The following is a 57,671-nucleotide window of genomic DNA, read 5'->3' on the forward strand; positions in this document are numbered from 1 at the left end:
TCTTTTGATTTTAAATTTGAACGCAAAAGGTTGGTTAAAAATACACCTTCTCTAATTCCAACACCACTAGTATAGATCATCTTAGCCTCAAGTTTTTTAACAACCAAAGAAAAGATCATAGCTCCTTGCTTAATGGTATCGAAGCGATCCTTTTTAATAGATATAGTTTTTAAATCAAATTCCTTATCAGTAGCAATCTTATTAATTAAATTTGAATAATCACTATATTTATAAGTAAAATTATGAACTAATCTAATTGGATGATTTTGCAACTGCATAATAGCGCCAGATATCGCCCTTAAGCTACCACCTATTGCAATTATATCTTTGCTAATAAAGTGCGATGGAATATTTGCGATAATATCTTGAGTAAATTTCAATGCTCCTTCCATATCGCCTTTATCAAAAAATAGCTCCTTAAGCCTTACAGTGCCAATATTTAGCGAGATGATATCGACTATTTTACCATTTTTGATTTTTGCTAATTCAGTAGAGCCTCCGCCAATATCAATAGTAGTAGCCTCATCAAGAGGACTTAGTAAATTTAGCGCTGCAATACCGCCATAAAAGGCCTCCATATCACCGCTTATAACACGTAAATTTAATCCTAATTCTTTTTTTACGCGATTTATAAATAGATTTGAATTTGGCGCATCTCTTAATGCTGAAGTGCCAGTACATAAAACTTTACCAACCTTATAAATACTCAAAAAGTACTTAAATTCACTAAATGCATATAAAACATTATCCATAGCTTCATCTTGCAAGAATCCGCCTTTATCATATGCACCCTCACCCAATCTTACTTTTACTTTATATTCACGAAGTATGAAAAATCCAAACCTACTAGTTCGTTCAAATATCGCCATTCTAGCCGAATTTGATCCTAGATCAATGACTGCAACTCTTTTTGACATCAAATCTCTTTTATATAAATTTATCTTTTTTTGTATTTGTTATTTCTAATTGGCAATATAAATGTGGCTATTGTACCACTTCTATCTGTACGATTACGCAACTCTATATTGCCACCAAGAGCTTGTGCTGCACCTTTGGCTAAAAACAATCCAAGTCCAGCACCACTGCTATTGCCATAGCGTTTAAATGGAGCAAATAGATCTTTGCTCTCATCAATTCCTATTCCTTCATCAATCACGCGAACTATAAATTCACCATTTATAAGCGTAGAATTAATCTCTATTGTAGCTTTTTTTGGAGAAAATTTGATAGCATTTTGTACAAAGTTTTGCAATACATGTAAAAACAGAGTTGGCTGAATCATAATCTTTAGGCTATGCGGTCTTAGATTAATCTTAATATTTCTATCATCACCCTTTGCAAGTATTAAAAAATTATTACCAATTTCATTAATATATGCGATAATATCAGTCATTACAGGTTGTTCAAATTGTGCACCCTCTTGTCTGCCAATCTCCAAAATCGAACTAATCATTTTATTCATTTGATTAATTGCTTCGTTATTATTTTTTAGCGCTTCAATATACTTTTGAGAATCTCGCTCTTTAATTAAGGTAACTTCATTTTTAGTCTTCATCACTGCAAGTGGAGTTTTTAGCTCATGAGCAGCCCCTATAAAAAGCTCTTTTTGATACTGAACAAATGTCAAAATTCTACCAATTAGTCTATTTACCCCATCACCTAAAGGCTTAAATTCTACTGGCAATTCATCTGTCTCAACTTCTTGTAAAAATCTTTCATTTAGCTCCCCAAGCTTAAGACAAAATGATCGAAGTGGAGCAAGTAGCATTCTAGATAAAAATAGAGCATAAAATAAAATCAAAAATATTGCCGTAGCATTAATAATCAAAATATCAACCAAAATTTGATCTACAATTGAACTATACTCACTAGTATTTTTTGTCAAAACTAAAAGATCGTTTTTATATGGATAATATAGTGTAAGATATGTGGCGTTATCATCTTTTGTAGAGACAAATTCCGCCCTAGTTAAATTATCATCATTTGGCACAATTTTAATCAGATCAAAACTCTTACTATCTTTATATTCTAGACTTATAATCTCAGGTTTTGCAGAGATATTTTTAGCCTCAATAGTCAAACTTTGAACTATATTTTCAAATATTGTAATCTTGATATAATGATAGAGCATCACCGAAAATATAACAATTAGCATCGTAGAAGCAGATGCTAATTGCAGGGCAAATTTAGCCCTTAAGCTTTTTTGGGAAAGCAAAATCTATATCCACGACGTCTTACTGTCTCTATTGTTGAAATATTAAGTGGCTTATCCATTTTTTGTCGAATTTGATTGATAGCAACCTCTATTACATTTGGAGTTACTAGCTCTGGTTCTTCCCATATCGCATCTAAAAGCTGCTCTTTGCTTACTATTTGATCGCTATGGCGAGCTAAATGAGTTAATACCTCAAATGGTTTTCCTTTTAACTCAATCTCTATACCTTGATATGTAATCTTCTCTTCATCTGGGTCAATTGTTAAATCATCAATTTTAATTACATTAGTTCCACCAAAACGAAGTCTAGCCTCAAGTCTAGCTACTAAAATATCAAAATCAAAAGGCTTTTTGATATAATCATCAGCACCGGCTTTAAATGCTTTGATCTCACTCTCTTTATCATCTTTTGCTGAAATAATCACTACAGATGTGCGTGGAGATTTTTGTTTAATGACATTAATTAGATCAATTCCATCGCCATCTGGTAACATAAGATCACTAAGTACAAGATCATAATTACGAATACCAATGAAATATTCTGCATCATTAAAGTTTTCTGAATTATCTGTTTGATAACCAAACTCCTGCAGACCTTCAGCTATAGTTTTACCTAGCGTTGTCTCATCCTCTACTATCAAAATTCTCATTAGCTTTTCCTTAAAAATAAAAAAATTAATGCGAGATTATAGCAGAATTTAAGCCAAAATTCAAGAAAATTTAAACAATTTTTAATAATTCTTTATGATTTTTGCGCCAACTTTGGCATTTGGGATAATATTAATCTTTGAAATCTTCATATAAAACTGCTCTAAAGTAGGATATAGCTCTTTAAATTTAACACTAAAATACTCAAGCGCATCTTCTACTTTATAAAATTTTTGCTTATTAAACTCTTCTTGGGTAATTTTACAAACATCAGCATAATCTATAAACTCATAAGCTTTAAATTCCATACTGATTCTAATCTTTTGGGTTTTAACTCTTTCAAAATCTAAAAGGCCAATTATTGTATCAAATTCAAGTTCATCAACAAAAACGCTAATCAAATAACCTTGCCCTCAGACCCACTAAGCAACCGTTTAATATTTGGCATATGCTTATATACAACAATAAAAGCAATAATAAGAACTGGCGCATGAGTATTAATACCAGGCATATCATAGTGCAATATAAATGATGAAATAACCATAGCAAGAAGCGCTATAAGCGAAGCTAAACTAGAAATCTTAAGCACTTTACCGGCAATAAACCATACAATAACAGCAATAATCAACTCAAATGGTAAAAAACACGCCAAAACACCAGCTCCAGTAGCAATTCCCTTACCACCTTCAAACATCAAATATGGTGAAAAACAATGCCCTACAACAGCTAAAACTCCCATTGTCCAAAGCGTAGAAATATCAAGATCGAATATAAATCTACCAACCAAAATAGGAACTACACCTTTTAAAGCATCAAACACAACGGTTAAAATTGCAAGCTTTTTAGCTAAGGCTGGATTGCTCTCTTTAATCACTCTTAAAACATTAGTAGCGCCTATACTTTTGCTACCACTTTTTTTGATATTTACTCCACCAAAAAGCAATCCAAAAAGCAATCCAAAAGGTATTGCTGCTACTAAATAAGCTATTAAATAGGCTACTAAATTCTCATTCATACAATTACTTCCCACCAAAATATAGCAAAGCTGAACCCCAAGTAAATCCACCACCAAAAGCATCAAGCAATACCAATGAACCATTTTTAAGTCTGCCGCTTTCATAAGCATCGTTCATTGCCATAGGGATAGATGCCGAGCTAGTATTGCCGTATTTTTGTACAGTTACAACACATTGAGAATCACTAAAATTTAACCTTTGTTTTACGGCCTCTATAATTCTTAAATTTGCTTGATGCGGGATAAAAAGATCTATATTATCTGATGAAATTTGGTTTTTTTCTAAAATATTAATTACATCTTTAGTTAATGTATTTACAGCAATTTTAAAAACATCATTACCTGACATCTTCATAAAATTTAATTTATTATCAATATTTTGACTAGTTGCAGGATTTACAATTGCACATCCTGGAGTTATTAACAACTCTGCTTTACTACCATCACTTGAGGTATGAATATCAACTATAGGATTATCACTAGAAGCACTAACTACAGCTGCACCAGCACCATCTCCAAATAATACACAAATGCTACGATCACTCCAATCAGTAATAGTGCTAATCTTTTCAGCACCAATAATTAAAACATTTTTCTTAGCACCACTTTCTATCATAGATTTAGCAAGCTCTAAAAGATATATAAATCCAGTACAAGCAGCACTAATATCAAATGCAGTTACATCTTTTAGTCCAAGCTTATTAGCAATTACACATGCAGTAGATGGCATACAAAAATAATCAGGCGTAATAGTAGCACATATTACAGCATCGATCTGACTTTTATCCAAATTTGAACGCTCTAAAGCTTGTAATGCAGCCTTATATCCAAGATCGCTTGTAAATTCATCTTTGGCTATATGACGCTCTTTGATACCAGTACGCTTAGTGATCCACTCATCACTAGTATCAACCATCTTTTCTAAATCAAAATTTGTAAGAATATCTTTAGGAGCATATGCACCAATAGAAATTAGCGATGCCTTAATCATTTATCATACTTTGTAAGCTCATTTGAAATCACCTCATTTATGTTTGACTCTGAGAATTTAAGAGCTTGAAAAATTGCATTTTTAATAGCTTTTGGGCTAGATTTACCATGACTAATGATAACGCACTCTTTAACTCCAAGCAAAGGCGCTCCACCATATTCATCATAATCAATTTGATTTTTAAGCCCTTTAAAAACCCCTTTCATAAAAAAGGCACCTAAAATTGCAAGTGGTGATTTTTTAACACTTTGCTTAATAATTTTGGTAATTGCACCGGCTACACCTTCGCTGGTTTTTAATAAAATATTACCAACGAATCCATCGCAAATGATAACATCAACACTTCCATCAAAAATTTGATTGCCTTCTACATTTCCGATGAAACTATCGAGTTTTTTAAGCATATCAAATGCATCTTTTGTAATCTCATTACCTTTACAATCTTCTTCGCCATTGCTTAGCAAACCCAATCTAGGATTATCAATTTTCATAATCTCTTTAGCATAAGCATAGCCCATAATAGCAAATTCAAATAAATTCTCTGCCTTGCAATCAACATTTGCACCAACATCTAAAACAAGTGTTTTTTTATTATTTTGTGTTGTAGGCATTAAAGTAGCAATTGCAGGTCTGCTAATACCTTTAAGTCTTCCTAGACGCAAAGTTGCTAAACTCATACTAGCACCACTATGACCAGCAGATACTACAGCTTTACACTCTGCAGTACGAACTAGTTCAACAGCTTTATATATAGTACTCTCTTTGCGTTTTAACACATCAGTAGCACTCTCATCCATAGCAAACACTTCATCTGCTTGAACAAAAGTAATAAATCTAGAATACTCCTGTGGAATAAGGGATTTTAGCTTATTATTATCACCTATTAAATAGGCTTGAAACTCTCTTTGCTTTAAAGCATCAATAACTCCAGCTACAATTGGTTCAGCACCAAAATCCCCGCCCATAGCGTCAATTGCTATTTTAATCATTGTATATATTAATACTCGCCAGTTGTTCTATTTACACGGTGAGGCATTTTCCAACTACCATCTTTATCTTTAACCGGCATTGGTAATGTAACTTTATAGTGAGTTCTGCGTTTTGCAGCTCTTGTATGACTCACTCTACGCTTAGGTACTGCCATTTTACTCTCCTTCTAAAATTTTACACTTTTTACAATAAAAATAATCACTTTTAAAGGCTTCTAACTCACTGATTAAAATCTCATCAGTATCTATCTGGCCATCATAGAACTCTATAGTATTACTTAGCTCATTATCGCTATCTTTATAAACACCATCGCTTAAATTTAGATTTAACTCTTCATTTAAACTCAAAACTATATCAGCTCCACAGCTATCGCAAATATGCTCTAACTCGCCAGTTAAATTCCCATTACATTTGGCTAAATTTAGGGTAGATTTTTTAATACTACCACTAAATTTAACACCATTAATGCTACTTTCAAAATTAACAGGTGTGGCACCTAGCCTATCAAAGCGAATTTTCAATATCTAACCTTAGCAGATCTCTCTACTAGCAAAGAAAAATGCAATTTCTATCTTAGCATTTTCTAGACTATCGCTACCGTGAACTGCATTTGCATCAATACTCTCAGCAAAATCAGCTCTAATAGTGCCAGGTGCAGCCTCTTTAGGATTTGTAGCACCCATTAATTCTCTATTTTTAAGTACAGCGTTTTTACCTTCTAGAACCATTACTACTACTGGTCCGCTAGTCATAAACTCAACTAAATCATTATAAAATGGTCTTTGAGCATGTACTTCATAAAATTTCTTAGCATCTTCTACGCTTAATTGTACTTTTTTAGCTGCTGCGATTCTAAGTCCGTTGCTTTCGAATCTATCTATAATTTTGCCAATTACGCCCTTTTTAGTTGCGTCAGGTTTGATTATTGATAGCGTTTGTTCCATATCGATCTCCTATAATAAGGTTTTTTATAAAAGCGTGATTATACCAAAACTAAGCTTAAAAAAATAGTAATATTTATTTAATTATAATTAAATTAAGCTACTACAGGGTTTGTACCATCTCTTAAATTTGCACCAATATCGTCTCTGCTTGGCTGACCTTCTACTATATCACTCCACACAATACAGCCATCAGTTGGACAGGCGTTAGCACAGGCTGGTTCATCATTATGGCCTACGCATTCAACACATTTATCAGCATAAACATAATAAGTATCTTCACCAGTTGGGTTATCGCCATCATCTACAATTGCACCTACTGGACACTCATCAATACAAGAACCACAACTAATGCATATATCAGTAATTTTTACTGCCATTTTATACTCCTTAAATTAAATTTAGCCCGTAGGTTATCAAATTTAAACTTATATATAACTTAATATAAAATGATAATGATTTTTATTTTAGCTCACTAAGTATATCTAAAACAGATTTTTGTAACGCTTTATCTTTTACATCAATCTTAAAATATATCTTGGCAATTTTTAAATCACTGTTAATAATATTTACACTATCACCAAAAGATGTAATTCTCATTCTTTTACTTTCTACGCCGTTATTTGCCAACATTGTAAATACACTATAAGCTCGCTCAATTCCCAATCTATAATCAGTCTCATAATCACCAAAATCATCAGCATAACCTCTAATATCTACTGATACTGATTCTGGAATTTTATTTATTATCATAGCTACAATATTGATAAAGTTTATCACATCTGGATTATAAATTTTTGAGCTTTGATAGTCAAATTTAATACTTGCTGGCAGATCAATTGCTACTTGATTTTCAGCCTGATCTAGAGTAACCTTATATCTTTCATTATTTAAATTTACATTTGTAGGTGTTTGATTTTGGATCTGCACTGCGATACTAGGACTATCAAACTCTTTATCGCTATTTGATGGCTTACTAGTATCTTTAAGAGATCTAGTATCAGGAAAGTCAAATATCTTTATAAATTCTGTCTTAAGTGCTTCAACTTTAGCCTTATTTATCGCTGAGATTGCATATAGAGCAATAAACAATGCCAAAAGCAAAGAAAGAAAATCCGCATATGGGACAGCCCATTTCTCACCTGCTGGACACTCTTGAGCCTTTTTTTTCTTTGCCATATTACACCTTAATTAAATTGTGAATTTCGTGGTTCGTTTTTATCTAAGAAGTTAAATAATTTTGCTTCTAAACTTCTTGGATTTGCACCTTCGGCGATACCTACTAATGCCTCTAGTATCATTACTTTTTCTTTTATTATATCTTTTGAGTTACCTAGCATCTTATTACCCCATGGTGCAAAGATCGCATATGCACCCATAATCCCAGTAACTGTCGCTGTAAATGCTGATGCGATACCAGCGGCCATAGCAGCAGGATTATCAAGTAGCTGTAATGCAAGCATAAGCCCCATAACTGCTCCAACTAGTCCAAATGTAGGACAGCTCTCACCAGTTCTAATCCAATAATGAGCGCACTCGTGATAATACTCCTCAGTCGTCTCTATAGAGAGTTCTAAATGCTGCTTAACCTCATCAATTGGCTGACCATCAACTAACATACTAAGTCCAGTTTTTAAAAACTCATCTTCTATAGCTACGGCTTTTTGTTCTAATGATAGAATTCCATTTTTTCTAGCTAGTGTGCTATACTCCACTAACTCAGCAATTCTAGCACCCATATCAACGCCAGATCCCTTAAATACAAGCTTTAACTCTTGAAACGCAGCTTTGATATATTTTTTATTTGTTGCTGTCATAGATGAGAACATCGCTGTAGGAACAACGATAAGAACAGAGCTAAGGTGCAAAACATGTAAAGGGTTACCACCCTCTAAAATATCACCAACAGAGATACTAGTAATAGAAAACACCATTCCTAATATAGTAGAAAGATCCATAAAAACCCCACTTTAAAAATTATCAAATTATCGCATAAATTAACAAAAATTTAACTGAATTTAATAAAATTACTTAAGCTCGCCCCAGTTTTTTGCTACTTTATAATTTACAACCAAAGGCACATTTAGATTTACAACACTACTCATAATCTGTGCAACTTTGGCTCCAAACTCATCTACATATTTATCATTAACCTCAAAAATTAACTCATCGTGAATCTGCAATAACATCTTTTCATCATTTAAAATCTTATCTATTTTTAACATTGCAAGCTTGATAATATCAGCAGCACTACCTTGAAATTTGGTATTTACTGCTTCTCTTTCATACATAGCAAGCTGCATAGCAGAAGCAGAAGAGAAGTCAAAATATCTTCTTCTACCAAGTAAAGTCTGAACAAATCCATCACTTTTGGCTTGATCTTTTATACTTTGTATATAATCTTTTACACTACTAAATGCATCAAAATATTTAGCTATATACTCTTTTGCTGATTTTTTATCAATTCCTAAATCACTACTTAATTTATTGACACCCATTCCATAAATTAAACCAAAATTTATAGATTTTGCAATGCTACGATTATGATCGTTTAACTCACCAAATATATTAATTGCAGACTCAGAATGGATATCTTTTCCATTTTTAAAAGCTTCGACAAGTGCTTTATCACAGCTAAAATGTGCTAAAAGCCTAAGTTCAATTTGAGAATAATCTAAACTTAAAAAACTATAACCACTCTTTGCTTCAAAAATAGATCTAAAAAGCTTAGCATAATTTCCACGAGCTGGGATATTTTGCAAATTTGGATTTTTGCTTGAAAGACGGCCAGTAGCTGTACCAGTATGGATAAAACTAGTATAAACTCTGCTATTTTTATCTTTTAAAGCCAAATTTAAGATCGGCTCGCAATATGTGCTTTGGAGTTTATAAAGCTCTCTATATTCTAAAATTTTATTGATACTTGGATGGAGATCAATAAGCTCATTTAGCACACTCTCATCGGTGCTATAGCCGGTTTTAGTCTTTTTTTTGCTTGGAAGTTTTAACTCTTCAAATAGCACTTCTCCAAGCTGTTTAGTGGAATTTATATTAAATTTCATTCCACAAAGCGCATAAATTTCACTTTTTATAGCTTCAAGCGTAGTTTCATTTTGTTTTATTAGATTCTCTAATTTTTCTTTATTTATAGCTATTCCATTATCTTCGATATTAAGCAAAGTCAAGATAAAGCCAAACTCCACATCACGAGCGATTTTTAGCATATCATCGCTAAGTTTTTTAATAAAAGTTTTATAAAATCTAAGCGTTATCCAAGCATCTTCTGCAGCATATTTAGTAGCACTTTCTAAAGATACATTAGCAAATGTATCACCTTTTTTTACTATATTTTCAAATTTAATAGTATCATAATCATATAGTTTTTTAGCCAAAGCATCCATTCCGACACTAGCACTAGGATTATCTAGCCACGCCATTATCATCGTATCGGCATAATTTTTTGGTGGATTTATATCAAAATTATTTAATACTATTTTAAAATCATACTTTAAATTCTGTCCAATTACAAATGCTGAATAAATACGCCTAATAGCCCAAGCTGCAGCCTTATGGCTTATCATATTTGGCACACCTAAATAGCTATGATTTATTGGTACATAAAAGCTCTTTTGTTCATTAAAACAAAAACTAAATCCAACAATCTTAGCCTCTTTAGCATCCACGCTAGTTGTCTCAGTATCAAAAGCAATAAGCGTATCACTGCTAATATCTTCTAAAACTCTTTCTAATTCGCTCTCATCAGTAATAAGCACAGGTTCAAAACTTAAATCTTTTGGCATATCTTCACTGCTAAGAGTAGCTAAAAGACGATTTAATGAGTACTCTTTGAGTATATCTTGGACTTTAAGGAGTGGATTGCTGCTTGGAAATTTGGCATTTTGCAAATCTGGGGTTTTAATTCCATCATATAAACTAGCAAGTTTTTTGGAGATAAAAGCACTCTCTTTGCCCTCAAATAATAAATTTTTAGTGCGTTCGTTGCGTACTTGATTTAAATTCTCATACAAATTCTCAATAGTTCCAAACTCATCTAAGAGCTTTTTAGCTCCTTTATCTCCAATACCTTTAACTCCTGGTATATTATCAGCACTATCACCAGTTAATGCTAAAAAATCTCTAACCTGCTCAGGATATATGCCATATTTTTCATAACAGCCATCTTTATCATATAGCTCCTTTTTAGCTGGACTATAAATACTTACTCTATCATTGATTAACTGATATAGATCCTTATCATGAGTAACTACCTTAATTAATAAATCATCTTGTGGATTATTTTTTATAAAACTTGCAATAATATCATCAGCTTCATATCCTTCAACTCTTAAACTACACAATCCCATCTTCTCAATCATCTCAATACATATTGGGAGTTGCTCTTTTAACTCTTTTGGTGCTTCAGAACGATTAGCTTTATAATTTGGATCTATATCATTTCTAAAAGTTTTACCTCCGCTATCAAGGGCAAAAACTATATAATCACTATGAAAATCTTGCTTTAAATTTGCTATAAAATTAGCAAATCCATGAATCATTCCGCTTGGTTTGCCATCTTTATTTTTCAAACCACTCATAGCATAATATAGACGAAAAAAGAATCCAAAAGTATCAATTATTGTTAAAGTTTTCACGCTTTCTCCTAAATTTATCACAAATCTTACAAAGGCCGAATTTTTTAGCCATATTCCTAAGTCCCATAAAGATAAAAGCCCCTATATAAATTCCGCCAAAATCCTCTATAAATCCAATTAAAATTCCCCAAAAACCTATCCCTTCAGGCCTTGTAAATGCCAAATACAAACTAAACATAAAAGCACAAGCTAAAAATATATACTTTTTACGCTCTTGTAAATCATAAAAAAATCCAAGAATAAATCCAGGTAACGCACATATAATTGCACGCGCTAAACATATCATTAAAATTACTATAACTTCCATAATCTATATCAAAATCTTACTAACAACGCCGATAATGGCACTATTTGAACGAAGTATATATGGAGAATTTAGAGCGAATTTAATCTCTATTTTATCTCTTTCATTTTGACTAAATCCACCCTCTGGCCCGATAAAAAGCATCTCTTTGCCCTCATATCCAGATAAACTCGCCCCGCCAAAATCAATAAGCGCCACATCACTTTTATAAGCTAAAAGCTCATCAATGCTATTAAACACTGCAATCTCCATGATAGAATTTCTACCACACTGCTGAGAACTACCAATTAAAATTCTCTCGAATCTATCTAAATTTAGCTTGATATTTCTCTGGGAAAACTCACAATATACTAAATTTAAACGCCCTACACCAAGCTCGTTTAAACTTGGCAAGCTCTTTTCTATTACGCTAGGATCAACTACTGCCCATGCTAGCTCAAATTTATGCTCTACAAAAGGGATTAATGATTTAAACACTAATTCCAAGCTAGCTCGCCTTCTATCCATACTAATAATCTCATAAATATAGCTATATCCATCTTTTAAATTTCTTATATCTACTCTTTTGCCTTGAGTCAATCTAAGAGCTTTTAAATGGCTAAAGCTATCGCCATCAATATCTATATTCTCGCTTCCAGCACCAGCATGATATATAAATTTCATAATACAATTCCAATAAATGTCCCAAATCCAACAATAGCTATTTCACAAAATATTTTTATAGCCATAAATTTCTTAAATTTACCAAATTCCTTATTTAATCTAACAGCTTTTAATCTTTTAAAACCGATCGCTCCAAAAGGAATTAATGCTACCCAGCAAACTATCATTATCCAAATTGAAAAACTCATCTCAAAGTGTAAAATAGCTAAATTTAATATCCCTGTAAAAAATATAAATGCCATAAAAATATAATATGTTGGTAAAAAATACATAAGACGCTTAATATAGCCAAACTTAGCCGTATCCCCGATAAATACAAGCCCTAAATGCAACACTAGTAAAACCAAAAGTATCTTTACAAATCCAAGGTGCAAGCTTACGCTCATCATATATGTCTCTATCATTCTGCCACCGGTATTGGAGGAAATTCGCTATCTATGCTTGCATTGCCATCACTTTTAGATATTGGGACACCTGGGGGTGGAATCTCTATGCCATCATTTTTATCAATCTTTGGCTCACTCTTATCACAACCATAAAAACTAAAAATTAGTAAAAATACTAGTGCTAATCTTCTCATCAACACTCCTTTGGATTTATAAATTTAAAGCCATTTTTGAGCTTTTCGTAAAAATCAAAATCACTCCACTCAGCTTTAATCTCATCGCTAAAAATTATCTCATCTAAATTTATAAGCCCCATTTTAGGGCTATATGCATCTTCTTTAAAGCATTGCGCATATCCTGTAGCTGTTTCATGAACAATAATGCTATATAACTCTACTCCTTTTTCACCATTTTGCATAACGCACTGCCCAAGAAGCTTATCAATTAATACAAAAAATATACGGCTAAAATGTTCAGCACTTGGATTATATGGAAGCTCTATCCAGCGTTTAGAGTGCTTTTTCATATCATTTTTATACTCATTGCTATCTTTTGCATAAAGCGTAGTAGTATGATCAAAACTATCAATAATCATCCTAATATGTTGCTTCATAAGGCCAAAATCATATACCATACCAGCAGCATCAAGATAATCAGATTTTAATAATACTTCACATCTATAACTATGACCATGAATACTCTCTTTGCAGCGTTTAGAGCTACAAAATCTAACTATATGAGCATTTTCAAAATCATAAATTTTTCTAATTATCATCTATTAAACTCCATCTAAATCATTCCAAATTCGAATATGCAATCTATCGCTATAATTAAATCCATTTTCTATACATAAATTTACTACATTTTTAGCGTTGTATTCTAGCTCATTTTGGTCTCTTGCTAAAGGCATACACCAAACCTCGCCATTTTGAATAGCTAAAATATCTTTTATCTCAGCTAATTCTGCTCCTGTAGTTACAAATTTATAAAAGCAACTAGCATTGTTAAATAGTGATTTTAAAGCTTTTTTATTGATTCTTTTATGGGCTGGCTCACCACTTAGGGCTAATTTCACACTTACAGCAAAAGTGCATTTTTTATATATTGGGAATTTAGCAAAATCAACATCAATTGTTCCATTAGTTTCAAACTGTATATTAAATCCTACACTAATAGCATACTCAAGAAACTTAAGCAGATCTCTATCAGCGTGATGAATAAGCGGCTCGCCTCCAGTTAAAACAATTAAAGGTTTATGTTTTAACCCAAGAAGTAATCCGCTTAAGCGTTGAGAATCAAATTTATCATATTTAAAGTGCGATGACTGAGCAGCTCTAATAGTATCACACCCTATTAACATCTCTCCAGTTTTTGGTGAGCGAAGAGAGCAACCAAACCCAACACATTTAAGATTACATCCAGCAAAACGGATAAAAAAGGCATTTTTACCTTGAAATTTTCCCTCTCCTTGAATAGAGCTAAAATACTCAACAACCTCAACCATAACTAACCACCAGTTTGATAAAATGCTCTACTTGAGATCTCGCCCTTACCATCATTTTCCCATTTATTTTTCTCTGGTTTAGCATCTAGAACATCTTTTAAAATCTCTCTAGCCTTTGCGTAATCGCCATCTCTCATAGCTTTTTTTATGCTTTTGCCATCTTCGTAGTATAAACACGGGATTAAAAGTCCATCAGCACTTAACCTTAATCGGTTACAACTAGCACAAAAATCGTGCTTATGCGGATCAATAATTCCAAATTTATATCCATCATCTGTCTCAAATAGACTTGAAGGGCTATTTGGGCTTTTTGTAATCTCTTTTATGCTATATTTTTTTGATAATATCTCTAAAATATCATCCTTTTTAAGCCCTTTAAGATCACTACTTGCGTGAGTATTTTCCATAAATTCGATATAGCGAATTTGGGCATTTTTGCTTTTAGCAAACTCTAAAAGTTCTATAAGCTCATTATCATTTACTCCACGAAGCGCTACGCTATTTAGCTTTATACCAAAACCCTCGCTTACAGCCTCATCAATTCCAGCTAAAACATAACTAAGCACATCTTTTCTAGCTAAAAAATTCGCCTTTTTAGAATCTAAAGTATCAAGCGATATATTTAATCTTTTTAATCCAGCCTCTTTAAGCGATTTAGCTTTTTGCTTTAGATAATACCCATTTGTCGTCATAGCCAAATCAAGCCCTGGCTTATAATCATTTATCATTTTGATAAACTTATCTATATCTTTTCTTACAAGCGGCTCACCTCCAGTAAGCCTAACTTTCTTAACTCCATTATCTAAGCATATCTTAACAAACTCAAACATCTCTTCATAGCTTAATATATTATCTTTGCCAATATTGTTAAATTTATTATCTTCAGGCATACAATATCTACATTTAAAATTGCAAAGTTCTGTAACTGAAATGCGTAAATAATCAATTACTCTACCAAATTTATCAACTAACATTATATCTCTTTTTTAAATTTCAAAATCATAGTTACTTGCCCTACGCCAAGCTGTAAATCTTTAGCAATCATCTCAGGGCTTTTTCCAGATCTAAACATCTCTACAACTCTATTTTCATGATTTGCATCAAAGCTTGGCGGCGTAATCTTACCTATGCTCTTAGTGCGTTCTTCTAGGCTATAGAGTCTTTCTTGCTGCTCCTCTTTAATCTCATTTACAGCCTGTTCTATTATGCGAACATTTTCTATTATTGGAGATATTTTTTGGATCAATCCTTCGCCTATTTTTAATTCAATTTGGCTATTTATCTCATCTATATCTATATTATTTTGTACAATTGGCGGGGTTTGAGGGATCTCTTTTATCTGCTTTTTAAGCTGATAATTCTCTTTTATCAACCCTTCAATAGCTAATTCAAATTTAGAAAATTTTGCATTTACTTGCTTATCTCTAAGCCATAAAATCGCTCCAAAAACACCCAAAAGCAGTATAAAAGCGATATAAAGTAATAACTCATTGCTCACTATTTTTTGCCTTTCTTATCTCTAATCTCTCACTTTCAGCCACAAAGGCGTTCCATTCTCTCTCATTTCCTCTTGATATCTTTAGGATTTTAGCACATTTTGGTGTAACTGCTTTAAAATACATCAACACTTCTCGCCTAATAAACAGTGGTAAATTTACCCTAGCATAATAAGTAACTCCAACTTCTAAACACTCATTATCAAACTCAAATCCCTCATATCCAATCTTGCTTGTTGTAAAATTAAATTTAAGCGGCTTTGGTGGAGTATGTTGGTTTTTAATAATACTTGATAATTCATCTACCTTTTTATATAGCTCTACAAGTAATTTTAGAGTAAGCGGATCACTATTTTCACTCTCGCCACGCACCTTTTCATGGCTTAGCCACTCATCTATATTGCTTCTACTTTGATTAAATTCTACCTCATAAACATACTCATCATCAGGCTCAAAAGCAATCTCAACCCTTCCATAAATCAACCTAAAATCTACCATAAGCTCACCAGCACAAAAACAAAAAATATAATTCCTAAATATCCATTAAGAGTAAAAAACGCCCTATCTATCTTGCTAAAATCACGTCTAACAATTCTATGTTCAAAATATAAAATAATAGCACTTATTATCACGCCAATAAATGCTGCTACTCCAAGATTGGCACTAATAGCAAAAAGCAACCAAAAAAGCACAGCAAGAAAATGAAAAAGAGCACAAATAAACATAGATGCCTTTGCACCATATATACTAGGAATACTAAATAAACCCATTTTTTTATCATATTCCATATCTTGAAGTGAGTATAAAATATCAAACCCAGCTACCCAAAAAATAACTCCACAAGATAGTAATATAGACCACAAAGGTATATAAGCAAGCACTGCAATAGCTCCAGCAATTGGCGAAAGTCCAAGACACACCCCAAGCACAACATGTGCTAAGCTAGAAAATCTTTTAAAATATGAATACGCACCAAGAATTAATAAAATAGGAAAGCTAAGCCAAAAAGCAAGAGAGTTAATAAAATATGCTACAATTACAAAAATCAAAGCATTAATCCAGATAAAAAATAGCAAATTTCCTCTGCCAATTCTACCATCTACACTTGGGCGTGATGCACAGCGTGGATTATCCTTATCAATATCTCTATCTAAATATCGATTTGCTCCCATAGCAAAATTTCTAGCACTTACAGCACAAAGAGTGCCTAAAATCAAAAGTTCCCAACCAAACCAAATTGAGTCATTTATAATTTTAGAAGCCACAATCATCGCTATAAATATAAATGGCAAAGCAAATACTGAATGCTTAAACACAATTAATTCATTAATATCTTTTAAAATTTGTATAAATTTTGTCATACCTTTCCTTTTAAGGCTAGTATTTTAGCGAAATTTATCTAAATTTTGATTGATAAAATAGTGATTTTAAGCATATTTAGAGCGTTTGGTTAGTAAAATAACAAATTAATCCATTTTATAGCTTATTTAAAATTAATATCGCCTCCGATATAAATTTATCCAAATATTTATCCTTATACTTATTCTTATTCCATTTATACGGTAAAGGTATAGCCTTGCAATATCCTCCATACCAACCGCCACGCCACTGATTATATGTTTTCTTAGAAATTATTTCTAAAGTTGGTATTTTCAAATTATCAGCTATATGAACATTACCAGTATCTGAACTAAGCAATAAATCTAGCCTAGAAGTAATCTCTACAAGATTTAATAGGTCATTATTATTTTTAAATACAAAAACATTATTTTTTTGGCAATCAAAATTGTTAGCCTTAGGATAACTCAATATCAAAAAAAGATAATTTTGAAATTTATTTGATAATATATTAACTATTTTCAACCACTCGTTTAAGTTGAAATTCATATCTTTTCTCATTGAAGTTTGCGAAAACGGGCAAATACCTATAATCTTATCATACTTCTTATATTTAATATTTTGCAACACTTTATCAATGTAATCTTTATGAATTTTAGAAGTTTTTAGTCTAATTTGATTAAAATCTATAAAGTGATAATTTTTATCAAATATTTTATGATCTATTTCTCTTACAAGATTAATATATCTTTGAATTTCCATATGACTTTGACGCCAGTATGGATTTATAAAACGCTCTATTTTAGATACAAAAAAGATCCCGTTTTTAAGCATTAAAGTCTGAGAAAAAGTAGCAATTCTCCTTTTAGCTAATATAGTTTTTGCTATTTTTAAGGTATTAATACTATTATGATTAATCACTAAAAGAATATCAAATTCTCTATTATACCCCCCCCTGCTATCTTTATAGGTATCAAAAGAGATAATATCATCTATAAATTCTAAATTTGTAAATAAATTCTTAGCATTATTACTATTTGAAATTAATGTTAAATGAGAATTTGGATATAGACATTTTAAAACATAATATGCTGGCAAACACACCATTTCATCGCCAATTTTACCAATATTTCCAAATACTCCAATACTTAAACCCATATAAAATTATCCTTGATTTTATTCTTTGATTTTAGCAAAATTTATCTAAATTTTGATTGATAAAATAGTGATTTTAAGCATATTAGCACTCTCATTTAGATAAAATATCAAAAAATTAAAGAGCGTGATATGTTTTATGAGATTGCAATTATTGGGACTACTGCAAGCGGAAAAAGCGACCTAGCTATAAATGTGGCAAATGAGCTTGATGGGGTGATTTTAAGTCTTGATTCTTTATGTTTGTATAAAGAGATTGATATAGCAAGTGCTAAGCCTAGTGCTGATGAATTAAAACTTATAAAGCATTTTGGAATAGATCTTATTAGGCCTGATGTGGATTTTTGCGTAGGAGATTTTATATCTGAATATCAAAGGGCTAAAAATTATGCACAAACGTACAATATTCCACTTATTATCACAGGTGGTAGTGGATTTTATCTAAAATCTATGTTAAATGGCTTAGCCCCAAAAATAGATGATATAAAAATAGATATTAGTGATGATCAAATTTGGGATTTAGCAATGAGAATTGATATGGATTTTTGTGCTAAATTTAGTAAAAATGATAAATTTAGACTACATAAATGGTATCAAATTTACACTCAAACAGATTCTATTCCATCAAAATGGTTAAGAGAAAATACAAGCAAACCAACAATAGAAAATTTGCCAATTTTTGAATTAATATGGAATAAGGTAGAGCTTATAGAGCGTATTAAAATCCGCACAAAAAAAATGCTACAAAGCGGACTAATCAATGAGGCTGAGTATCTATTTAAAAGCTATGATAGCTCACTAAAACCGCTAAATTCTATAGGACTTAAAGAGTGCAAGGAGTATCTAGATTCGCAAATTGATATAGATGAACTTAAAAATTTAATTATCATCCATACCGCTCAACTAGCCAAACGCCAAAGAACCTTTAATAAAGGGTTTGATTCAATCAAAATAGATGCAAAAAATTTAAACCCCAATCAATTCATATCCAAAATTAAAGAGCTAAATCCCATCAACTAATCTCTTTTGTTCCTTGCATAGCTCTTTCCACTGGCTATTTTCAGAGATATTTAGACACTCATTTATATAAGAAACAGCAGCTTTATATCTATTTTGAGAAATTTCTATTTGAGCCATTTTTTGCAAAGCTCTAGCTCTATTTTGTGGTTTTAAATCCTTAGGTAATAGCTCTAAAATCTCGTTTTTAGCCTCTTTGAATTCCGAATTTGCCACTAAATTATCAATATATACAAAATTAGCTTCTGGACTAAATGTATCAATATTTAGCTTATCTTGCAGATCTAAAACCTTTTTAGCATAATCTTTGGCTAGTTTATCTCCTTTGTCATTAGCATACGTCATAGCAGTATCATAAGCCTCAATTAGCATAATATCAATACCTTTATTATCTTCTATAGTTTTTAATGCAGATATAGCCTCATCAAATCTATCTAACTTCAAAAGAGAATAAAATCTATAAATTATAGCCTCGCTTGGGTCGCTATAAGGCACTTTGCTAGCTAAATCAACAGCCTTAAAACTACTATCTATTGCACTAGTAAATCTAGATAATTTATAGTTAATTTTAGTTAGATTATTTAGCCAAACTACTCTATTGTTTAAATTTGGCTCATTTAAATTTTGTTCTACTAAATTATAAGCACTAGCATATCTTTTAGTTCTATCATAGCAGTTAAATAGCTTAAGTTGATCGGCTATTTTGCTTTCTAAATCATATTCATCTACAAGTGCAATTGCATCTAGGCAGTCTAGATTTTGATTATATCTATTTGCCAAATTTAAAGCAGAGGCTTGCATCATATCAGAGATATTGCTCTGATTTAAATCTGCTATTAATCTATTAAGTTTTAATATATTAGCATATTTTTTCTCTTCAAAACTTAGCTTAACCTCTTCAATAAGCGCCTTTTTAGCTAGTTCTTGCCCTGGATATTTCTCTAATAAATTATTATAGTGGGCATGCTTTTCATCACTACTTTTACCAGGCATATCAAAAAATAGGTAATCTAAAGAGTGTTCTATCTCACTGCTAAACTCATTATCTGGAAATTCCTTCTTATATCTTTGAAGATACTCATATGCACTAACTGGATCTTTACCGCGTACTATAGTAGTGCCAAGACGTCTAAGACTAATCTCATAATAGCTATCATGTAGATTCGAATCCATAAAAACACTCTTATAAATCTTAGCTGCTGTATCAAATAGATTATTTGCCCTTAGCTCATCGGCAATCTCTATACTATAACTTTTATGTGCTAAGATATATTTTGGGTTTGCTGTAACAACTCTATCTATATATTGAGCAGCTTCGCTAAATCTTTGCTGAGATAGATAAATTTTAACTAATTTTAATGAAGCTTCACTAGCAATATCAATATCATTTGAGCTATATAGCACATCTTCATAAAACCTCATTCCATCAGTCAATTTACCATGAGCTACTAAATAATCAGCATATCCCATTATAGCACGCTTTGTCCATTGATCATTGCCATGTTCGGTCATTAACATATCAAGTATATACTCTGCATCATCGCGTAAATCACTACTAAGATGCGCTATCATACTAATGTATAAAACTTCTGGATAGTTTCTATCTGAACCATTAAATCTTATCCAAGTTTTGGCTGATTCTATTATATTTTTATTCATTTTTTGTATAGCTTGATACTGAGATTCTTCTTTAATTAACTTATCCATAGAGCGAATTTGATACAATAAGAACTCACCCAAAAATATACTATCAGGATGCATATTTATCGCCTTTTGACTCTCAAAAATTACCTCTTTATAATTTTGACGCTCATAGCTTCTTTTGATTGAGAGATATATCCCCATATCTCCATTTTCATTATATGTAATTGGCTCTTTATTTAAATCTAAAGCCCCTACACTAGGATGGAGCAAATTTGGATATTTAATAGGAAAATCAATTCCATCAATATAGCTTGTATCTAGCTCATTTAGATGTTTATTTATATTAATTGTAAAGTGTTTAGAGCGATTGGTTTTATCAGCTTTGGAGTTATGTGAGTCAAATAGCCTATTATTGGCATTAAATATTCTAGATATGCTCTTAGGTTGGATTATTACGACAAAACCATCACTTAAGCGATGAAAGCTAATCCTAGCAAATGGCAAGTCTTGGTTTTTTAAATTCTGGTCTAATTTTGTAAATATTTTACAACTATATATCTTATTTTTTTCATTATTTCTCTCATCACATATCATCTCTTTGTCATCTTGAAGATGTATGATATAGTAGGGATTGCCACTATGCTTGCCACTATTAATACTAAAGGTAAAAGCGTGCAAACAAGAGCATAAAAATAGGAAAAAAATTACATATCTCATAGTCTCATTATATCACAAATAAATTGAGCCTAAGCTTGAACGCGGACTTATTTTTAACTCTTTTGGATTAATAAATTTGCTTTTTTGATATTTTGCTATTCCAGCCCTTGCTATCATAGCTGCATTATCACTACAAAACTCCAGCGGAGCAACAAGCAAATTCATATCAAATTTATCACAAATTTCAAGTAATTTAGCTCTTAAATATTTATTAGCACTAGCTCCGCCCACAACACCTAAACTCTTAAATCTCTTTTCTTTGCAAATTTTTTTAAGTTTATCTATTATATGCTCGCAAGCTGCTCTTTGAAATCCAGCTGCAATATCAGCAAAATCACTACTTTGACTACCATTTGCTATGCTTTTTTCTATCTCTATTCTTACTTGATTTTTTAATCCAGAAAAGCTATATTCTAAGCGTTTATCGCCTTTTAATGGAATGGTAAATTTATATCTATCGCTAGAGGATTTTTGAGATAAACTCTCTATTATCGCACCGCCAGGATAACCAAGCCCCATCATCTTAGCTACTTTATCAAAACTCTCACCAAAGCTATCATCGCTAGTTGAAGCAAGCGTGGTAATATCTCCATTTTCATCAACATATAAAATCATAGTATGACCACCGCTGACTAAAAGCACTCCAAGAGGTAGGCTCTCATCTGAATTTAAAAACAAAGAATATATATGCCCAACTAAGTGATTTACCTCAATTAGCGGCAAATTTAATCCTATACTCAAAGCTTTTGCCACACTCACTCCACCAACCAAGCTTACACTAAGACCTGGTTGATTTGTTATAGCAATTGCTTTAATATCTTTAAAATATGGCTTAATCTCTTTAATCAAATTTGGCAAAGCAGCAGTATGAAGTCTTGCAGCTAGTTCTGGAACCACGCCACCATATTTGCTATGTTCTAATTCTTGGCTAATTTTTTTATGATATACAAGATTTAAATTTAAATCCAAAAGAGCCACTGAGCTATCATCGCAACTACTCTCAATTCCTAAAATCACTTAGCAAACTCCACTAAAATCATACCGATAAACTTATCTTTTAAGCCACTATCTTCATAAAATTCAACTCTATAAATTTGCTCACTTTTATCCATTGAAAAGCGAGATTTTATCATATTTTTACTCATTTTTATATCGCTTTCATCTTCTCTAGTTGTGCCATATCCTATAATATTTGTTCTTACTCCATCTTTTTTAATAATTTTAAAGCTATTTTTTACCATAATTTTTTGACCTAATTTGATAAATTCAGGCTCATTTCCATCTATACTAATTCCTATTTCATCAATTAAATTAGAGTATTCAAAAAACTCAGGAGTAAATCTTGTAACAATTCTATTTCCATAGTGAATATTGTACTCGTTTTTGTTTTTTGTTAATGCTACTAAGGCATTATCGCAATCAAGTTTTATCTGAGCATCACTAGGCAAAGGAATATAACCCAATCTAGATTTTGGCGAATAAAACATAAACTTGCCACACACTAGCATAGATAAATCTTCATCTAGAGCCTTTTTTACACCTTTTGGAGTAAGCTCAAATTTACGCTTAAACTCAATACCAGCAATCTTTAAATACTCCTCAACTGCAATTAGATGATAATAGACTCTTTCATGAACTGGTAATGTCTTACTAGCTTCATTTGCATAAGCTGCTTTACCGTTTTTTATCGCAAAATATGATAAACTCTTTAACATCTCTTTATCGCCATCAGAGGTGTGAGTATTGCGAAGATGATATTTATGTGTTGTGTTTAAAAGTTTTGTATTTAGCTTATCTACTACTTTATTAGCAATCTCTTCTAAATTTCCATATAACACACCTTCAAGAGTGGCTTGATCTATTATAGCGATATTTCCCCAGCGATTTGGATTCATTGTTTTATTGATATATTTTGGACGATAAAAACCACTTCCATCATGCAAATTTATAAGCATAGTAATATTAGGTTGCAAAACCAAAGATTTAATCTGTTCTACTATATCTTTTTCAGGATCTTTATCTGAAAGTGTATCAAATTTGCGGTTCATATCTCCATTTATACCACGAGATTTTTTAATAATGCTTGGCATATTTAAATTTGGCACTACATATAGCGATCCTGATGTAATCTCATATCCACGAGCTAATAAATTAGCAGACATAAATCCACCTGGTTCATCGCCTTGAATTCCACCAGTTACAAGTACAGTATTGTTATTATCAATGCCAAGTTTTATTAAAGAAAACTCTCCATAAGCATAACTAGCAAATATAAAAATAGTTAAAAATGCAATAATTTTACGCAATATAATTCCTTTAATTTCTCATATTTTAATAATTTTTTGTTAAAAATTGATAAATTTAACTAATATATCTATGTTTTATATACTCTCTTACTTTTTGATTTATCTCAATTACAGAATCTAAGCTATCTAATTTAAAACAAGAAAATCTATCCAAAGCATCAAAAATCGCACTACTAATGGAGTTAAATTTAACCTTCTTACTTAAAAATCCTGCTACTATTTCATCATTTGCAGCATTTATAATTGCACCAATTTGTGGATTTTGTAAAAGATTATCTTTTAAACTAAAAGCCCTATATCGCTCCAAATCAATTGGCTCAAGAGTTATATTTTGTAATTTTGTAATATCTAAATTTTCAATAATTCTTTGATTATTAAGACCTATAGCATGAGCAATAGCTAGTCTCATATCTGGTTTTGATATATGTGCAGTCGTAGAGCCATCTTTAAATTCAATAAGTGCGTGAATTAAAGACTTTCTTTCTATATATGCTTCTATATTTTGGCATCCATATAGCCAAAACGCTTCAATAATCTCAAATAGCTTATTTACCATTGTAGCGCTATCAATAGTAATCTTTGCCCCCATATTCCAATTAGGATGTTTTAATGCGTCTTCTACACTAGCATCTTTTAAACTAGCAATATCACGCCCATAAAAGGCACCACCACTTGCTGTAATAATCAATCTATGTAGCTCTGGGCGATCTTTTAGCAAAAATTTAAGTCCAAAATGCTCACTATCAATTGGCGTAATCTTTGAACAATCTAAGAATTGCCCACCAGCTACAAGGCTCTCTTTATTTGCCAAAGCCAGATCAAATCCCAACTTTAAAGCCATCACACTAGGCACTAATCCATCAAATCCTACAAAAGCATTTATGAGTTTTGAGCCATGACTTTGCTCATCACATGCTATTAAAAATTTCTCTATTCCATCTTTTTTGCTAAAGACAAATTTGTGATTTACCAAAGGTTTTAAGCTATCATCATCTATATATACTAATTTTGGAGAGAATTCCTCTATTTGTGCGTTTAATACTTTAAGACTACTTTTACATGCTAAAGCATCGATTTTTAAGTTATACTCTTTGGCTAAATTTAATGCATTTAGACCGATACTTCCACTGCTACCAAGAATTATCATACAAGCACCATATACATCGCCAAGACGCCAAATAGATATCCATCCATTCTATCTAATAATCCACCCTGTTCGCCTAGTATCACACCGCTATCTTTAACTCCAGCTAAACGCTTTAAATAGCTCTCAAAAAGATCACCAAATATACCAAAAATAACCACGCTAACAGAGCATAAAACAACAATAACAAAAGCAATATCCATTAAGATTAGCCCTGAAATTATCCCAAAAATAGACCCGATCACAAATCCACCAGCCACGCCTTCAATTGTCTTATTTGGGCTTGCTAGGCTAAAGCTTCTTTTACCAAAAAATTTACCAACAAAATAGGCCCCACTATCACTAGCAATTACGCTAAATATCAACCAAAATAGAGCCGCAATACCATAACTTTGATATATTGCAAATAGTATAAATATAGGTGCTGTTGGATATATAAAAGGCAAAATCAGCTTTAAATTCTCATTTTTAGTATATGCTAAAACACTAGCTACTACAACCAAATTTAAGATAATAATCTTAAAAACATCTTGTATTCCACCAACAAATGGGAGCAAGGTAAAAAATACTACTGCAATTACTGCTAAAAATCTCTCTTTTAATCCATAAAGATTTAAACTCTCTAACACCGATATGGCTAAAATAACACCAAAAATTACAAAATTTAGCCAAAATATATTTAGCAATGCTACTGCCAAAAATGCTACGAATAAAGCAACACCGATCATAATTCTTTTTTTCATAAACCATCCTTAAAAGCTATGATTTTATCCAAATTTAGCTAAAATTAAACCAAATTTACTTTATAAACTTAGATACTACTTGACGTTTATTGTGTAGATCAAAATATTTTATCTCTACTTTTCCAGGAATATTTGGCAATTTACACTGCAATGCCCACTGACGAACAACTCTATCTAAAGGATTTTTAATCGCATCTATGCGGCAACTCTCTACCCTTTGCCCATCAAAGCTAACTTGTATATTATTTGTATCACCACCATATATATATGCACCCATTGCTCCACGCTTAGCTACTACTATATCAATTTTACTAATGCTGCCAGCATTTAAAACTATACAAAAAATTGCTAAAATTACAAATCTCATACCAACCTCAAACAACTATATCAAGTCTTTTAAACTCTATATCTTCATTATCATCAGCCATCTCTAATTCTTCATCTAATTCATCATCTCCACGATGTTTTGGCTTATGATTTTGCTCATTTAAATCCTCTTTTTGAGTCTGTTTTTCATGTTCATTTTCTGGATCTATTTTATAGGTTTCTTCAGTTGGACGAATCTCTTCTACCTCTTTTTTCTTCTGGACTGCAGCTGCAGCATTTATCGCTATTTGCATATCTAATTTAGATTGAAAATCACTTTGAACTGAGGCAGCAGCTGGAGTATTTTGATTTACATATATTGTATTTGATATAGGACTAATTGCCATAATTTTGCCTTTTATTTTTGCATATTTTACCAAGTAAATCGGCAAATTTGACAATATTTGCAAATTTAAATCTCAAAATAGCTCTTAATTAATAAAAAAATGTTAATATTAAAGCCATTGCTTATAAAAGGAAAAATATGAAAATAGTATGTCTAGATGCTGATACATTAGGTAATGATGTAGATTTAGATGCTGTATTTGGCAAATTTGGTGAGTTTGTTAGCTATAATATGACTGAGGCTAATCAAACAGTTCAAAGACTTCAAAACGCAGATATAGTATTAACAAATAAAGTATTAATTACAAAAGATGTTATTGCTCAAACAAATTTAAAATTAATCTGCGTGACTGCAACAGGGGTAAATAATATCGACTTAGAAGCTGCAAAAGAGGCTAATATTCCAGTTAAAAATGTAGCTGGCTACTCTACAAATAGCGTAGCTCAACAAACTTTTGCCAATATTTTAGCTCTTAGAAATAGTACAAGCTACTATGAAAACTATGGCAAAAATAGCGATGGTTGGGCAAAAAGTCCAATATTTGTAAATTTAGATAGACCAATTTTCGAACTTAGCGGTAAAAGATTTTGCGTAGTTGGTCTTGGCACAATCGGTCTTGAAATAGCTAAAATCGCTCAAGCTTTTGGCTGCGATGTTTGCTACTATTCAACAAGTGGAAACAACTCAAATAGCGAATTTAAAAGAGTAAGCTTTAAAGAGGCTTTACAGTGCGATATAATAAGCATTCACGCTCCATTAAATGAAAATACAAAAAATCTATTTGATGCTAATGCTCTAAACCAGCTAAAAGATGGCGCAATGCTTGTAAATAGCGGTCGTGGCGGTATAATAGATGAAGAAAAAATCGCCCAAATTATAGATGAGCGTGAAATTTATTTTGCTACTGATGTACTTGAAAAAGAGCCAATTAGAGCCGATCATCCTTTATTAAAAGTAAAAAATAAAGATAGATTAATGATTACTCCACATATTGCGTGGGCAAGCGTAGAGGCTAGAAAAAAACTAATTGAGCTAAGTGCTAAAAATATAGAAGATTTCATAAAGGGGTAAAAATGGCTGATGAACATAGCTTTGATATAAGTGCAAGTGTCGATATGATGGAGGTAAAAAACGCTCTAGAAGTAGCTAAAAAAGAGGTTGCAAATAGGTTTGATTTTAAAGGGTTAAAGGCTGAAATTGAACTAAATGAAAAAGATAAAACCATTACTCTTTTAAGCTCTAGCGACTCTAAAATAGACGCACTAAAAGATATAGTAATAAGCAAATTAATAAAACGAGAAATACCACCAGTTGCACTTAGTGAAAAAAGCAGAGAAAACGCAAGTGGTGGCAATACAAAATGCATACTAAAACTAAATGACACTCTTGATAGCGATAATGCTAAAAAAATTACAAAAGCGATAAAAGAGGCTAAAATCAAGGTAAATGCATCAATTAGAGGCGATGAAGTAAGAGTGGTAAGTAAGTCAATTGATGAGCTTCAAAATACAATAAAGCTAGTAAAAGGTTTAAATTTAGAACTACCACTAAGCTTTAAAAATCTAAAATAAAGAGGTTAAAATGAAATTTAAAAAATTTATTACAGCATTTTTACTTTTACTAGCAGTAGGGGCAAATGCTATCACTGAAGGCAAAGAGTATATCAAACTACCTTCTCATGCGCAGTTTAAAGATGCTCAAAATAGCGTTATAGAGATCTTTAGCTATGGATGTATTCACTGTTATAATCATTTTAGAGCTGGAACGCTAAAGTTTGTATCTGAAATCCTGCCAGATCTAAAATATGATGAATGGCAAGTACGCCAAATGGGGGAATTTGGCTTTTTAATGAGCGAGGTTTTAGGCTATGCTAAGAGCATAGATGAGAAAAATGGAATAAATAGCCTAAGTGCAAAATCAAATTTTCATCAAGTATTAAAAGGCTTTTTTGAAGATGCTTTTGTAAATAAAAAAACATATAAAAATGGCGAAGAATTCTACCAAAGAGCTGTAAGTATTTTAAAAGCAAATGGAGTGCAAAATGCTAGTATAAAATCTATCTTAGATTACGCAGATTCAAATGAGGGTAAAGAGTATGCCAAACTCACTGATCAAGCTTTAGAAGTTGCTAAAATTAGCGGTACTCCTGGATTTATAGTAAATGGTAAATACCTTATCAATATTGAACACATAAATAGCCAAGAAGAGCTAGTAGAGGTAATATCTGAGCTTATAAAATTAAAATAAAGTTAAATTTAATATTTAATTTAAAATATCTGCTATAATTTGCAATTTAAATCAATTTTAAAGAGTTATAGCAGATGAAACCTCTCTCCATAGTTCAAAATTTAGCGCTCAAATATGCAAAATATTCGTTAAATAGATCTTTAAAAACTCAACTAAATTTAGATATATTACAAAATAGTAAAACCAAACTTCCAGATCCAAATATAAATTATATGCTATATGCGCATATACCATTTTGTCATACATTTTGTCCATATTGTTCATTTCATAAATATGCCTATGATGAAAACCTTGCTAAAGAGTATTTTAAAAATCTTCGCCAAGAAATGGAGCAAATCCATGCATTAGGATATAAATTTAACTCAATGTATGTTGGCGGTGGTACAACTCTTATAAATGAAAATGAGCTGATAAAAACCTTAGAGCTAGCCAAAAAGCTTTTTAATATAGATGAGATATCATGCGAGAGCGACCCAAGCCATATAGAACCTACAAACCTTAAACGCTTTAAAGGATTAATTAGTAGGTTAAGTATTGGCGTGCAAAGCTTTAATGATGATATTTTAAAGCGTGTTGGCAGATATGAGAAATTTGGCTCAAGTGTTGATTTAGTAAATAAACTAAAAAATGCAATTAATATCTTACCAGTTACAAGTATAGACCTAATATTTAACTTCCCAAATCAAACCAAAGATATGCTACTAAATGATATAAATCTAGCCAAAAGTATTAAAGCGCAGCAGATTACATTTTATCCGTTGATGAAATCAAATTTAACCAAAGCCAAAATTGCTTCTACTTTAGGCAATAGTTATAAAGATAATGAGTATGAGTTTTACTCTATTATAGAGGAAAATTTCAAAGATTATTATAAAAATAACGCCTGGTCATACGCCAAAGAAAAATCTAGTCTAAATGATGAATATGTAAGCTCAAAACATGAGTATTTAGGAATTGGAAGTGGTGGATTTAGTTTTCTTGGTGGGGAGCTTTTTATCAATGCATTTAATCTAAATAAATATAATGAAAAAATTCAAAACCAACAAAGTTCAATAATTGCAAATTGCAAATTTAGCTTAAAAGAGCGGGTAAAATATCTATTTTTGACCGAAATTTTTAGTGGATTTATAGATATTGATAAATTTAATCAAACAAACAATATAAATCTATATAAAACTCTAAATTTAGAACTCAATCTCTTAAGGCTTGTTGGTGCGATAAAAATTCAAAACAATCATATAGGATCAACTCAATTTGGTAGATATTTATGGCTTAGCTTGATGAAGGAGTTTTATATCGGTATGGATAAGGTTAGAGCTATTTTCAAAGATGATGCAAAGCTTAAAAATAGCTCTAAAATAAATGTAATAAAGAGCCAAATTTAGATTATTTTATATATTTTATATTTGCTTTTACCTTTAATTTATTAAAATAATCCATTATAGCAATCTCTCTTTCTTGTTCTACCATTGCATTTACTACAGCTTGTTCTACTACTTCAAATGGTGGTAGAACCGAGCCGTTTTTAGCTATTATATAAAACCTTTCTAAACCTGCTGGCCCTTCTAATATCGGAGTGAATTGTCCATTTGGTGTATTATTAAAAATATAAACAAGACCCGGAGCAATCTCAGATGAGCTTAGCGTCATACTCTCTTTTTGAACGCCTTTTATATTTGATTTATAATCTTTTGCTTGAAGATTTAGAGCATTAGCGTCATTTGATAAATAGCGAACCAAACTCACCTTATCAAACTGCAAAAACAAACTAGGATTATTTTCATAAAATCTTTTAGCATTTTGTGGAGTTATATTTTGATTTGGCGTGTTTAAAATTCCAGCATAGAGTTTCTCTTTTTTAATCGAAATTTGCATATCTTCACGCAGTTTTGCTTCGCTTGTACCTCGTGATTTTAATAACTCCTTAAAGCTATTAACACTCATATTATTTGATGAGGCTAATTGGGCTATCTTTTGATCAATTTCAAATTCGCTAACAGTTATATTTAATTTTTTTATTTGAGCAAGTTCAAGCTTATCTCTTATTAGCAAATTTAAGGCCTCTTCTTTATTTATATTCATTTTTTTCATTATATTGTTTAATTCATAGGTTGTAATAGGCTCATTATCTACAGTAGCAACTAATCCACCAACATATCTAGCATCGGCACAAATAGCCAAAAATAGTGCTGTAAAAATTAAATTTTTTATCATATAAAACCTTTATTAAAGCAAATTTGAGCTAAAATTATATCCAAATTTAAATAAATAATAGGATAATTATAATGCTAACTACAAGATTTGCTCCATCTCCAACTGGATTTTTACACATTGGTGGGCTTAGAACTGCACTATATAGCTATCTTTATGCTCGCAAAAATGGCGGTAAATTTCTACTTCGAATAGAAGATACCGATCTTAAAAGAAACTCACAAGAGGCTACAATTGCTATTAGAGAAGCCTTTAATTGGTGTGGGTTGGATTATGATGGTGAAGTAGAGTATCAATCAAAAAGATTTGATATTTATAAAAAATATATTGATCAACTACTAAAAGATGGCAAAGCCTATAAGTGCTACACTACTCAAGAAGAGCTAGCTCAAATGAGAGCTCAAGCTGAAGCCAATAAGCAAAGGCCAAAATATGATGGCAGATATAGAGATTTTAATGGCACACCACCAGAGGGTATAGAACCAGTAATTCGTATAAAAGCTCCGCTTGATGGAGTAATTGAATTTACAGATGGAGTAAAAGGGTATATTAAATTTAACTGCGAGGATATCTTAGATGATTTTATCATCGCTAGAAGCGATGGAAGTCCGACATATAACTTTTGCGTTGTTATAGATGATGCTCTTATGGGTATATCACATGTCATTAGAGGTGATGATCACCTAAGCAACACGCCAAAACAGATTATATTATATGAAGCACTTGGATTTAAAATACCACAATTTTTTCATGTAGCTATGATCAATGGAAGCGATGGAGCAAAACTAAGCAAACGCCATGGAGCAACAGATGTAATGGAGTATAAAAATATGGGCTATCTACCTGAGGCATTACTAAATTTCTTAGTGCGTCTTGGTTGGAGCCATGGAGATGATGAGATATTTAGTATGCATCAAATGTTAGAGCTATTTGATCCATATAATTTAAGCAAATCAGCCTCTACATATAATCCATCAAAACTAGAATGGCTAAATGCTCACTACATAAAAACTTTACCATTTGAAAGATTAGCTGATGATATGCTATATTTTGGATTAGATTTTAGAGCAATAAATAAAGGCCAAATGCTACTAGATCTATTAAGAGAGCGTTCAAAAACTCTCTTAGAACTAAAAGCTTCGGCTCTTGCTATCATCAATCAACCAACAGATTATGACCAAAATGCTGTGAAAAAATTTATAAATAATGATAATAAGCTACTTTTAAGCGAATTTGCCAACTCTCTTGGTAATGCCAATATGGACGCTAAGGCAGTTGAGGAGATGACAAATGAATTTCTAACTCAAAAAGGCAAAAAGCTAAAAGATCTAGCCCAGCCGATTAGAATAGCAATTACAGGCAGCGCAGTAAGTCCTAGTATCTTTGAAGTTATAGAATTTATCGGTCTTGATGAGTTAAAATCAAGAATCCAAAACTTCCTAAAATCTTTATAAAACTTAGCTAGAGCTTAAGGCTCTGGCTTTTATTTTATTAAATATAGCTTAAATTTACCATTTAATTTACAAAAAGTAACACCTAAATAATAAATTTTATCTATTATATAAATATTTACCTCCTATAAAATAAATTTAGGTTATAATTCTACATTATTTTAAAATTTAAAGTTAAATTTAAGGAAACAATATGAGTTTAAAACAAAAAGCTCTTGATTATCACATAGATGGCAAGATAGAAATCAATGTCAAAAAACCTTGTGTGAGTGCTGAAGATTTAAGTCTAGCATATAGCCCAGGAGTTGCTGAACCTTGTATGGAGATAAGCGCAAACAACGAACTAGCTTATAAATATACAAATAAAGGCAATCTAGTAGCAGTAATTACAGATAGCACAGCGGTGCTTGGTTTAGGTGATATAGGTTCAGTAGCTGGCAAACCAGTAATGGAAGGAAAGGCTGTTTTATTTAAAAAATTTGCCAATGTAGATGCTTTTGATATTGAACTTGATGAGAAAGATCCTGATAAAATCGTAGAAATATGCAAGGCTTTAGCTCCTACATTTGGTGGTATAAATTTAGAAGATATAGCCGCTCCAAAATGCTTTTATATAGAAAAAAAACTTCAAGAAAGCGTAAATATTCCAGTAATGCATGATGATCAACACGGCACAGCAATTATCACAACTGCGGGCTTATTAAATGCTTTAGAGATTAATGGTAAAGATATTAGCAAAATTAAAGTTGTAGTAAGCGGTAGTGGTGCAGCCGGTATCGCATGTGCGAAAATGTATCAAAGCGTTGGTGTTAAAAATATCATAATGTGTGATAGCAAAGGCGTTATTCACTCAAAAAGAGAGGATTTAACTGCTGAGAAAAAAGAATTTGCCATAGAGACTGAAGCTAGAACCTTAAGCGACGCATTAAGTGGTGCTGATATGTTTTTAGGTCTATCAAAAGCTAAGTTATTAACTCAAGATATGGTAAAAAGTATGGCTATCAATCCTATAATTTTTGCCCTAGCAAATCCAGAGCCAGAGATTAGACCAGAAGAAGCTCACGCAATTAGAGATGATATCATCATAGGAACAGGTAGAAGCGACTATCCAAATCAAGTAAATAATGTCTTAGGATTTCCTTTTATATTCCGTGGTGCATTAGATGTAAGAGCGACAAAAATCACTGAAAATATGAAAATTGCCGCCGCACAAGCTCTAGCAAAATTAGCTAAAGAGAGCGTTCCTAGCGAGGTTTGCAAAGCTTATGGCATAGATGAGATTAAATTTGGTAAAGATTATATAATACCAAAACCATTTGACCCAAGAGTTCTTTTAGTAGTAGCTCCAGCTGTAGCAAAAGCAGCTATAAAAGATGGTGTTAGTCTAGTTAAAGAGCTAGACGAAGATGCATATATACAAAAACTTAAAACACTATTTTAATCTAGAATTTGATAATAGCTAGGCTATTATCAAATTTATACCGCTTTTAAAAGCTATATTAATGATTATGCTTTTATCAAAAGCGATATAAAAAATCTTTTTACACTATCTATGCCCAAATTTTAAGTGGTTTTGGGTAGAATTTTTCTTTATCATCTATTTGATTTTTATTGCTGTTTTGATCTTTTTCTTTGTCATTTAGTTTGGTGTAAAGCTGGTCTATTATAATACTTCTATTATCATTTGTTTGAAGTATAAATTTATTATTTGATAGCTTTTTGATGATTTCTACTCCTAACTCTTTTAAGGGTTTTGTTTGCATATTTCCTGTTATTTCATCTTTTACTTTTGCTAAGCTTACTACTAAATCTAAATTTTGATTTAATTCTATTTCGCTCATAAACTTAGCATTTAAATTTAGTTCTATATCAAAGGCTTTACCGCTATCTTTATAGAGTTCATTTACATTTATCTCTCTTCCACTATTAAATTTAAGAGTAAATGTTCCATTTTTATTTATTCTTATAGCTGTTAATACATCTGTATCTTTTAGCATATTTGCAGTATTTGCTCTATCTTGTTCAAAGCTATCTTTGACTTTTTGTAGATTTTCTAGGCTAAATTTAAGTCCAGTTGCAGAGGTGAATTCGCGTTCGATAGATAACATAACGCTCGATTTTACATCTTGATACTTTAATTTTGCCTCATCATCAAGATCTTTCATATAATTATCTCTATTTTTAAGCTCACTCATATAATCATTATATAAATTTATAAATCTAGTATATTGTTGATTTTGATAGGAGTTTTTATCATTGTCTCGCCAAGAAACTTTTTTAGTAGTTGGATCATACACATTTTTAGCACCAAAATTTGTTGTATTAACTGCAAACCGACTAGATAACTCTTCTAATCTATAATTCCCATCAACTCCTTGCTTAGCATAAGCTAAATCTATGCCTTGTAAGCTTGCAACATCTATCCAGCCATCTTCATCAGCTAGTTTTGAAAGCTCATTTAAGTCGTTTTGACTAAGGCTTTCATACCTTACTTCTGGTTTAAAAATAGAGTATGGATTATAATCTTTTAGTGATTCTAAAGCATTTTCATAACCCTCTATTGTTCCATAATTATCTTTTCGTGCTTCAAGTTTTTTTATAGCATTACTTTTGCTATCTATAAAATCTTTTAAATCTATACTATCAACAACTTCACTAAGCTTTTTTATAATCTCATTTCCATCTTTATCATAAGCTCTTATTTTTAACTTATCAAAGTAATCATCATTTTTATCTACAAATCCATTTCCATCACTATCAAATCTAAAGAGTTGTGAATTTGAACTAAATGTTCCAACGCCTAATTTATCATTATTATCAGCTAAATCTAAAAATAATTCAGCTTTTCCAAATTTAGTATCGATTAAATTTGAATTTGCGTAGGAGTTTAGGTAATATTCTTGCGGGATTTTACCATATCGATAATAATTTATATCCATAAAATATCCACTATCAAATGTTGGATACTCATAATCCTCTATAGTCGCAGTGTGTTCTTTTGCTTCTGATATACTTTTTATATCTGAGACACCAAATGTTGAATTGGGAAAAGAACCACTTAAGATACCTATTGTTTGTCTAGCGATAAACTCATCTAATGCTGCTTCTTTGGTATGTGTTTTTGTGTGATATTTTTGGACTGTGTTTATATCGCCGTAAAATGATGAGTAATGATTAATATACTCTATTTTTCTACCAAATCTATCTACATTTTCATCTTGTTTTATTTGCTCTGTTTGAGCAAAATTTACTTCTATTTTTGGCAATTTTTGATTAATTTCTATTTGAAATATATTTGATGATAAAGAACCAATATTCATTTTATAACCTCTCTTGTATTAAGCTTTAGACAAATTGCTAGCTTAAAGTAAATTAATATGCCCTAATATCAGCAACTATAACATTATAGTTTTCATCGATATAAACTCTAAGCTCACCATTATCAAAATAATTTGTAGCACCAGATAGATCTGAAAGTATCTTATTTATCAAATTTCCATCTATAGATAAGCTTGATTGATATATAGGCTTATTACTAAGATTTGTTGTATTCATATCTGAAAACATATATACGCCATAATCCCAAAAAAAGTTAGTCATACGGTGATATTTAGAAAAAGTTTTGTATTCATTTTTTGAGCTATCAAATTCTTGTCCCACAAAAGGAGAAGAGATCGTTATACAACCAGATGTCTCTTTTGTAGCGTTACCACCACCATCTGATACACAAAGTTTTTGAGTATTTCGACCAACCCTATGCTCATCTATATCAGCTGGGATAGAAAATCCTTGATGACTTCCACTTGCTCTTGAGCTAGTTCCATCAAGCGTAGTCCAGCCTACTTCATAGTTTATTCCGCTATTGTTGGCTTGAAGATAAACATTTGTATTTAAAGGTATAGCCTGTGATGTTGATACTGTTTGAGTACCACCAGTTACCAAGGTAAATGTGACACTAAGCTTACCATAAGTATCAACAAATACTTTAAAATGCGGTTTTCTATAAGACGAGATATCTAACATCAAAGGTTCAACCGAACCTCTTTGCGAATTCATTCTACTGATTAAAATAAAATCATCATTGCTAGATGGATACCCGCTAAAATAAAACCAACCACCGATGCTATTTAGGGCGTATTCAACTCTAGTATGATACAAATCAAAATTACAATTAGCTTCATTTGTTCCATCATAATCACAACGATAATTTTCTGAAATATTTTTAATTAGAAAATTTGTGGGATCACCTTGATTTTTATTATAAGCTAAATAAAATAAAAACTGTCCGCCACTTGAAACGCTCGTAAGCTCATCTAAATTTGAATCAAACACAAACTGATCTATAGGAAGTGGAGTATAAGCACGAACTTGTGGAATTTGCTTAGATTTTAAGCTTTGCTTTTTAGAGATAATTTCACTTATAATCTCTTTTGGATTATCTACTTTTTTAAAAGTAAAACTATCAGATGAAAAAAGCATAGAAACTAAAAAGATAGTAATTAAAATCAATTTTTGCATAAAAAACCTCTCCTTTTGAATTTTAGATATTGTTTGTAAATCGGCAACTATTAAATTATTTTAATATATTTTATAGTAAATTTGATAGTTATATACATCTTTTAACACCTTATCTATGCCCAAATTTTAAGTGGTTTTGGGTAGAATTTTTCTTTATCATCTATTTGATTTTTATTGCTGTTTTGATCTTTTTCTTTGTCATTTAGTTTGGTGTAAAGCTGGTCTATTATAATACTTCTATTATCATTTGTTTGAAGTATAAATTTATTATTTGATAGCTTTTTGATGATTTCTACTCCTAACTCTTTTAAGGGTTTTGTTTGCATATTTCCTGTTATTTCATCTTTTACTTTTGCTAAGCTTACTACTAAATCTAAATTTTGATTTAATTCTATTTCGCTCATAAACTTAGCATTTAAATTTAGTTCTATATCAAAGGCTTTACCGCTATCTTTATAGAGTTCATTTACATTTATCTCTCTTCCACTATTAAATTTAAGAGTAAATGTTCCATTTTTATTTATTCTTATAGCTGTTAATACATCTGTATCTTTTAGCATATTTGCAGTATTTGCTCTATCTTGTTCAAAGCTATCTTTGACTTTTTGTAGATTTTCTAGGCTAAATTTAAGTCCAGTTGCAGAGGTGAATTCGCGTTCGATTTGTAGCATTATAGTTGATTTAAACTCCGGATTTTCTATAAATGCTCCAAACTCAGCCATAATCTCATCATTTGCTACTTGCTTATAACTATTAAAAAATTCATTTAATGCATTAATCTCAGCCATATAATCTTCATATAAGGCATTAAATTTGGCATATTGTTCATTTGCATAAGAGTTTGCTTGATTATTGCTTATTCCTAAGTAATTTAGTTCATTTAGCTTATAATTGCCATCAATTCCTTTTTTAGCATAAGCTAAATCTATGCCTTGTAAGTTTGCAACATCTATCCAGCCATCTTCATCAGCTAGTTTTGAAAGCTCATTTAAGTCGTTTTGACTAAGGCTTTCATACCTTACTTCTGGTTTAAAAATAGAGTATGGATTATATGAGCTTATAATATTTAGTTGCTCTTCATATGTTTTTTCATCCCAGCCATAACTGCTTACTTCTTCTTTCCATTTGTTTAGAGCATTACTTTTACTATCTATAAAATCTTTTAAATCTATACTATCAACAACTTCACTAAGCTTTTTTATAATCTCATTTCCATCTTTATCATAAGCTCTTATTTTTAACTTATCAAAGTAATCATCATTTTTATCTACAAATCCATTTCCATCACTATCAAATCTAAAGAGTTGTGAATTTGAACTAAATGTTCCAACGCCTAATTTATCATTATTATCAGCTAAATCTAAAAATAATTCAGCTTTTCCAAATTTAGTATCGATTAAATTTGAGTTTGCGTAGGAGTTTAGGTAATAAGAGTTTGGAATTAAAGGGTTTTGGTTTGAGTAGTTATCAGCCTTATAATTCCCAGCATCTGGACTAAATTTATTTGCGTAGCTGTAGTTTAAACGTGCATCATTTCCAAAGGAATACATAGAATATTCATGTCTGCTTGTTACGCCTAAAATATTTTGTGTTTGCTCTATTATCATATCATCAATCATTATTTTAAATATCTGCTTTTCATCTATAACCTGTGTGTTTAAGTCTAAATTTCCTTCTTTAAATAAAAGATAATTTAAGGTACTTGAGTTTAACTTAGAAGTTAAATTTTTATAAGTTTCTTCATCTACAACATAATGAAGTGTGGTTTTAAAGTAAGAAATATAATCTTTATTATCTAATTTAATTAATGATTTTTGGGCATCGTGCGCTACAAGAAAAGTTGGCATATCACCATAAAAATATGAAGCTTGATTAGGGTCTCTTTGCATTTTTATTGCTTGATTTGGATTATATTCAAATACATTGCTAACATTTTGCATAAATGAAAAATTTGATTGGTTAGAAGTTATATTTAAATTTATAGATGAATTTATTTTCATTGTATTTCCTTAAATTTAAGATTATAAAGCCTTATATAAATTACATAAGGCTTACAAGATTAATATGCCCTAATATCAGCAACTATAACATTATAGTTTTCATCGATATAAACTCTAAGCTCACCATTATCAAAATAATTTGTAGCACCAGATAGATCTGAAAGTATCTTATTTATCAAATTTCCATCTATAACAAGCGACATATCACTTTGATACATAGCTCTATTGCTAATATCTGTTGCATTCATATCTGCAAACATATCAATTTTATAATTCCAAAAGAAATTTTTCATAGCATTAACTTTGGCAAATAATTCTAATTTTTCGTCATCAATTGCATTTTGATTTGCCAAATCAATATCGCTTAAATCTGACTTAAGTGATATTTTTATACAACCTGAATTTTTTGCAGTAGGTACGCCTATATCGTTAGGCCCAGACTGACAAGTAGTGTTATTATTTCTAGCTACCCTATGCTCATCTATATCAGCTGGGATAGAAAATCCTTGATGACTTCCACTTGCTCTTGAGCTAGTTCCATCAAGCGTAGTCCAGCCTACTTCATAGTTTATTCCGCTATTGTTGGCTTGAAGATAAACATTTGTATTTAAAGGTATAGCCTGTGATGTTGATACTGTTTGAGTACCACCAGTTACCAAGGTAAATGTGACACTAAGCTTACCATAAGTATCAACAAATACTTTAAAATGAGGTTTTCTATAAGACGGGGTATCTAACATCAAAGGTTCTGCATTCCCTCTTTTTGTGTTTATTCTATTTATTAAAACAAATTCATCATCGCTAGATGGATATTGTGTAAAATAAAACCAACCGCCAACACTATTGTTAGCATATTCCACTCTATGATAAAACTCTTTAAAGCTACATATTGCTTGATGTGAGCCATCGTAATCACAACGATATCCAGTAGATGTATCAACTTCTGGGATATTAACATTGAAAGTTTTAGTAGGGTCATTTTGAACTTTATTATAAGCTAAATAAAATAAAAACTGTCCGCCACTTGAAACGCTCGTAAGCTCATCTAAATTTGAATCAAACACAAACTGATCTATAGGAAGTGGAGTATAAGCACGAACTTGTGGAATTTGCTTAGATTTTAAGCTTTGCTTTTTAGAGATAATTTCACTTATAATCTCTTTTGGATTATCTACTTTTTTAAAAGTAAAACTATCAGATGAAAAAAGCATAGAAACTAAAAAAATAGTTGCTAAAGCAAATTTTTTCATAAAATCTCCTTTTATTTGAAATAAAACATATAAATCGGTGATAAGAAAAATAACTTAATATATTTTAGTATATTTTATAATGAAGTTATTTGATTAAAACACTAAAATTAAGCAAATTTAGAGTATAATCCATAATATTTAAACATTTGCTATTGACAATATTGTTACAAAATTGGTTAAATTTTTAAAGTATAAAAGGTATAAATATGTTATTTGGTAAAATTGATTATTTAAATTTACTTCCTTTTCATGTATTTTTAAAACGTTATCCCCTTAGCAATCAAGCTAAAAAATCAATTGAATTTAAAAAAGGAACTCCAGCTAAACTTTGCCAAGCTTTAAACAAAAGACAAATTGACGCAGCTATAATCTCAAGCATAGAAAGTAGAAATCCAAAATATACTAAACTAAATTTAGGCATATGTTCAAAAGGTGCTGTAAAGTCTGTTTTGGTTCGTAAAAATAGCGAGAAAAAACTTGATCCTGCATCCAAAAGTTCAAATATGCTCAGCAAAATCTTAAAACTAGATGGAGAGGTAATAATAGGCGATGAAGCTCTAAGACAATATCTAAAAGATGGCGGTGATAAATTTTATGATATGGGGGAAATTTGGTATCAAAAAACTAACTTACCTTTTGTTTTTGGGTTATTTTGTTGTAGTAAAAATCAAAACCTTTACAAAAAAATTATTAATAAATTCTTAAAGCAAAAAATAAAGATACCAAAATACATACTAGATGAGTATGCAAAAAGTAGAAATATCTCCGCAAGCTTGATTTTATGGTATCTAGAACATATTAGCTATAGTGTGAATAATAAAGAAAAAAGAGCTTTAAAAAAATTTATTCATCTAGCAAAAAAGCATAATTTTAAACCTTAAAGTGAGTAAATTTGCAACAATCTAATTAATAATTTACCAAATTTCCTCTTTATTAAGCATAAATTTAAGAAAAATTAAATAAAATCCAGCTACAGAAAAATTTAATAATAGGAGTTACAATGTCAGTACACGAATATATAAGCCAAACGCTTGAAAATATTAAAAAATCAAGCCCAGGTCAAACAACATTCTTGCAAGCAGCTACAGAGGTTTTACACACACTAGAGCCACTTTTAACTAGAGAGAAAAAGTATCTAGATCACAAAATCATAGATCGTATTGTAATGCCTGAGAGAACCACGATGTTCCGTGTAACATATATGAATGACAAAAACGAGCCTTGTTCGCACTTTGGTTATCGTGTAGAGTTTAACTCTGCTCTTGGACCATATAAAGGCGGTTTAAGATTCCACCCTTCAGTATGTCTTGATATTATTAAATTTCTAGGATTTGAGCAAATCTTTAAAAACTCTTTAACAGGTTTAAATATGGGCGGCGGTAAAGGCGGCGCAAATTTTGACCCTAAAGGCAAAAGCGATGGCGAGATTATGAGATTTTGTCAAGCATTTATGAACGAACTATATAAACTAATCGGCGATGTAAAAGATGTTCCAGCTGGCGATATCGGCGTTGGCGGTAGAGAGATTGGATATATGTTTGGTCAGTATAAAAAATTAACAAACCGCTTTGATGGTTCTTTAACAGGTAAAGGACTAAACTGGGGCGGTAGCTTAGTAAGAACAGAAGCAACTGGCTATGGTTCAGTATATTTTGCTCAAGAGATGCTTAAAAAACAAAACAGCAGCCTTGAAGGCAAAAAATGCTCAATCAGTGGCGCTGGAAACGTAGCAATCTATACAGCTCAAAAACTATATCAGCTTGGAGCTCTTCCTATTACAGTTAGCGATTCAACTGGATTTATTTATGATAGCGAAGGTATCGATGTAGAGCTACTAAAACGCATTAAAGAGGTTGAGCGTAAAGGTCTTAGCGAATACGCAGCTGCTAAACCAAGTGCTAAATTTACTCCAGTTAATCAATATAAAGCCGGAACAAATGCCGTATGGAGTGTTCCTTGCGATGCAGCATTCCCAAGTGCAACTCAAAATGAGCTAAATTTAGAAGATATCAAAACACTTTATAGCAATGGTTGTAGGCTAGTTTGTGAAGGTGCAAATATGCCAAGCACACTTGAAGCAATCGACTTTATGCTAGCTCAAAAAGACTTCTTATTTGGCCCTGCTAAAGCTGCAAATGCTGGCGGTGTGGCAACTAGCGGTCTAGAAATGGCTCAAAATGCAAGTATGCAAAAATGGACCTTTGATGAAGTAGATAGCAAACTTCACAGAATTATGACAAATATCTTCCACGATAGCTATGATACATCAGTTGAATTTGGCGAACCAGGCAACCTAGTTTTAGGAGCAAACATCGCTGGATTTAGAAAAGTTGCTGATGCAATGATAGATCAAGGATATGTATAATAGACTTTCTAGCCGGCTAATGTCGGCTAGATTTACTCTACTACTCTTCTATTAATTAATGGACTAAGCTTTACTAAAATATCATAATTAATAGTATCAAAAAACTCCGCCCATATATTTGCATCGTCCATTACACAAACTCTATCTCCCATATCAGTGGAGCTAAAACTATCCATAGACATCTTGCCTAAAATTGGCTCACCATTAGCTAAATTTAACTCTCCCTTGCCATTATAGCGAAATAATCCATCTCCATAGCCAAGATCATATGTAGCAATATTCATATCATATTTAGCTGTAAATGCACCACCATAACCAACGCTTTGACCAGCTTTTAATACTCTAGAGCTTACACGATTTGCATATAGCTTTAAAACTTTTTTTAGCCCTAAACTCTCATCAAATCCAGAATATCCAAATTGCGCCATACCCGCACGAACATACTCATCACCTACATCACTAGCTCTCTCTATTGCTGCGGAGTTGTGAGAGTGAAATATAAGCTCTTTATTAAATAGCTCTCTTATCATAATTTTAGCTAGCTCAAAATTATCTTTTTGCACGAAGTAATCTGCTCCATGCTCATCGCTAGCTCTAAAGTGAGTAAAAGCCCCTTTTAGATCTAAATTTCGCCTTTTAATAATCTCTATAGCGCTTTTAATCTGACTTACATCTATACCGTTTCTATGCATTAAAGTATCAATAGCAAGATGAATCTGAGTACCAGGCCTAATAATCTCTAAAGCTCTAATATCATTAATAGCATAGATAAACTCGCTACTTTCATCTCCAGTTGGCAGATGAGAAAGCACTATAATACTCTTAAATAGCCCAGCTAGTTCTCTAGCCTCATTCTCGCTTTTTACGCAGGTTATCTCTATACCAAACTCTTTTGCAATTTTCCCCATTAAAAGTGCCCCATGCCCATAAGCATTATCTTTTAATACAGAAATTATTCGTTTTTTAGAGCCTACTTTTTTAGCAATTTGAGTAAGATTATGCTCATAAGCACTCTTAGAGAGTAAGATCTCAGACATTAAAGCTCAAATCAAATTTTTTATAAATATGTGGCAACATCTTTCTTACTGCATAATCATATGCATAAAACTCTTTATACAATGCTTTTAGACTCGGCTCTTTACACGCATCAAAATCAAATGCTGTGCTATTGCCTTGTTTTGGTACATTTGCATCTAAAACATCAAAAAATCTACCCCTTGCTGCTAGAAACTCTTCAATCTGTTTTTTAACCAGCTCTTTTTCATCATTCATTTCTTACTCCTCTATTAATATCTTCATTTGATCATTTTCTATATTTACATATAAAACCTTATTACCATCAAATTTATATGTATCTGCCCTATATTTTTCATCAAAACTCACACGGTAGCTATTTTTGCCTTCAGTATTTGGATATGGAACAATTGTAATATTTTTAAATTCAATTATCTTGCTCTCATTTTTACTAAATACCCTCTTTTTCATTGCAGAAAATTCATTTAATCTCATTCCATCAAAACGGCGAAAATCACTACTATAAAAGCTTAAATATCTATCTAAATCACTTATAGTCCAAGCATCTTTCCATGCAAATAAATTAGCAAAAATTATTGCAATATCTGAGTTTTTAGCCTTAGGATAGCCTTTTTCATTGATAATTACTATAGATTTATTATTTTGCACTACATCTTCAAATGATAATAAAAGATCATTTTTCATAGCCACACAGCCTTTAGTTTCTACCTCATTTTCTCTTATATCGCCTTCCATTGGATAGCCATGAATCCAAATCCCGCTACCTGTTCTTTTGCGAAGTTTATCATATAAATTTGGATACGAAAGACTAAAGGCAACTGGCCCATAATATGTAGTAGGCGGAGTAAATCTACGAGTAATCTCATATACGCCAACAGGTGTTTTTAGATCGCCTTCGACTAATTTTTCGCCCATTAAACCGGTTATAATTTCATTATTTTTAAGTATTTTTATGGCACCGTTTTCATATTTGTTAATAGAGATCTCTTTAGCTGTTTTATCTACTACGATAATAAGCCTATCGCTATTGCTATAATATCCATATGTAAGGTTTAAATCTTTTAAAGCATTATCCCAATATTCTTTATTTTGTAGATTTTTTTCTATCTTTTGTTGCACGGCTAATATACCACTTTTTAGATATAAATCTTCTAATTCACCACTAATTGCATAGATAGTTGCAAGTAATACAATAACTATTTTCTTCACTATTTTAACCTCAATTAATTAAATTTTTAAATCGTAAATTATATCAAAATCGGTTGAAAATTAATTTAAATTCTTGTATAATTTAACTCATTACAATCTTTATACAAGGATATTACGATGTTTAGATATTTTTCTTTAGTAGCTGTAGCTGCTTTTGCTTTACAAGCTGAAGTTTTACTAGTTGATCCATACGCTAAAGCCACTCCTCCAAATGCCAAAAATAGCGCTGCGTTTATGAAAATTGAAAATAAAAGTAATAACGACATAGAGCTACTATCAGCCAGTAGCAATATCAGCAAGGTAACTGAAATTCACACCCATATAGAAGAAAATGGTATGAGAAAAATGGTGCAAATCCCAAATATAAAAATCCCAGCTAAATCTTCAGTAGAGCTAAAACCAGGTGGTTTGCATTTGATGTTTATAGGACTAAATGAGCAACTAAATGATAATAGCAATGTAGATGTAAATTTAACATTTAGCGATGGCAAAACATATGAACTAACTAAAATACCAGTTAAAAAAGTCATTCCAGCTAAGATGCATTAATCTAGGAGTTAGCGGTGTTTAATAATAAAAATATTCTTATAACTGGCGGTACTGGTAGCTTTGGTAAAAAATATACTCAAATTCTACTAAAAAACTACAAACCAAATAAAATAATAATCTATTCAAGAGATGAATTAAAACAGTATGAAATGGCTAGCGAATTCTCTCACTCATCTATGCGTTACTTTATAGGCGATGTGCGAGATGAGAGTAGATTAAACACTGCTATGAACGGAGTTGATTTTGTAATTCATGCAGCTGCAATGAAGCATGTGCCAATTGCTGAATACAATCCAATGGAGTGTATCAAAACCAATATCCACGGCGCACAAAATGTAATTAATGCTAGTTTAAAAAATAGGGTTGAAAAGGTAATTGCCCTAAGCACCGATAAAGCTTGCAATCCTGTAAATTTATATGGTGCTACAAAACTAGCAAGCGATAAGCTATTTATAGCTGCAAATAATATCGCAGGTCAAAGCCCAACTAGATTTAGCGTAGTTAGATATGGCAATGTAGTTGGTTCTAGAGGCTCAGTAGTGCCACTATTTAAAAAATTAATAGAAAACGGCGCAAAAGAATTACCAATTACTGATGAGAGAATGACTAGATTTTGGATTACACTTGAAGATGGGGTTAAATTTGTTCTTAAAAATTTTGAAAGAATGCACGGCGGAGAGCTATTCATTCCAAAAATTCCATCAATGAAAATTACCGATTTAGCTGCTACTTTAGCTCCTAATCTTCCTATAAAACTTATTGGAATTCGTCCAGGCGAGAAGCTACATGAGATAATGATAAGTGCTGATGATACACTTCATAGTTTAGAATTTGATGATCATTATGTTATTACGCCATCTATTAGGTTTTATGATAAAGAGACTGATTTTGCTATAAACAAACTTGGTCAAAAGGGTAGCTCTATAAAAAGTGGTTTTGAATATCGCTCTGATAATAACACCCAATGGCTAAACCAACAATCCTTAAAAGAGATGATAGAGAGGATCTAATCATCCTCTTTTAAAAAACTCCACAACAAAAAACACCACAGTAGCTACTGCGATAATTGCTGCTCCACTAGTAAGATCAAAATAGTAGCTAAGCATCAATCCAAATGATATAAAAACTGCTGATAAAATCGCTGATAAAATCATCATAGTGGCTAAATTTGGACTAAATTTCTCAGCAATATATGGCGGAATGCTAAGCAACGCAATAACTAAAATAAGCCCTACAACTCTAATAGTGCTAACCACACAAAGAGCAATAAGAGCGCTCATTAAATAGTATAAAAAGCTAACATTAACTCCACGAAGTTTTGCAAATTCACTATCAAAACAAAAAGCACAAATTTGAGTATAAAATAGCAGTGCAAAAATCACAAATACAATATCTAAAATTCCCATAAATACAAGATCTTCATTGCTTACAGCCAAAATTGAGCCAAATAGATAACTCATTAAATCTGCATTATATCCAGGGCTAAGATCTACAAAAATAATACCAATAGCCATACCAAATGCCCAAATAGCACCAATCACGCTATCGATTCTATCTCTATTTTGATCACTAATAAATGCGATAAGTAGCCCAATAGCCACAGCAAATCCAGCTGCACCAAATAGTGGAGAAGCGCCTAAAAAAAATGCAATACCAATTCCACCATAGGCACCATGAGCTACGCCTCCGGCTATAAAAGTCATTTTGTTTATCACAATTAATGAACCAATCACTCCACACGCAATACTAACTAAAATTCCAGCTATTAAGGCATTTTGCATAAAACTAAAGCTTAAAATCTCCACTACTTCTCCTTATGCGAAGCACAGCCACAGCTATTAAGCGCAAGCTCAACATCGCAAAAATGTGTATGATTTTTACTAAGATGGTTTATAAACTCTCTATTGTCTAAATTTGAAATATCGTGAAATACCACGCTTCCACCATTTACATAGGCGACTTTAGTAGCAAAATTCATAGCCATATTAATATCATGACTAATAGCTATTACGCCTACATTTGCTTGATTTATCTCTTTTAGTGCTGAGTAAATTTGGGCTTGTCCTTGAGTATCTATACTTGCTGTTGGCTCATCTAGCATTAAAATCCTAGCTCCGCTTACTAAGGCTCTTGCTATATAGACTCTTTGTCTTTGTCCGCCACTTAATGCGCCAATTCCTCTAGAGCTAAACTCCTTCATTCCTACCATTTCAAGAGCTTGCATAGCCATATTTTTATCTGCTTTTGAGTAAAATTTAAACAATCCGCCACGCAATCTTCCCATTAATACAACCTCTAAAACACTCATTGGAAAGGTTTTATTAACCGGAATATGTTGTGGTACATAGCCAATTAGCTCTTTGGCTAGCTTTGGAGATTTAGAATCTATACTTATCTTGCCTGATTTTGGTTCAATAATCCCAAGCATAAGACGCAAAAGTGTGCTTTTGCCACCACCATTTGGGCCAATAATAGCTAAAAAATCATTGCTGTGATAACTAAAATTTAAATTCTCAAAAATATTACTATTATCATAGCCAAAGCTTAAATTTTCAATCTCTATTTTCATAGCGAATTTTTAAATATTTGAGCAATTTTATACATATTATTTAGCCAATCTTTTGAGAGATGGTCTATCTCTATCAACTTAGCACCGGTTTGTTCTGCGATTAACTGGGCTGATTTTTGACTAAATCCTGGTGAGACAAATATCACTTTAATATCTTCTTGATTAGCCTTTTTAATCAACCTTGCCAAAGCTGCAGGTTTAGGCTCTTTGCCGCCTGATTCTATAGCGATTTGAGTTAGATGATATCTCTTAGCAAAATAACCCCACGAAGGATGAAAAACCATAAATTTTCTATTTTTTATATCTTTTAGACTATCTTTTATATATGCGTCTAATTTATCGATATCTTGAAGAAATTTATCTAAATTTTGGCTATATATTTTAGCGTTTTGTGGATATTTTTGGCTTAGAGCTTGGGCTATGATCTTAGCCTGGTCTTTTACCATTATAGGATCAAGCCAGATATGAGTATCAAACTCGTCATGGCTATGGTCATGATGATCATGATGATGGTCATGATTGTGATGGCTAATTTTATTATATTTTATATTTTCACCTTGAGTTTTTATGATTTTTAAATTTGGATATGCTTTGCTAAATTTATCTAGCCAAACATCTTCATACTCTATTCCAACAGCAAAAAATATATTGCTAAGTTCTAGCTTTTTCATATCACTTACTTTTGGTTCAAATGAGTGCGGATCAGCATTTGCCCTTACAATACTATTGACTTCAATATCATTTCCACCAATACGCTCTACAAAAAATGCTGTTGGCAAAATACTAGTAGTAACTACTGGTTTAGCCAAAATCACTCCAGTTAAAATCATCAAAATCAAACCTAATCTAATCATATTTCCCCCATAAAATAAAGTGTAAAATTATATCTGATTTGACTTAAATTTATTTAAAGAAAAACTTGATAAAATTTAAGAAATAATCCCAAGGTAGTTGTATGCAAGAGATTTGGAATAAAAAGTCCAAAACATATCCTAAATTTAGCCCTATTATGCGTCCATTTGAGGCTAATTTTTTTGCTTTTTTAACTCAATGCGGTGTAGATTTTACAAATAAAAGCGTTATAGATATTGGTGCTGGCACTGGTGTTTATAGCTTGCATTTAGCTAAAATGAGTAAAGATATTCTAGCTTTAGACCTTAGCGATGCGATGCTAGAGATATTAAATTTAAGTGCTAAAGAGCATAGCATAAATAATATCCAAACACTTCATGGCACAATAAAAAGTGTTGAAAATCAAAAATTTGATATAGCATTTTTAACTATGTCGCCAGCACTTAAAAGCGATGAAGATTTTGAAATATTTTATAATCTTGCTAACGAGCATATATATATGAATTGGCTAAAGCCTAGAAAATCTGATCTATTGGAGCTTTTTATGGATTCATCTAGTAGAGCTGATATGGCAACGCCTGTAGCTAGACTTGAAAAATTTTTAAACTCTAAAGGTGTTAATATTAAATCAAAAATATTAAATGAAAATAGAAGCTCTACAAGAAGCGTAGATGATATGGTAGAAAATTTAGCCTGGCATCTAGAAATAAGTGGTCAAAACTACACAAAAGATCAGATAAAAGATCGGATAAAAAACCTAGCAAATGGTGATTTAATCACTGAAAATATCACCACTTGCGTGAAAGTTATGATATTTTGACAATAAATATTTTAAAATTTATAATGCTATTTTTTACACTTGCGTGTCTTTATTTTATTATAGCAACTGGGCAGATACTACTAAAAACTGATAAAAGACTATACGATTTTGCCGAACTAAAAAGATTAAATGAAGAGCTATATCTACAAATAGATCTTCAAAATATCCATACAACCATAGAAGATAGCGAAAAAAGCATTAATCAAATCAATGCTATATTAGATCAAATTACATCAAATTTTATCATCACAAAGCTATTTTACAAGATTGATCATCTATTATTACTAGAAGATTTAAACTCCAAAATAAAAAAACGAATCGATATAATAAGAGACTACTATGTAATCCGTCAAGATATATCTACAAACCTAATAGAACTCAATAAAAATTTACCAAAAACAACCAATATAGTAGAGATGAGTAAGGCTTATGCATTATTGATAAACTCAAGATTTATGGATAATTTTGATAGAAATAAGTTTGATCTATATCTTACTAAACTCATTGGGCTACCACAATCAACATTTGATTATCAATTTTTAAGTATAATCCAGCATGTAAATGACAATCTAATCACAATTCCAAATTTAAAAATTCAAAATGATAGTTTGCATATTGATCGTGTTATCAATCAGCTCTTAGAGCATTCGATTGAGCATTTTAACTCTGCTTTATACGCACTTATTGGTAGTTCAGCATTTTTATTAATTATAGTTACTGCAGCTGTGACTAAAAATGGAATTTTAAGTTTGCAAAATAGAACAAATAAAATTAAGCTAAAACAGCTAAAATATCTCATTGATAACAATCCAAATCAGATAATAATTTTAGATAAATTTGGAAAAATATCAAGCGTCAATAATGCATTTATAAATTCAACTAGCTTTAATGTAGATAAAATCATAGGCAAAGAGCTAGCCTCATTAAATATGAATATGCAAGGGATTGATATATTTGATGAGATTAGCCAAAGCAAAGAGGTTAAATCATATAATGAGTTTGTTAGCAAATCTAGTGATGGAATCTTAATCTATGAAGATATAGTAGCTATTCCTATGCTAGATGAGTTTAACGATATAAATGGCGCTATAATACTCAAGCGAGATATAACCAAAGAAAGATTAATTAGCAAAGAGTTAAATTTCAAAAATGCTCAATTACAAGAGAGTTCAAATATAGATAATCTCACCGGATTAAAAAATCTCTCAGCCCTAAATGATGCTATAAAAAATAATCAAGATGGCGTGTTAATTTATCTAATGATTACAGATTTTGCAAATTTAAGATTTTTCTACCGCTCAAATTTGATCGATATGATATTTGTTGCCATTGCTAACTCAATAAAACTCGCTATTAGCACCTATAAGATTGATGCACAAGCCTACAGAATGCAGCTTGATGAGTTTTGCATATGGTATAAAGGCAACAATATCAAAAAAGATGTAAAATATATATTAGAGTATTTTAAATCTAAAAATATCACTATCCAAACAGATGGTGGATTTGAGATCTTGCCAAATATATCAATTACTATGGGGGTAAGCTCTAACGATGATAAGCCAAATTTAAATAGACTTATTCAAGCTATTCTAGCAGCACAAGAAGCTAAAGAAAAAGAGTTAAATTTAAGCTTTTATAGCCATGATAATATGATAGAAAAAAGCTATCAAAAAAATGCCACAATAACAAGATTAATCCAATATGCTTTAAATGAAAATAGAGTAATTGTAGAGTGTCAAGGAATATTTGATATTAGAACATCTAAGCCAAAAATCAGCTCATATGAGATTTTAATCCGTATCTTAGATCAACAAAATCAAATTCACTACCCAAATGAGTTTTTAAGTGTAGCCAAGCTTACATCGCTATATCTAGCACTTACTAAGCAAGTTATAAATAGAACTTTTGAGCTTTTAGATAGATTTGGAGATAAAAAGAGATTTTCTATAAATCTCTCAAGTGTAGATATGATGAACGAACCAGTTAAAAATTTATTCTTACAAAAGCTTAGCCTATGCTCTCATCCACAAAATTTAACCATAGAGATCTTAGAGAGCGAAGGTGTAGATGATTATGATGCGATCAATCCATTTATACAAGAGATTAAAAATTATGGCTGCAAACTTAGCCTTGATGATTTTGGTAGTGGATATTCAAACTATTATAGAATGCTTGAATTAAATATAGATTATATAAAAATAGATGGCTCTATCATCTCTAAATTACCATTTGATAAAAATGCTCAAAGTGTGGTAATGACTATTGTAGATTTTGCAAAAAGACAAGGATATGAGACTGTAGCTGAGTTTGTCTCTACTCCACAAATTTTAGAAATTATCAAAGAGTTAGGTATAGATTATGCTCAAGGCTATCTATTAGCAAGACCAGTCTTGCCAAATAATATAGAATAATAGGAGAAAATTTGCATCACAGTATAATAAATGGCGCAGTTAAATTTATGGAGGAGAACTTCATAGAACACAAAGAGCTGTTTGAACACTTAGGCAACAAGCAGACGCCCCATACACTATTTATTGGGTGTTCGGATTCAAGAGTTGTACCAAATTTGATCACAAATACACTTCCAGGTGAGCTGTTTGTGGTACGAAATATAGCAAATATTGTCCCGCATTATAGACTCGTAGATGAGTATCTAGCCACTACTGCAGCTATTGAATATGCTATATATACTTTAGGAATCAAAAATATAATAGTCTGTGGCCATAGCAATTGTGGAGGCTGTGAGGCGCTGTATCAAAGTGATGAAAAATTAGCCAAAACGCCTATTGTTAGGCGATGGCTAATGATAATAGATGATATCAAAAAAGAGGTTTTAAAGGATAAAGATATCTCTCCGGCCAAAAGAGCGTGGGTAACAGAGCGACTAAATATCATAAATTCTCTTCAAAATATAATGACATTTCCAGGCGTGATAGAGAGGTTAAAGAGCGGCGAGCTAAAGCTTTTTGGCTGGCACTATATAATAGAGACCGGAGAGGTCTATAACTATGATGATAGAATAAAGAGTTTTAAACTATTAGAAAAGAGCATTGATTATGACAAAATTTACTCTCAAATTTTTACTGATTTTTAGTATTTTTAGTGGATACTGCTTTGCTAATGAGCTGATTTTAAGCGTAGAAAAGATAGTTTCGCTCAACTCTCAAATGAGTATAATATATGAGCAAAATAGAGATAAAAATAGCACAGATATGCAAGATTTTGAGATTTTAAATAGCGATAAAAAAGATATTATATCTAAGCTTCCGGCACTCATTACAAGTAGCACAGATTTTAACCAAACGGCTCTAAAATCATATATCACAGAGCTAGAGCGTGAGCTAATAAAGTATAAGCCCGGCTCAAATCACTATATAAGCATAGAGCTAGATAGGGCCTCAAAAGATCTAGATCTGATATTTTATATGGCTTTATCGCAAATTAGCATAGCTTTTAGAGATTATGATAAATCCCCTGAAAATGCCATTATAGACGCTATTACAAAGATTCAAATTTCAAACTATCAAGATTTAAAAACATTAAAATCAAATTTAAATAGCCATGAATTTGACCTAAGTTTTAAGCAGATAGAGATTAAACGCTACACCTATGATGAAATTTTAAACTATTTAAAAGATAATGCTCAGCTTTTTGCTAGTAATTTTATCCTTACAGGATTAAACCTACGACAGACTATAAGTCATATAAACCACTACACCAACTCACGAGACTATGATCTAAATTTTGGAAAAATTACGATGATAGCAGCAGTTTGTATATTTTTCTTTTTACTACCAAAGCTGGTATCTTTAATAATTTTTAGAATTTTCTTAATCTTGCTTTCTCGCTCAAGGCAGGTGGCAGTGGAGTTTAAAGAGCAGTTTGTAGCCGGTATTAAAACGCCTATTAATCTATTTTTTGTAGTTTATGCACTTGAGCTTTCCCTTACCATAGCCTACTATCCAGCCACCATTAGTATAAGTTTGGTTAATTACTTTACTATAGCTTATACCATTATAATTGCTTGGTTTATGCTTGGGATTTTAGATGGTTATGGCATAGTTTTGCTCTCTAAAATAGCACAAAAATCAGGGCGAAAAGAGATTATAAATTTAATTATTAAGATAATGTATTTTATCGTCATTATAATTACGATTTTAATTATTTTAAGCAAACTTGGCTTTGATATTAGCACACTTATTGCATCTTTGGGGATTGGGGGTCTTGCTGTTGCCCTTGCTACAAAGGATATAATCGCAAATTTCTTTGCTTCCATACTGCTGCTTTTTGATAGCTCTTTTAGTCAGGGCGACTGGATAGTGTGTGGAGATGTGGAAGGAACTGTGGTTGAAATAGGGCTTAGAAAGACTACCATTAGGACATTTGATAACGCTTTAGTATTTGTGCCAAACTCAAAGATAATGAGCGAAAATATAAAAAACTGGAACCGTAGAAAGGTAGGCAGACAGATTAAAATGCATGTAGGCTTAAGCTATACTACATCTAAACAAAGCATACAAAACTGTATAAACGATATAAAAGAGATGTTACTAAATCACCCTGGAATTGCTAAAAGCGGTATAGATAGCGCTTTAAATAATCAAGATGCACGCATAAAATATCGCCAAAGTATAGTCTCAATGGATGATCTAAATGGGTATAAAAATAATCTTTTTGTAGTGCTTGATGAGTTTGGTGATAGCTCCATAAATATCTTAATATACTGTTTTAGCAAAAGTGTTGTATGGGGTGAGTTCTTAGCCACCAAAGAAGATGTAATGCTAAAAATTATGGAAATTGTAGAAAAATATGATGATGCAAGCTTTGCCTTCCCAAGTCAAAGCCTATATATAGAATCAATGCCAAAAATTCAAATTTACAAAGGAGAAAGTGATGTCAAATAGATATGATGATCTAGATGAAGATCTACAAGACTATGAAGATTATGAGGAGGATAATTATTCAAGTAAAAGTTCTCGTAGCTACAACTATGATGAAAATGACTACTCATATGATGATGAAGATGAAGAAGATAGCTACGATATGGAATAAAGCTTATTTTATTAATTTTGATATAGCTTTAAAGCTTGGGTGCTGTGCAGTTTGAAGCAATTCAAACGCCACCATCTCAAGTGGTTTAACTTTTACATCTTTTAAATTTGCATAGGCTAGGGTTTTATTTTTTGGATCTCTTGAGCTAATGCACTCATCAATTAAGGTAACATTATAGCCATTTTTTATTAAATCTAAGGTTGTTTGATATACACATATATGAGCTTCAATGCCTATTATATAGATATTTTGCGCCCCTTTTAGCTCATCTTTTATAGCATTATAAGCACTAAATTCCATCTTTTGAAACTTTTCATCTATAAAACTATCTAAACTCTTTAAAGTCTCTCCAAGACCTTTAGTATATTGCTCAGTTGCAATAACTCTTAAGCCAAGCTCTTTAGCAATTTGTAAAAACTTTAACGAATTTGCTACTAACTCTTCTGCGTCACTCATAACTGGAGCTAATTTCTCTTGAATATCTATAACCAAAACCAAATTCATACAATCCTCCTATAAATCAATATCAATTCCTACCGGACAATGATCGCTACCTTCTATCTCATTTAAAATAAAAGCATCTTTTAGCTTATCTTTTAACCCTTTAGAGATAAAAAAGTAATCAATTCTCCAGCCTACATTTTTTGCACGAGCATTAAATCTATAGCTCCACCACGAATATGCATCTATCTTATCTCCCTTAATATAGCGAAAAGTATCTATAAATCCAGCCTCTATAACTCTATCAATCCACGCACGCTCCACAGGTAAAAAGCCGCTAGTTTTGGAATTTGCTTTTGGGTTTTTCAAATCAATTTCACGATGTGCAGTATTTACATCGCCACAAAAAATTATCTCTAATCCACTTGCATTTAGCTCTTTAATATACTCTAAAAATTTATCATAAAAAGCCATCTTATACTCTAATCTATCATCGCCTTGTTGGCCATTGGGAAAATAGATATTAAATAGCACAATATTGCCAAATCTATGCTCTAATACCCTACCTTCACTATCTTCAAAAAATCTACACTTATTACTTTCATACCCAAATTTAGCCATACTCATCACGCCTGAATAGCCTGCTTTTTGAGCCGAATTTAAAACAATATTATCAAAGCCAAGATTATAAATCTCTTTTGGAATCTGAACATCTTTAGCCTTTATCTCTTGCAATCCTATATAATCAACACCAAAATCTCTAAGCCACTCAAAGCCGTTTTTATTCACCACAGCCCTTAGGCCATTTACATTCCACGAAATCAGTCTCAAATTTATCCTTTTTTATCACTATTATAGCTATCTTTTGATAATATTAAAAAAATTATGGAGTTAAATTTGGAAAATATCAATCTATATAAGAGTATTATGTGCACTATTATAGGGGCAAAAAAATCACAAATTATAGAGTTTATTATCAGCAATTTAGATGATAATAAAAGATTTAAATATACGATAAAAGAGCTATGCGATGAACTAAATATCAGCAAACCAACAGCCATAGAAACTATAAATTTATTACTTGAAAAACGCGTATTAAAAAAGATAAAAAATGGGCTATATCAGTTAAATATTTAAATCAAAAAGATGAGATATTAAGATTTTAAATCCAATAGCTATAAGCAAAATTCCACCTAAAATTAGCGCCTTTTTTTCTAAAGTCTCTCCAAGATATCTACCGATATAAACAGCACCGATACAGATAATAAAGCAAACCAATCCCACAATAGCCGAACTAAAAACTATGCTACCACCCTCAAAGCTAAGCGCTACGCCCACAGCTAACGCATCGATACTAGTAGCTATTGCACCAATAATTAATAGCTTTAAGCTTAAATCTATACTGCACTCTAAGGTATCTTGATTTTTTGAATCCTTAATCATCTTGGCACCCAAAATAACTAAAATCAAAAACGCTATATAGTGATCAATAAACTCTACATACTTAATAAACTCAAGCCCCAAAAAGTAGCCAATAAGCAGCATAAAAGCTTGAAAAAATCCATAAATAAAGGCAATTTTACTGATTTTAAATAAAGTTAAATTTAGACATCTTGCACCATTTGCAATGCTAAGAGCTGCGCTATCCATAGATAAAGCAATGGCTAAAAGCAAAAGCTCCATTATAGCCCAGCACTTGCTATCGCACTTGCTTGATGATCAGCTATGAGAGGATCTATAATCTCATCAAATAGCCCACCAGCCATAATCGCATCAAGTCTATATAGGGTTAAGTTTATTCTATGATCGCTAATTCTATTTTGTGGATAGTTATAAGTGCGAATTCTACCACTTCTATCACCTGTTCCGACTTGATCTTTTCTCTCTTGACTTTGGGCTGCTAGACGCTCTTTTTCTTGCATTTCATATAATCTAGCTTTTAAAACCTTCATTGCAGCTTCTTTGTTTTTATGCTGACTTTTGCCATCTTGATTGACTACTACTAGACCAGTTGGCTTATGAGTGATTCTTACAGCTGAATCGGTAGTATTTACACTTTGACCACCATGACCACTACTACGCATTACATCGATTTTAAGATCATTTTCATTGATAATTATCTCGCTATCTTGCACCTCTGGCATTACTGCTACTGTGATAGCAGATGTATGTACTCTACCTTGAGATTCTGTCTCAGGCACACGCTGAACTCTATGAGTTCCGCCTTCAAATTTAAGTCTTGAGTATGCACCTTCGCCTTTAATTAGCAAAATAATCTCTTTAAATCCGCCAGCACTTCCCTCGCTAGAGCTAACAATTTCAAATTTATATCCTCTTTGCTCGGTATAACGCATATACGCATTTGCTAAATCACCAACAAATAGCGCTGCTTCATCTCCACCAGTACCTGCTCTAAGTTCTAAAAATATATTTTTATCATCGTTTGGATCTTTTGGGATAAGTAAAATTCTAATCTCATTTTCTAACTCTTCAAGAGCAGGTTCAAGGATTTTTAACTCTT

At 31.6% G+C, this 57,671-nt stretch carries 64 protein-coding genes (2 of these 64 only partly in view); 17 read left to right on the forward strand and 47 right to left on the reverse strand.

Annotated features, from left to right (window positions below):
* From CVIC12175_RS06855 to CVIC12175_RS06975, 25 genes are all read right to left on the reverse strand, one after another.
* A protein-coding gene (locus tag CVIC12175_RS06855) for a Ppx/GppA phosphatase family protein (protein WP_086256559.1) crosses the window boundary here: on the reverse strand, positions 1–917 show its 5' portion. 559 nt of this gene lie to the left of the window's left edge; only the first 917 of its 1,476 coding nucleotides appear in the window; the start codon lies at positions 915–917; the stop codon falls past the left edge of the window.
* A 20-nt stretch (positions 918–937) separates the two neighbouring features.
* Positions 938–2,155, reverse strand: coding sequence for a sensor histidine kinase (locus CVIC12175_RS06860; RefSeq protein ID WP_180383947.1), 1,218 nt, complete (start codon positions 2,153–2,155; stop codon positions 938–940).
* A 38-nt stretch (positions 2,156–2,193) separates the two neighbouring features.
* Entirely contained in the window at positions 2,194–2,865 is a 672-nt protein-coding gene (hsrA, locus tag CVIC12175_RS06865) for a homeostatic response regulator transcription factor HsrA (protein ID WP_086247381.1), read from the reverse strand.
* An 81-nt stretch (positions 2,866–2,946) separates the two neighbouring features.
* Positions 2,947–3,264 carry a dihydroneopterin aldolase gene (locus CVIC12175_RS06870; protein ID WP_086256558.1) on the reverse strand — a complete coding sequence of 106 codons (318 nt, stop codon included), beginning with the start codon at positions 3,262–3,264 and terminating at the stop codon, positions 2,947–2,949.
* Positions 3,261–3,878, reverse strand: coding sequence for a glycerol-3-phosphate 1-O-acyltransferase PlsY (plsY, locus tag CVIC12175_RS06875; protein WP_086247383.1), 618 nt, complete (start codon positions 3,876–3,878; stop codon positions 3,261–3,263). The genes CVIC12175_RS06870 and plsY overlap by 4 nt, the downstream gene beginning before the upstream one ends.
* A gap of 4 nt (positions 3,879–3,882) precedes the next feature.
* Positions 3,883–4,869 carry a beta-ketoacyl-ACP synthase III gene (locus tag CVIC12175_RS06880; protein ID WP_086256557.1) on the reverse strand — a complete coding sequence of 329 codons (987 nt, stop codon included), beginning with the start codon at positions 4,867–4,869 and terminating at the stop codon, positions 3,883–3,885.
* On the reverse strand, positions 4,866–5,858 hold the full coding sequence (gene plsX, locus CVIC12175_RS06885; protein WP_086247385.1) for a phosphate acyltransferase PlsX: 993 nt from the start codon (positions 5,856–5,858) through the stop codon (positions 4,866–4,868). The genes CVIC12175_RS06880 and plsX overlap by 4 nt, the downstream gene beginning before the upstream one ends.
* Before the next feature lie 8 nt (positions 5,859–5,866).
* Positions 5,867–6,013 carry a 50S ribosomal protein L32 gene (gene rpmF, locus CVIC12175_RS06890; RefSeq protein ID WP_086225358.1) on the reverse strand — a complete coding sequence of 49 codons (147 nt, stop codon included), beginning with the start codon at positions 6,011–6,013 and terminating at the stop codon, positions 5,867–5,869.
* Position 6,014: 1 nt separating this feature from the next.
* Positions 6,015–6,380 carry a hypothetical protein gene (locus tag CVIC12175_RS06895; RefSeq protein ID WP_086256556.1) on the reverse strand — a complete coding sequence of 122 codons (366 nt, stop codon included), beginning with the start codon at positions 6,378–6,380 and terminating at the stop codon, positions 6,015–6,017.
* Positions 6,381–6,389: 9 nt separating this feature from the next.
* Positions 6,390–6,803 carry a nucleoside-diphosphate kinase gene (gene ndk, locus CVIC12175_RS06900; RefSeq protein WP_086256555.1) on the reverse strand — a complete coding sequence of 138 codons (414 nt, stop codon included), beginning with the start codon at positions 6,801–6,803 and terminating at the stop codon, positions 6,390–6,392.
* Between the two features lie 92 nt (positions 6,804–6,895).
* Positions 6,896–7,180: a DUF362 domain-containing protein gene (locus CVIC12175_RS06905; RefSeq protein WP_086256554.1), complete on the reverse strand. Its 285-nt coding sequence runs from the start codon at positions 7,178–7,180 to the stop codon at positions 6,896–6,898.
* Positions 7,181–7,262: 82 nt separating this feature from the next.
* The gene (gene motB / locus CVIC12175_RS06910) at positions 7,263–7,979 is read right to left on the reverse strand and encodes a flagellar motor protein MotB (protein ID WP_086248946.1); all 717 of its coding nucleotides are present in this window, start codon (positions 7,977–7,979) and stop codon (positions 7,263–7,265) included.
* Positions 7,980–7,987: 8 nt separating this feature from the next.
* Positions 7,988–8,758, reverse strand: a complete 771-nt coding sequence (gene motA / locus CVIC12175_RS06915; protein WP_086248945.1) for a flagellar motor stator protein MotA — start codon at positions 8,756–8,758, stop codon at positions 7,988–7,990.
* Between the two features lie 69 nt (positions 8,759–8,827).
* Positions 8,828–11,452 (reverse strand): DNA polymerase I, encoded by a 2,625-nt coding sequence (gene polA / locus CVIC12175_RS06920; RefSeq protein ID WP_086256553.1) that lies wholly within the window; start codon positions 11,450–11,452, stop codon positions 8,828–8,830.
* A complete protein-coding gene (locus CVIC12175_RS06925) occupies positions 11,430–11,738 on the reverse strand; it encodes a hypothetical protein (protein ID WP_086256552.1) in 309 nt (102 codons plus the stop codon). Before CVIC12175_RS06925 ends, polA begins: the two co-directional genes overlap by 23 nt.
* A gap of 24 nt (positions 11,739–11,762) precedes the next feature.
* Positions 11,763–12,419 carry a 16S rRNA (uracil(1498)-N(3))-methyltransferase gene (locus tag CVIC12175_RS06930; protein WP_086256551.1) on the reverse strand — a complete coding sequence of 219 codons (657 nt, stop codon included), beginning with the start codon at positions 12,417–12,419 and terminating at the stop codon, positions 11,763–11,765.
* On the reverse strand, positions 12,416–12,823 hold the full coding sequence (locus CVIC12175_RS06935; RefSeq protein WP_086256550.1) for a hypothetical protein: 408 nt from the start codon (positions 12,821–12,823) through the stop codon (positions 12,416–12,418). Before CVIC12175_RS06935 ends, CVIC12175_RS06930 begins: the two co-directional genes overlap by 4 nt.
* Positions 12,820–12,999: a hypothetical protein gene (locus tag CVIC12175_RS06940; RefSeq protein ID WP_086254959.1), complete on the reverse strand. Its 180-nt coding sequence runs from the start codon at positions 12,997–12,999 to the stop codon at positions 12,820–12,822. Before CVIC12175_RS06940 ends, CVIC12175_RS06935 begins: the two co-directional genes overlap by 4 nt.
* Positions 12,999–13,580 (reverse strand): 6-pyruvoyl trahydropterin synthase family protein, encoded by a 582-nt coding sequence (locus CVIC12175_RS06945; RefSeq protein WP_086255930.1) that lies wholly within the window; start codon positions 13,578–13,580, stop codon positions 12,999–13,001. Before CVIC12175_RS06945 ends, CVIC12175_RS06940 begins: the two co-directional genes overlap by 1 nt.
* A 3-nt stretch (positions 13,581–13,583) precedes the next feature.
* Positions 13,584–14,309 carry a 7-carboxy-7-deazaguanine synthase QueE gene (locus CVIC12175_RS06950; protein ID WP_086255929.1) on the reverse strand — a complete coding sequence of 242 codons (726 nt, stop codon included), beginning with the start codon at positions 14,307–14,309 and terminating at the stop codon, positions 13,584–13,586.
* Between the two features lie 2 nt (positions 14,310–14,311).
* Entirely contained in the window at positions 14,312–15,283 is a 972-nt protein-coding gene (gene moaA / locus CVIC12175_RS06955) for a GTP 3',8-cyclase MoaA (protein ID WP_086256549.1), read from the reverse strand.
* The gene (locus CVIC12175_RS06960) at positions 15,283–15,807 is read right to left on the reverse strand and encodes a DUF6115 domain-containing protein (RefSeq protein ID WP_086247398.1); all 525 of its coding nucleotides are present in this window, start codon (positions 15,805–15,807) and stop codon (positions 15,283–15,285) included. The genes moaA and CVIC12175_RS06960 overlap by 1 nt, the downstream gene beginning before the upstream one ends.
* A complete protein-coding gene (locus CVIC12175_RS06965) occupies positions 15,797–16,303 on the reverse strand; it encodes a hypothetical protein (RefSeq protein ID WP_086247399.1) in 507 nt (168 codons plus the stop codon). The genes CVIC12175_RS06960 and CVIC12175_RS06965 overlap by 11 nt, the downstream gene beginning before the upstream one ends.
* Positions 16,297–17,166: a menaquinone biosynthesis prenyltransferase MqnP gene (mqnP, locus tag CVIC12175_RS06970; RefSeq protein ID WP_086302663.1), complete on the reverse strand. Its 870-nt coding sequence runs from the start codon at positions 17,164–17,166 to the stop codon at positions 16,297–16,299. Before mqnP ends, CVIC12175_RS06965 begins: the two co-directional genes overlap by 7 nt.
* A 115-nt stretch (positions 17,167–17,281) precedes the next feature.
* A complete protein-coding gene (locus tag CVIC12175_RS06975; RefSeq protein WP_086315960.1) occupies positions 17,282–18,301 on the reverse strand; it encodes a glycosyltransferase family 9 protein in 1,020 nt (339 codons plus the stop codon).
* A 129-nt stretch (positions 18,302–18,430) separates the two neighbouring features.
* Here CVIC12175_RS06975 and miaA point away from each other — a divergent pair, with 129 nt between their 5' ends.
* Positions 18,431–19,318: a tRNA (adenosine(37)-N6)-dimethylallyltransferase MiaA gene (gene miaA, locus CVIC12175_RS06980; protein WP_086302668.1), complete on the forward strand. Its 888-nt coding sequence runs from the start codon at positions 18,431–18,433 to the stop codon at positions 19,316–19,318.
* Here the strand turns inward: miaA and CVIC12175_RS06985 are convergent.
* The 7 genes from CVIC12175_RS06985 to CVIC12175_RS07015 are packed head-to-tail and all read right to left on the reverse strand — an operon-like array spanning position 19,301 to position 26,582.
* Complete coding sequence (locus tag CVIC12175_RS06985) at positions 19,301–21,676, reverse strand: DUF7494 domain-containing protein (protein WP_086256543.1); 2,376 nt, start codon at positions 21,674–21,676, stop codon at positions 19,301–19,303. The two genes, miaA and CVIC12175_RS06985, sit on opposite strands and share 18 nt — an antisense overlap.
* Before the next feature lie 12 nt (positions 21,677–21,688).
* Positions 21,689–22,693, reverse strand: a complete 1,005-nt coding sequence (gene tsaD, locus CVIC12175_RS06990; RefSeq protein WP_086302670.1) for a tRNA (adenosine(37)-N6)-threonylcarbamoyltransferase complex transferase subunit TsaD — start codon at positions 22,691–22,693, stop codon at positions 21,689–21,691.
* A complete protein-coding gene (locus tag CVIC12175_RS06995) occupies positions 22,690–23,982 on the reverse strand; it encodes a M99 family carboxypeptidase catalytic domain-containing protein (RefSeq protein ID WP_236861066.1) in 1,293 nt (430 codons plus the stop codon). The genes tsaD and CVIC12175_RS06995 overlap by 4 nt, the downstream gene beginning before the upstream one ends.
* 55 nt (positions 23,983–24,037) lie before the next feature.
* Positions 24,038–25,129: a 1-deoxy-D-xylulose-5-phosphate reductoisomerase gene (gene dxr / locus CVIC12175_RS07000; RefSeq protein ID WP_086302672.1), complete on the reverse strand. Its 1,092-nt coding sequence runs from the start codon at positions 25,127–25,129 to the stop codon at positions 24,038–24,040.
* Positions 25,126–25,869 (reverse strand): phosphatidate cytidylyltransferase, encoded by a 744-nt coding sequence (locus CVIC12175_RS07005; protein WP_086248932.1) that lies wholly within the window; start codon positions 25,867–25,869, stop codon positions 25,126–25,128. The genes dxr and CVIC12175_RS07005 overlap by 4 nt, the downstream gene beginning before the upstream one ends.
* Positions 25,870–25,924: 55 nt before the next feature.
* Positions 25,925–26,236 carry a hypothetical protein gene (locus CVIC12175_RS07010; protein WP_086309511.1) on the reverse strand — a complete coding sequence of 104 codons (312 nt, stop codon included), beginning with the start codon at positions 26,234–26,236 and terminating at the stop codon, positions 25,925–25,927.
* A 7-nt stretch (positions 26,237–26,243) separates the two neighbouring features.
* The gene (locus CVIC12175_RS07015) at positions 26,244–26,582 is read right to left on the reverse strand and encodes a hypothetical protein (protein ID WP_086254949.1); all 339 of its coding nucleotides are present in this window, start codon (positions 26,580–26,582) and stop codon (positions 26,244–26,246) included.
* Between the two features lie 137 nt (positions 26,583–26,719).
* Between CVIC12175_RS07015 and CVIC12175_RS07020 the strand changes: the two genes are divergently transcribed.
* The 4 genes from CVIC12175_RS07020 (at position 26,720) to CVIC12175_RS07035 (ending at position 30,213) form a co-directional block, all read left to right on the forward strand.
* Complete coding sequence (locus CVIC12175_RS07020; protein ID WP_086302676.1) at positions 26,720–27,652, forward strand: D-2-hydroxyacid dehydrogenase; 933 nt, start codon at positions 26,720–26,722, stop codon at positions 27,650–27,652.
* 2 nt (positions 27,653–27,654) lie between these two features.
* Positions 27,655–28,152: a YajQ family cyclic di-GMP-binding protein gene (locus CVIC12175_RS07025; protein ID WP_086229409.1), complete on the forward strand. Its 498-nt coding sequence runs from the start codon at positions 27,655–27,657 to the stop codon at positions 28,150–28,152.
* Between the two features lie 10 nt (positions 28,153–28,162).
* Positions 28,163–28,828: a thioredoxin domain-containing protein gene (locus tag CVIC12175_RS07030; RefSeq protein WP_086302678.1), complete on the forward strand. Its 666-nt coding sequence runs from the start codon at positions 28,163–28,165 to the stop codon at positions 28,826–28,828.
* Between the two features lie 74 nt (positions 28,829–28,902).
* A complete protein-coding gene (locus CVIC12175_RS07035) occupies positions 28,903–30,213 on the forward strand; it encodes a coproporphyrinogen III oxidase family protein (protein WP_086315961.1) in 1,311 nt (436 codons plus the stop codon).
* A 1-nt stretch (position 30,214) separates the two neighbouring features.
* Here CVIC12175_RS07035 and CVIC12175_RS07040 read toward each other — a convergent pair whose 3' ends face one another.
* Positions 30,215–31,042, reverse strand: a complete 828-nt coding sequence (locus CVIC12175_RS07040; RefSeq protein WP_192940148.1) for a peptidylprolyl isomerase — start codon at positions 31,040–31,042, stop codon at positions 30,215–30,217.
* A 71-nt stretch (positions 31,043–31,113) separates the two neighbouring features.
* Between CVIC12175_RS07040 and gltX the strand changes: the two genes are divergently transcribed.
* The gene (gltX, locus tag CVIC12175_RS07045) at positions 31,114–32,493 is read left to right on the forward strand and encodes a glutamate--tRNA ligase (RefSeq protein ID WP_086302682.1); all 1,380 of its coding nucleotides are present in this window, start codon (positions 31,114–31,116) and stop codon (positions 32,491–32,493) included.
* 190 nt (positions 32,494–32,683) lie between these two features.
* On the forward strand, positions 32,684–33,931 hold the full coding sequence (locus tag CVIC12175_RS07050; protein ID WP_086256535.1) for a malic enzyme-like NAD(P)-binding protein: 1,248 nt from the start codon (positions 32,684–32,686) through the stop codon (positions 33,929–33,931).
* A 109-nt stretch (positions 33,932–34,040) separates the two neighbouring features.
* Here the strand turns inward: CVIC12175_RS07050 and CVIC12175_RS07055 are convergent, their stop codons facing one another.
* The 4 genes from CVIC12175_RS07055 to CVIC12175_RS07070 all read right to left on the reverse strand — a co-directional run bounded on the left by CVIC12175_RS07055 (position 34,041) and on the right by CVIC12175_RS07070 (position 40,258).
* Complete coding sequence (locus CVIC12175_RS07055; RefSeq protein WP_086315962.1) at positions 34,041–35,810, reverse strand: hypothetical protein; 1,770 nt, start codon at positions 35,808–35,810, stop codon at positions 34,041–34,043.
* A 52-nt stretch (positions 35,811–35,862) separates the two neighbouring features.
* Positions 35,863–37,008, reverse strand: a complete 1,146-nt coding sequence (locus CVIC12175_RS07060) for a hypothetical protein (RefSeq protein ID WP_086315963.1) — start codon at positions 37,006–37,008, stop codon at positions 35,863–35,865.
* 113 nt (positions 37,009–37,121) lie between these two features.
* Complete coding sequence (locus CVIC12175_RS07065; RefSeq protein ID WP_086315964.1) at positions 37,122–39,008, reverse strand: hypothetical protein; 1,887 nt, start codon at positions 39,006–39,008, stop codon at positions 37,122–37,124.
* Positions 39,009–39,067: 59 nt separating this feature from the next.
* On the reverse strand, positions 39,068–40,258 hold the full coding sequence (locus tag CVIC12175_RS07070) for a hypothetical protein (RefSeq protein WP_086315965.1): 1,191 nt from the start codon (positions 40,256–40,258) through the stop codon (positions 39,068–39,070).
* A gap of 206 nt (positions 40,259–40,464) precedes the next feature.
* Here CVIC12175_RS07070 and CVIC12175_RS07075 point away from each other — a divergent pair, with 206 nt between their 5' ends.
* Positions 40,465–41,139 carry an MqnA/MqnD/SBP family protein gene (locus CVIC12175_RS07075; RefSeq protein WP_086255917.1) on the forward strand — a complete coding sequence of 225 codons (675 nt, stop codon included), beginning with the start codon at positions 40,465–40,467 and terminating at the stop codon, positions 41,137–41,139.
* 119 nt (positions 41,140–41,258) lie between these two features.
* A complete protein-coding gene (gdhA, locus tag CVIC12175_RS07080; protein WP_086249229.1) occupies positions 41,259–42,623 on the forward strand; it encodes an NADP-specific glutamate dehydrogenase in 1,365 nt (454 codons plus the stop codon).
* A 32-nt stretch (positions 42,624–42,655) separates the two neighbouring features.
* Here gdhA and CVIC12175_RS07085 read toward each other — a convergent pair whose 3' ends face one another.
* Genes CVIC12175_RS07085 through CVIC12175_RS07095 form a run of 3 tightly spaced genes read right to left on the reverse strand, consistent with a single transcriptional unit; the run spans position 42,656 to position 44,867 of the window.
* A complete protein-coding gene (locus CVIC12175_RS07085; protein WP_086303078.1) occupies positions 42,656–43,660 on the reverse strand; it encodes an alanine racemase in 1,005 nt (334 codons plus the stop codon).
* Positions 43,653–43,895 (reverse strand): CmeU family protein, encoded by a 243-nt coding sequence (gene cmeU, locus CVIC12175_RS07090; protein ID WP_086249231.1) that lies wholly within the window; start codon positions 43,893–43,895, stop codon positions 43,653–43,655. The genes CVIC12175_RS07085 and cmeU overlap by 8 nt, the downstream gene beginning before the upstream one ends.
* A 3-nt stretch (positions 43,896–43,898) precedes the next feature.
* Positions 43,899–44,867 carry a L,D-transpeptidase family protein gene (locus tag CVIC12175_RS07095; RefSeq protein WP_086315966.1) on the reverse strand — a complete coding sequence of 323 codons (969 nt, stop codon included), beginning with the start codon at positions 44,865–44,867 and terminating at the stop codon, positions 43,899–43,901.
* Positions 44,868–44,984: 117 nt separating this feature from the next.
* On the opposite strand from CVIC12175_RS07095, the gene CVIC12175_RS07100 reads away from it, so the two are divergent.
* Together CVIC12175_RS07100 and pseB are read left to right on the forward strand one after the other, a co-directional pair.
* Positions 44,985–45,416, forward strand: a complete 432-nt coding sequence (locus CVIC12175_RS07100; RefSeq protein ID WP_086315967.1) for a copper chaperone PCu(A)C — start codon at positions 44,985–44,987, stop codon at positions 45,414–45,416.
* Between the two features lie 14 nt (positions 45,417–45,430).
* Entirely contained in the window at positions 45,431–46,426 is a 996-nt protein-coding gene (gene pseB, locus CVIC12175_RS07105; RefSeq protein WP_086315968.1) for a UDP-N-acetylglucosamine 4,6-dehydratase (inverting), read from the forward strand.
* Here the strand turns inward: pseB and CVIC12175_RS07110 are convergent, their stop codons facing one another.
* Genes CVIC12175_RS07110 through CVIC12175_RS07120 form a run of 3 tightly spaced genes read right to left on the reverse strand, consistent with a single transcriptional unit; the run spans position 46,427 to position 48,839 of the window.
* Positions 46,427–47,197 carry a metal ABC transporter permease gene (locus tag CVIC12175_RS07110; protein WP_086316027.1) on the reverse strand — a complete coding sequence of 257 codons (771 nt, stop codon included), beginning with the start codon at positions 47,195–47,197 and terminating at the stop codon, positions 46,427–46,429. It abuts the gene before it with no gap.
* 23 nt (positions 47,198–47,220) lie between these two features.
* Positions 47,221–47,985, reverse strand: a complete 765-nt coding sequence (locus tag CVIC12175_RS07115) for a metal ABC transporter ATP-binding protein (RefSeq protein WP_086315969.1) — start codon at positions 47,983–47,985, stop codon at positions 47,221–47,223.
* A complete protein-coding gene (locus tag CVIC12175_RS07120; protein ID WP_086315970.1) occupies positions 47,982–48,839 on the reverse strand; it encodes a metal ABC transporter solute-binding protein, Zn/Mn family in 858 nt (285 codons plus the stop codon). Before CVIC12175_RS07120 ends, CVIC12175_RS07115 begins: the two co-directional genes overlap by 4 nt.
* Positions 48,840–48,940: 101 nt before the next feature.
* On the opposite strand from CVIC12175_RS07120, the gene CVIC12175_RS07125 reads away from it, so the two are divergent.
* Genes CVIC12175_RS07125 through CVIC12175_RS08550 form a run of 5 tightly spaced genes read left to right on the forward strand, consistent with a single transcriptional unit; the run spans position 48,941 to position 54,709 of the window.
* A complete protein-coding gene (locus CVIC12175_RS07125) occupies positions 48,941–49,657 on the forward strand; it encodes a class I SAM-dependent methyltransferase (protein ID WP_086315971.1) in 717 nt (238 codons plus the stop codon).
* Positions 49,654–52,068 (forward strand): sensor domain-containing phosphodiesterase, encoded by a 2,415-nt coding sequence (locus CVIC12175_RS07130; protein WP_192940149.1) that lies wholly within the window; start codon positions 49,654–49,656, stop codon positions 52,066–52,068. Before CVIC12175_RS07125 ends, CVIC12175_RS07130 begins: the two co-directional genes overlap by 4 nt.
* A gap of 47 nt (positions 52,069–52,115) precedes the next feature.
* Positions 52,116–52,751 (forward strand): carbonic anhydrase, encoded by a 636-nt coding sequence (locus CVIC12175_RS07135; RefSeq protein ID WP_086316029.1) that lies wholly within the window; start codon positions 52,116–52,118, stop codon positions 52,749–52,751.
* A complete protein-coding gene (locus tag CVIC12175_RS07140; RefSeq protein ID WP_086315972.1) occupies positions 52,714–54,561 on the forward strand; it encodes a mechanosensitive ion channel family protein in 1,848 nt (615 codons plus the stop codon). Before CVIC12175_RS07135 ends, CVIC12175_RS07140 begins: the two co-directional genes overlap by 38 nt.
* Positions 54,551–54,709, forward strand: coding sequence for a hypothetical protein (locus CVIC12175_RS08550; RefSeq protein WP_180380696.1), 159 nt, complete (start codon positions 54,551–54,553; stop codon positions 54,707–54,709). Before CVIC12175_RS07140 ends, CVIC12175_RS08550 begins: the two co-directional genes overlap by 11 nt.
* A gap of 3 nt (positions 54,710–54,712) precedes the next feature.
* Here CVIC12175_RS08550 and CVIC12175_RS07145 read toward each other — a convergent pair whose 3' ends face one another.
* Positions 54,713–55,213, reverse strand: coding sequence for an isochorismatase family protein (locus CVIC12175_RS07145; RefSeq protein WP_086303066.1), 501 nt, complete (start codon positions 55,211–55,213; stop codon positions 54,713–54,715).
* Positions 55,214–55,222: 9 nt separating this feature from the next.
* Positions 55,223–55,981, reverse strand: a complete 759-nt coding sequence (locus tag CVIC12175_RS07150; RefSeq protein WP_086315973.1) for an exodeoxyribonuclease III — start codon at positions 55,979–55,981, stop codon at positions 55,223–55,225.
* A gap of 66 nt (positions 55,982–56,047) precedes the next feature.
* Here CVIC12175_RS07150 and CVIC12175_RS07155 point away from each other — a divergent pair, with 66 nt between their 5' ends.
* Positions 56,048–56,287 (forward strand): replication/maintenance protein RepL, encoded by a 240-nt coding sequence (locus tag CVIC12175_RS07155; protein WP_192940150.1) that lies wholly within the window; start codon positions 56,048–56,050, stop codon positions 56,285–56,287.
* Here the strand turns inward: CVIC12175_RS07155 and CVIC12175_RS07160 are convergent.
* Together CVIC12175_RS07160 and prfA are read right to left on the reverse strand one after the other, a co-directional pair.
* On the reverse strand, positions 56,276–56,833 hold the full coding sequence (locus tag CVIC12175_RS07160) for a manganese efflux pump MntP (RefSeq protein ID WP_086315974.1): 558 nt from the start codon (positions 56,831–56,833) through the stop codon (positions 56,276–56,278). The genes CVIC12175_RS07155 and CVIC12175_RS07160 overlap by 12 nt on opposite strands.
* A protein-coding gene (gene prfA / locus CVIC12175_RS07165; protein WP_086247709.1) for a peptide chain release factor 1 crosses the window boundary here: on the reverse strand, positions 56,833–57,671 show its 3' portion. It continues 229 nt past the right edge of the window; the window shows 839 of its 1,068 coding nt (coding positions 230–1,068); the start codon falls outside the window, past its right edge; the stop codon is at positions 56,833–56,835. Before prfA ends, CVIC12175_RS07160 begins: the two co-directional genes overlap by 1 nt.

Origin of the sequence: Campylobacter vicugnae (assembly GCF_002139875.1) — a bacterium.
GTDB classification, from domain to species: Bacteria; Campylobacterota; Campylobacteria; order Campylobacterales; family Campylobacteraceae; genus Campylobacter; species Campylobacter vicugnae.

Bases quoted from the DNA above. Each gene is read 5' to 3' on its own strand.
- CVIC12175_RS07120 (WP_086315970.1), bottom strand. From the start codon at position 48,839: ATGATTAGATTAGGTTTGATTTTGATGATTTTAACTGGAGTGATTTTG.
- CVIC12175_RS06965 (WP_086247399.1), bottom strand. From the start codon at position 16,303: ATGGTAGATTTTAGGTTGATTTATGGAAGGGTTGAGATTGCTTTTGAG.
- plsX (WP_086247385.1), bottom strand. From the start codon at position 5,858: ATGATTAAAATAGCAATTGACGCTATGGGCGGGGATTTTGGTGCTGAA.
- rpmF (WP_086225358.1), bottom strand. From the start codon at position 6,013: ATGGCAGTACCTAAGCGTAGAGTGAGTCATACAAGAGCTGCAAAACGC.
- CVIC12175_RS07055 (WP_086315962.1), bottom strand. From the start codon at position 35,810: ATGAATATTGGTTCTTTATCATCAAATATATTTCAAATAGAAATTAAT.
- moaA (WP_086256549.1), bottom strand. From the start codon at position 15,283: ATGTTAGTTGATAAATTTGGTAGAGTAATTGATTATTTACGCATTTCA.
- CVIC12175_RS07125 (WP_086315971.1), top strand. From the start codon at position 48,941: ATGCAAGAGATTTGGAATAAAAAGTCCAAAACATATCCTAAATTTAGC.
- CVIC12175_RS07020 (WP_086302676.1), top strand. From the start codon at position 26,720: ATGAAAATAGTATGTCTAGATGCTGATACATTAGGTAATGATGTAGAT.
- CVIC12175_RS07030 (WP_086302678.1), top strand. From the start codon at position 28,163: ATGAAATTTAAAAAATTTATTACAGCATTTTTACTTTTACTAGCAGTA.
- CVIC12175_RS07060 (WP_086315963.1), bottom strand. From the start codon at position 37,008: ATGCAAAAATTGATTTTAATTACTATCTTTTTAGTTTCTATGCTTTTT.
- mqnP (WP_086302663.1), bottom strand. From the start codon at position 17,166: ATGACAAAATTTATACAAATTTTAAAAGATATTAATGAATTAATTGTG.
- CVIC12175_RS07010 (WP_086309511.1), bottom strand. From the start codon at position 26,236: ATGAGATTTGTAATTTTAGCAATTTTTTGTATAGTTTTAAATGCTGGC.
- CVIC12175_RS07065 (WP_086315964.1), bottom strand. From the start codon at position 39,008: ATGAAAATAAATTCATCTATAAATTTAAATATAACTTCTAACCAATCA.
- miaA (WP_086302668.1), top strand. From the start codon at position 18,431: ATGTTTTATGAGATTGCAATTATTGGGACTACTGCAAGCGGAAAAAGC.
- CVIC12175_RS07135 (WP_086316029.1), top strand. From the start codon at position 52,116: ATGGAGGAGAACTTCATAGAACACAAAGAGCTGTTTGAACACTTAGGC.
- CVIC12175_RS07100 (WP_086315967.1), top strand. From the start codon at position 44,985: ATGTTTAGATATTTTTCTTTAGTAGCTGTAGCTGCTTTTGCTTTACAA.
- cmeU (WP_086249231.1), bottom strand. From the start codon at position 43,895: ATGAATGATGAAAAAGAGCTGGTTAAAAAACAGATTGAAGAGTTTCTA.
- CVIC12175_RS06860 (WP_180383947.1), bottom strand. From the start codon at position 2,155: ATGCTAATTGTTATATTTTCGGTGATGCTCTATCATTATATCAAGATT.
- CVIC12175_RS07035 (WP_086315961.1), top strand. From the start codon at position 28,903: ATGAAACCTCTCTCCATAGTTCAAAATTTAGCGCTCAAATATGCAAAA.
- CVIC12175_RS07075 (WP_086255917.1), top strand. From the start codon at position 40,465: ATGTTATTTGGTAAAATTGATTATTTAAATTTACTTCCTTTTCATGTA.
- CVIC12175_RS06930 (WP_086256551.1), bottom strand. From the start codon at position 12,419: ATGAAATTTATATATCATGCTGGTGCTGGAAGCGAGAATATAGATATT.
- CVIC12175_RS06880 (WP_086256557.1), bottom strand. From the start codon at position 4,869: ATGATTAAGGCATCGCTAATTTCTATTGGTGCATATGCTCCTAAAGAT.
- gltX (WP_086302682.1), top strand. From the start codon at position 31,114: ATGCTAACTACAAGATTTGCTCCATCTCCAACTGGATTTTTACACATT.
- CVIC12175_RS06925 (WP_086256552.1), bottom strand. From the start codon at position 11,738: ATGATATGTTTAGCGCGTGCAATTATATGTGCGTTACCTGGATTTATT.
- plsY (WP_086247383.1), bottom strand. From the start codon at position 3,878: ATGAATGAGAATTTAGTAGCCTATTTAATAGCTTATTTAGTAGCAGCA.
- CVIC12175_RS07115 (WP_086315969.1), bottom strand. From the start codon at position 47,985: ATGAAAATAGAGATTGAAAATTTAAGCTTTGGCTATGATAATAGTAAT.
- CVIC12175_RS06975 (WP_086315960.1), bottom strand. From the start codon at position 18,301: ATGGGTTTAAGTATTGGAGTATTTGGAAATATTGGTAAAATTGGCGAT.
- CVIC12175_RS06940 (WP_086254959.1), bottom strand. From the start codon at position 12,999: ATGAGAAGATTAGCACTAGTATTTTTACTAATTTTTAGTTTTTATGGT.
- CVIC12175_RS07070 (WP_086315965.1), bottom strand. From the start codon at position 40,258: ATGAAAAAATTTGCTTTAGCAACTATTTTTTTAGTTTCTATGCTTTTT.
- CVIC12175_RS06985 (WP_086256543.1), bottom strand. From the start codon at position 21,676: ATGAGATATGTAATTTTTTTCCTATTTTTATGCTCTTGTTTGCACGCT.
- hsrA (WP_086247381.1), bottom strand. From the start codon at position 2,865: ATGAGAATTTTGATAGTAGAGGATGAGACAACGCTAGGTAAAACTATA.
- motB (WP_086248946.1), bottom strand. From the start codon at position 7,979: ATGGCAAAGAAAAAAAAGGCTCAAGAGTGTCCAGCAGGTGAGAAATGG.
- CVIC12175_RS07050 (WP_086256535.1), top strand. From the start codon at position 32,684: ATGAGTTTAAAACAAAAAGCTCTTGATTATCACATAGATGGCAAGATA.
- CVIC12175_RS07025 (WP_086229409.1), top strand. From the start codon at position 27,655: ATGGCTGATGAACATAGCTTTGATATAAGTGCAAGTGTCGATATGATG.
- CVIC12175_RS07005 (WP_086248932.1), bottom strand. From the start codon at position 25,869: ATGAAAAAAAGAATTATGATCGGTGTTGCTTTATTCGTAGCATTTTTG.
- CVIC12175_RS06950 (WP_086255929.1), bottom strand. From the start codon at position 14,309: ATGGTTGAGGTTGTTGAGTATTTTAGCTCTATTCAAGGAGAGGGAAAA.
- CVIC12175_RS07160 (WP_086315974.1), bottom strand. From the start codon at position 56,833: ATGGAGCTTTTGCTTTTAGCCATTGCTTTATCTATGGATAGCGCAGCT.
- ndk (WP_086256555.1), bottom strand. From the start codon at position 6,803: ATGGAACAAACGCTATCAATAATCAAACCTGACGCAACTAAAAAGGGC.
- CVIC12175_RS06945 (WP_086255930.1), bottom strand. From the start codon at position 13,580: ATGATAATTAGAAAAATTTATGATTTTGAAAATGCTCATATAGTTAGA.
- CVIC12175_RS07040 (WP_192940148.1), bottom strand. From the start codon at position 31,042: ATGATAAAAAATTTAATTTTTACAGCACTATTTTTGGCTATTTGTGCC.
- CVIC12175_RS07145 (WP_086303066.1), bottom strand. From the start codon at position 55,213: ATGAATTTGGTTTTGGTTATAGATATTCAAGAGAAATTAGCTCCAGTT.
- CVIC12175_RS06905 (WP_086256554.1), bottom strand. From the start codon at position 7,180: ATGGCAGTAAAAATTACTGATATATGCATTAGTTGTGGTTCTTGTATT.
- CVIC12175_RS07085 (WP_086303078.1), bottom strand. From the start codon at position 43,660: ATGTCTGAGATCTTACTCTCTAAGAGTGCTTATGAGCATAATCTTACT.
- motA (WP_086248945.1), bottom strand. From the start codon at position 8,758: ATGGATCTTTCTACTATATTAGGAATGGTGTTTTCTATTACTAGTATC.
- CVIC12175_RS08550 (WP_180380696.1), top strand. From the start codon at position 54,551: ATGTCAAATAGATATGATGATCTAGATGAAGATCTACAAGACTATGAA.
- gdhA (WP_086249229.1), top strand. From the start codon at position 41,259: ATGTCAGTACACGAATATATAAGCCAAACGCTTGAAAATATTAAAAAA.
- CVIC12175_RS07110 (WP_086316027.1), bottom strand. From the start codon at position 47,197: ATGCAAAATGCCTTAATAGCTGGAATTTTAGTTAGTATTGCGTGTGGA.
- CVIC12175_RS07015 (WP_086254949.1), bottom strand. From the start codon at position 26,582: ATGGCAATTAGTCCTATATCAAATACAATATATGTAAATCAAAATACT.
- CVIC12175_RS07140 (WP_086315972.1), top strand. From the start codon at position 52,714: ATGACAAAATTTACTCTCAAATTTTTACTGATTTTTAGTATTTTTAGT.
- CVIC12175_RS06935 (WP_086256550.1), bottom strand. From the start codon at position 12,823: ATGATAGAGACATATATGATGAGCGTAAGCTTGCACCTTGGATTTGTA.
- dxr (WP_086302672.1), bottom strand. From the start codon at position 25,129: ATGATAATTCTTGGTAGCAGTGGAAGTATCGGTCTAAATGCATTAAAT.